The organism is Thalassobacillus sp. CUG 92003, assembly GCF_013618635.1.
Lineage (GTDB): Bacteria > Bacillota > Bacilli > Bacillales > Halobacillaceae > CUG-92003.
Genome location: NZ_JABLSJ010000009.1, coordinates 115,344 through 166,754, shown reverse-complemented (window position 1 = coordinate 166,754; position 51,411 = coordinate 115,344). Strand labels below are relative to the sequence as shown.

At 42.6% G+C, this 51,411-nt stretch carries 51 protein-coding genes, 5 tRNA genes and 1 riboswitch (1 of these 57 cut by a window edge); of the genes, 37 read left to right on the top strand and 19 right to left on the bottom strand.

Going from position 1 to position 51,411, the window contains the following annotated elements; all coding sequences use genetic code 11:
* Positions 1-53 precede the first annotated feature (53 nt).
* Positions 54-1,004: a 4-hydroxy-3-methylbut-2-enyl diphosphate reductase gene (locus HOP45_RS14640; protein WP_181350131.1), complete on the bottom strand. Its 951-nt coding sequence runs from the start codon at positions 1,002-1,004 to the stop codon at positions 54-56.
* Positions 1,005-1,179: 175 nt separating this feature from the next.
* Here HOP45_RS14640 and HOP45_RS14635 point away from each other — a divergent pair, with 175 nt between their 5' ends.
* Both HOP45_RS14635 and HOP45_RS14630 read left to right on the top strand, forming a co-directional pair.
* A complete protein-coding gene (locus HOP45_RS14635) occupies positions 1,180-2,496 on the top strand; it encodes a DEAD/DEAH box helicase (protein WP_181350130.1) in 1,317 nt (438 codons plus the stop codon).
* 21 nt (positions 2,497-2,517) lie between these two features.
* Positions 2,518-3,411 carry a deoxyribonuclease IV gene (locus HOP45_RS14630; RefSeq protein ID WP_181350129.1) on the top strand — a complete coding sequence of 298 codons (894 nt, stop codon included), beginning with the start codon at positions 2,518-2,520 and terminating at the stop codon, positions 3,409-3,411.
* A gap of 236 nt (positions 3,412-3,647) precedes the next feature.
* On the opposite strand, the gene HOP45_RS14625 is transcribed toward HOP45_RS14630, so the two are convergent.
* Positions 3,648-3,932 (bottom strand): DUF2624 domain-containing protein, encoded by a 285-nt coding sequence (locus HOP45_RS14625; RefSeq protein ID WP_181350128.1) that lies wholly within the window; start codon positions 3,930-3,932, stop codon positions 3,648-3,650.
* 179 nt (positions 3,933-4,111) lie between these two features.
* On the opposite strand from HOP45_RS14625, the gene HOP45_RS14620 reads away from it, so the two are divergent.
* Both HOP45_RS14620 and HOP45_RS14615 read left to right on the top strand, forming a co-directional pair.
* A complete protein-coding gene (locus tag HOP45_RS14620; RefSeq protein ID WP_181350127.1) occupies positions 4,112-4,810 on the top strand; it encodes a transglycosylase SLT domain-containing protein in 699 nt (232 codons plus the stop codon).
* Between the two features lie 81 nt (positions 4,811-4,891).
* Complete coding sequence (locus HOP45_RS14615) at positions 4,892-5,299, top strand: hypothetical protein (protein ID WP_181350126.1); 408 nt, start codon at positions 4,892-4,894, stop codon at positions 5,297-5,299.
* Between the two features lie 36 nt (positions 5,300-5,335).
* On the opposite strand, the gene ispG is transcribed toward HOP45_RS14615, so the two are convergent.
* Positions 5,336-6,448, bottom strand: a complete 1,113-nt coding sequence (ispG, locus tag HOP45_RS14610; RefSeq protein WP_304650481.1) for a flavodoxin-dependent (E)-4-hydroxy-3-methylbut-2-enyl-diphosphate synthase — start codon at positions 6,446-6,448, stop codon at positions 5,336-5,338.
* A 232-nt stretch (positions 6,449-6,680) separates the two neighbouring features.
* On the opposite strand from ispG, the gene HOP45_RS14605 reads away from it, so the two are divergent.
* The 15 genes from HOP45_RS14605 to phoU all read left to right on the top strand — a co-directional run bounded on the left by HOP45_RS14605 (position 6,681) and on the right by phoU (position 19,684).
* Positions 6,681-7,313, top strand: coding sequence for an NfeD family protein (locus HOP45_RS14605; protein WP_181350125.1), 633 nt, complete (start codon positions 6,681-6,683; stop codon positions 7,311-7,313).
* 360 nt (positions 7,314-7,673) lie between these two features.
* Positions 7,674-9,314 (top strand): Na/Pi cotransporter family protein, encoded by a 1,641-nt coding sequence (locus HOP45_RS14600; RefSeq protein WP_181350124.1) that lies wholly within the window; start codon positions 7,674-7,676, stop codon positions 9,312-9,314.
* 206 nt (positions 9,315-9,520) lie between these two features.
* Positions 9,521-9,597, top strand: a tRNA-Met gene (locus tag HOP45_RS14595).
* Between the two features lie 48 nt (positions 9,598-9,645).
* Positions 9,646-9,721, top strand: a tRNA-His gene (locus HOP45_RS14590).
* A 5-nt stretch (positions 9,722-9,726) separates the two neighbouring features.
* Positions 9,727-9,800 (top strand) — tRNA-Ile (locus HOP45_RS14585).
* A 10-nt stretch (positions 9,801-9,810) separates the two neighbouring features.
* Positions 9,811-9,903, top strand: a tRNA-Ser gene (locus HOP45_RS14580).
* 126 nt (positions 9,904-10,029) lie between these two features.
* Positions 10,030-10,105: transfer RNA gene (locus HOP45_RS14575), tRNA-Phe, on the top strand.
* A 258-nt stretch (positions 10,106-10,363) separates the two neighbouring features.
* The gene (locus HOP45_RS14570) at positions 10,364-10,975 is read left to right on the top strand and encodes a superoxide dismutase (protein WP_181350123.1); all 612 of its coding nucleotides are present in this window, start codon (positions 10,364-10,366) and stop codon (positions 10,973-10,975) included.
* 368 nt (positions 10,976-11,343) lie between these two features.
* On the top strand, positions 11,344-12,579 hold the full coding sequence (locus HOP45_RS14565; protein ID WP_181350122.1) for an MFS transporter: 1,236 nt from the start codon (positions 11,344-11,346) through the stop codon (positions 12,577-12,579).
* Positions 12,580-12,757: 178 nt separating this feature from the next.
* Complete coding sequence (locus HOP45_RS14560) at positions 12,758-14,902, top strand: peptidoglycan D,D-transpeptidase FtsI family protein (protein WP_181350121.1); 2,145 nt, start codon at positions 12,758-12,760, stop codon at positions 14,900-14,902.
* A gap of 339 nt (positions 14,903-15,241) precedes the next feature.
* The gene (locus HOP45_RS14555) at positions 15,242-16,231 is read left to right on the top strand and encodes a PstS family phosphate ABC transporter substrate-binding protein (protein WP_181350120.1); all 990 of its coding nucleotides are present in this window, start codon (positions 15,242-15,244) and stop codon (positions 16,229-16,231) included.
* Between the two features lie 107 nt (positions 16,232-16,338).
* Positions 16,339-17,238 carry a phosphate ABC transporter permease subunit PstC gene (pstC, locus tag HOP45_RS14550; RefSeq protein WP_370458039.1) on the top strand — a complete coding sequence of 300 codons (900 nt, stop codon included), beginning with the start codon at positions 16,339-16,341 and terminating at the stop codon, positions 17,236-17,238.
* A 1-nt stretch (position 17,239) separates the two neighbouring features.
* Entirely contained in the window at positions 17,240-18,118 is an 879-nt protein-coding gene (pstA, locus tag HOP45_RS14545) for a phosphate ABC transporter permease PstA (protein ID WP_181350118.1), read from the top strand.
* Positions 18,119-18,138: 20 nt separating this feature from the next.
* Entirely contained in the window at positions 18,139-19,002 is an 864-nt protein-coding gene (gene pstB, locus HOP45_RS14540) for a phosphate ABC transporter ATP-binding protein PstB (RefSeq protein WP_181350117.1), read from the top strand.
* A 22-nt stretch (positions 19,003-19,024) separates the two neighbouring features.
* The gene (gene phoU, locus HOP45_RS14535) at positions 19,025-19,684 is read left to right on the top strand and encodes a phosphate signaling complex protein PhoU (RefSeq protein ID WP_181350116.1); all 660 of its coding nucleotides are present in this window, start codon (positions 19,025-19,027) and stop codon (positions 19,682-19,684) included.
* A 157-nt stretch (positions 19,685-19,841) separates the two neighbouring features.
* Here the strand turns inward: phoU and HOP45_RS14530 are convergent, their stop codons facing one another.
* Together HOP45_RS14530 and HOP45_RS21035 are read right to left on the bottom strand one after the other, a co-directional pair.
* Positions 19,842-20,315, bottom strand: coding sequence for an endolytic transglycosylase MltG (locus HOP45_RS14530; protein ID WP_181350115.1), 474 nt, complete (start codon positions 20,313-20,315; stop codon positions 19,842-19,844).
* Positions 20,312-20,680, bottom strand: coding sequence for a hypothetical protein (locus HOP45_RS21035; protein WP_370458035.1), 369 nt, complete (start codon positions 20,678-20,680; stop codon positions 20,312-20,314). Before HOP45_RS21035 ends, HOP45_RS14530 begins: the two co-directional genes overlap by 4 nt.
* Positions 20,681-20,862: 182 nt before the next feature.
* Between HOP45_RS21035 and rpmG the strand changes: the two genes are divergently transcribed.
* The 4 genes from rpmG (at position 20,863) to HOP45_RS14505 (ending at position 23,711) form a co-directional block, all read left to right on the top strand.
* The gene (gene rpmG, locus HOP45_RS14520; protein WP_181350114.1) at positions 20,863-21,012 is read left to right on the top strand and encodes a 50S ribosomal protein L33; all 150 of its coding nucleotides are present in this window, start codon (positions 20,863-20,865) and stop codon (positions 21,010-21,012) included.
* A 54-nt stretch (positions 21,013-21,066) separates the two neighbouring features.
* On the top strand, positions 21,067-21,624 hold the full coding sequence (locus HOP45_RS14515; RefSeq protein ID WP_181350113.1) for a 5-formyltetrahydrofolate cyclo-ligase: 558 nt from the start codon (positions 21,067-21,069) through the stop codon (positions 21,622-21,624).
* 135 nt (positions 21,625-21,759) lie between these two features.
* A complete protein-coding gene (locus HOP45_RS14510; RefSeq protein ID WP_181350112.1) occupies positions 21,760-21,942 on the top strand; it encodes a hypothetical protein in 183 nt (60 codons plus the stop codon).
* Positions 21,943-22,442: 500 nt separating this feature from the next.
* Positions 22,443-23,711 carry a rhomboid family intramembrane serine protease gene (locus HOP45_RS14505; RefSeq protein WP_181350111.1) on the top strand — a complete coding sequence of 423 codons (1,269 nt, stop codon included), beginning with the start codon at positions 22,443-22,445 and terminating at the stop codon, positions 23,709-23,711.
* 110 nt (positions 23,712-23,821) lie between these two features.
* Here the strand turns inward: HOP45_RS14505 and HOP45_RS14500 are convergent, their stop codons facing one another.
* Positions 23,822-24,682, bottom strand: a complete 861-nt coding sequence (locus tag HOP45_RS14500; RefSeq protein WP_181350110.1) for a hypothetical protein — start codon at positions 24,680-24,682, stop codon at positions 23,822-23,824.
* A 131-nt stretch (positions 24,683-24,813) separates the two neighbouring features.
* Here HOP45_RS14500 and HOP45_RS14495 point away from each other — a divergent pair, with 131 nt between their 5' ends.
* The 6 genes from HOP45_RS14495 to HOP45_RS14470 all read left to right on the top strand — a co-directional run bounded on the left by HOP45_RS14495 (position 24,814) and on the right by HOP45_RS14470 (position 31,431).
* Entirely contained in the window at positions 24,814-26,268 is a 1,455-nt protein-coding gene (locus HOP45_RS14495) for a spore germination protein (RefSeq protein WP_181350109.1), read from the top strand.
* Between the two features lie 67 nt (positions 26,269-26,335).
* Positions 26,336-26,545, top strand: coding sequence for a YqgQ family protein (locus HOP45_RS14490; protein ID WP_181350108.1), 210 nt, complete (start codon positions 26,336-26,338; stop codon positions 26,543-26,545).
* A gap of 6 nt (positions 26,546-26,551) precedes the next feature.
* A complete protein-coding gene (locus tag HOP45_RS14485) occupies positions 26,552-27,517 on the top strand; it encodes an ROK family glucokinase (protein ID WP_181350107.1) in 966 nt (321 codons plus the stop codon).
* 274 nt (positions 27,518-27,791) lie between these two features.
* Complete coding sequence (locus HOP45_RS14480; protein ID WP_181350106.1) at positions 27,792-29,711, top strand: LTA synthase family protein; 1,920 nt, start codon at positions 27,792-27,794, stop codon at positions 29,709-29,711.
* A gap of 200 nt (positions 29,712-29,911) precedes the next feature.
* The gene (locus HOP45_RS14475; protein WP_255437673.1) at positions 29,912-30,604 is read left to right on the top strand and encodes an ABC transporter ATP-binding protein; all 693 of its coding nucleotides are present in this window, start codon (positions 29,912-29,914) and stop codon (positions 30,602-30,604) included.
* Between the two features lie 23 nt (positions 30,605-30,627).
* Positions 30,628-31,431 carry an ABC transporter permease gene (locus HOP45_RS14470; RefSeq protein ID WP_181350105.1) on the top strand — a complete coding sequence of 268 codons (804 nt, stop codon included), beginning with the start codon at positions 30,628-30,630 and terminating at the stop codon, positions 31,429-31,431.
* Between the two features lie 31 nt (positions 31,432-31,462).
* On the opposite strand, the gene HOP45_RS14465 is transcribed toward HOP45_RS14470, so the two are convergent.
* Complete coding sequence (locus HOP45_RS14465; protein ID WP_370458038.1) at positions 31,463-31,636, bottom strand: DUF2759 domain-containing protein; 174 nt, start codon at positions 31,634-31,636, stop codon at positions 31,463-31,465.
* A 160-nt stretch (positions 31,637-31,796) separates the two neighbouring features.
* Here HOP45_RS14465 and HOP45_RS14460 point away from each other — a divergent pair, with 160 nt between their 5' ends.
* The gene (locus HOP45_RS14460) at positions 31,797-32,420 is read left to right on the top strand and encodes an MBL fold metallo-hydrolase (protein ID WP_181350103.1); all 624 of its coding nucleotides are present in this window, start codon (positions 31,797-31,799) and stop codon (positions 32,418-32,420) included.
* Between the two features lie 18 nt (positions 32,421-32,438).
* The gene (locus HOP45_RS14455) at positions 32,439-33,533 is read left to right on the top strand and encodes an SAM-dependent methyltransferase (RefSeq protein ID WP_181350102.1); all 1,095 of its coding nucleotides are present in this window, start codon (positions 32,439-32,441) and stop codon (positions 33,531-33,533) included.
* Between the two features lie 35 nt (positions 33,534-33,568).
* On the opposite strand, the gene HOP45_RS14450 is transcribed toward HOP45_RS14455, so the two are convergent.
* The 8 genes from HOP45_RS14450 to comGA form a co-directional block, all read right to left on the bottom strand.
* Positions 33,569-33,808: a DUF2626 domain-containing protein gene (locus tag HOP45_RS14450; protein ID WP_181350101.1), complete on the bottom strand. Its 240-nt coding sequence runs from the start codon at positions 33,806-33,808 to the stop codon at positions 33,569-33,571.
* 207 nt (positions 33,809-34,015) lie between these two features.
* Positions 34,016-34,402: a hypothetical protein gene (locus HOP45_RS14445; protein ID WP_181350100.1), complete on the bottom strand. Its 387-nt coding sequence runs from the start codon at positions 34,400-34,402 to the stop codon at positions 34,016-34,018.
* Positions 34,371-34,787, bottom strand: a complete 417-nt coding sequence (comGF, locus tag HOP45_RS14440) for a competence type IV pilus minor pilin ComGF (RefSeq protein ID WP_181350099.1) — start codon at positions 34,785-34,787, stop codon at positions 34,371-34,373. Before comGF ends, HOP45_RS14445 begins: the two co-directional genes overlap by 32 nt.
* Positions 34,774-35,106, bottom strand: coding sequence for a type II secretion system protein (locus HOP45_RS14435; RefSeq protein WP_181350098.1), 333 nt, complete (start codon positions 35,104-35,106; stop codon positions 34,774-34,776). The genes comGF and HOP45_RS14435 overlap by 14 nt, the downstream gene beginning before the upstream one ends.
* Positions 35,096-35,575, bottom strand: coding sequence for a competence type IV pilus minor pilin ComGD (gene comGD / locus HOP45_RS14430; protein ID WP_181350097.1), 480 nt, complete (start codon positions 35,573-35,575; stop codon positions 35,096-35,098). The genes HOP45_RS14435 and comGD overlap by 11 nt, the downstream gene beginning before the upstream one ends.
* The gene (gene comGC, locus HOP45_RS14425; RefSeq protein ID WP_181350096.1) at positions 35,529-35,840 is read right to left on the bottom strand and encodes a competence type IV pilus major pilin ComGC; all 312 of its coding nucleotides are present in this window, start codon (positions 35,838-35,840) and stop codon (positions 35,529-35,531) included. The genes comGD and comGC overlap by 47 nt, the downstream gene beginning before the upstream one ends.
* Positions 35,841-35,854: 14 nt before the next feature.
* Positions 35,855-36,916: a type II secretion system F family protein gene (locus HOP45_RS14420; RefSeq protein ID WP_181350095.1), complete on the bottom strand. Its 1,062-nt coding sequence runs from the start codon at positions 36,914-36,916 to the stop codon at positions 35,855-35,857.
* Positions 36,879-37,883, bottom strand: coding sequence for a competence type IV pilus ATPase ComGA (comGA, locus tag HOP45_RS14415; protein WP_181350094.1), 1,005 nt, complete (start codon positions 37,881-37,883; stop codon positions 36,879-36,881). The genes HOP45_RS14420 and comGA overlap by 38 nt, the downstream gene beginning before the upstream one ends.
* Positions 37,884-37,983: 100 nt before the next feature.
* Here comGA and HOP45_RS14410 point away from each other — a divergent pair, with 100 nt between their 5' ends.
* Together HOP45_RS14410 and HOP45_RS14405 are read left to right on the top strand one after the other, a co-directional pair.
* On the top strand, positions 37,984-38,475 hold the full coding sequence (locus HOP45_RS14410; protein WP_181350093.1) for a shikimate kinase: 492 nt from the start codon (positions 37,984-37,986) through the stop codon (positions 38,473-38,475).
* Between the two features lie 46 nt (positions 38,476-38,521).
* Positions 38,522-38,689 carry a YqzE family protein gene (locus tag HOP45_RS14405; protein ID WP_181350092.1) on the top strand — a complete coding sequence of 56 codons (168 nt, stop codon included), beginning with the start codon at positions 38,522-38,524 and terminating at the stop codon, positions 38,687-38,689.
* A gap of 826 nt (positions 38,690-39,515) precedes the next feature.
* On the opposite strand, the gene HOP45_RS14400 is transcribed toward HOP45_RS14405, so the two are convergent.
* Positions 39,516-40,349: a YqhG family protein gene (locus HOP45_RS14400; RefSeq protein ID WP_181350091.1), complete on the bottom strand. Its 834-nt coding sequence runs from the start codon at positions 40,347-40,349 to the stop codon at positions 39,516-39,518.
* Complete coding sequence (locus tag HOP45_RS14395; RefSeq protein ID WP_181350090.1) at positions 40,327-41,979, bottom strand: DEAD/DEAH box helicase; 1,653 nt, start codon at positions 41,977-41,979, stop codon at positions 40,327-40,329. Before HOP45_RS14395 ends, HOP45_RS14400 begins: the two co-directional genes overlap by 23 nt.
* A gap of 174 nt (positions 41,980-42,153) precedes the next feature.
* Positions 42,154-42,244, top strand: a riboswitch (glycine riboswitch).
* Positions 42,245-42,419: 175 nt separating this feature from the next.
* On the opposite strand from HOP45_RS14395, the gene gcvT reads away from it, so the two are divergent.
* Genes gcvT through gcvPB form a run of 3 tightly spaced genes read left to right on the top strand, consistent with a single transcriptional unit; the run spans position 42,420 to position 46,350 of the window.
* Complete coding sequence (gcvT, locus tag HOP45_RS14390) at positions 42,420-43,523, top strand: glycine cleavage system aminomethyltransferase GcvT (protein WP_181350089.1); 1,104 nt, start codon at positions 42,420-42,422, stop codon at positions 43,521-43,523.
* 18 nt (positions 43,524-43,541) lie between these two features.
* Positions 43,542-44,891, top strand: coding sequence for an aminomethyl-transferring glycine dehydrogenase subunit GcvPA (gene gcvPA, locus HOP45_RS14385; protein ID WP_181350088.1), 1,350 nt, complete (start codon positions 43,542-43,544; stop codon positions 44,889-44,891).
* The gene (gcvPB, locus tag HOP45_RS14380; protein ID WP_181350087.1) at positions 44,884-46,350 is read left to right on the top strand and encodes an aminomethyl-transferring glycine dehydrogenase subunit GcvPB; all 1,467 of its coding nucleotides are present in this window, start codon (positions 44,884-44,886) and stop codon (positions 46,348-46,350) included. Before gcvPA ends, gcvPB begins: the two co-directional genes overlap by 8 nt.
* Before the next feature lie 320 nt (positions 46,351-46,670).
* Here the strand turns inward: gcvPB and HOP45_RS14375 are convergent, their stop codons facing one another.
* Positions 46,671-47,858, bottom strand: a complete 1,188-nt coding sequence (locus HOP45_RS14375) for an MFS transporter (protein WP_219914629.1) — start codon at positions 47,856-47,858, stop codon at positions 46,671-46,673.
* Between the two features lie 317 nt (positions 47,859-48,175).
* Positions 48,176-48,547, bottom strand: a complete 372-nt coding sequence (locus tag HOP45_RS14370; RefSeq protein WP_181350086.1) for a rhodanese-like domain-containing protein — start codon at positions 48,545-48,547, stop codon at positions 48,176-48,178.
* Positions 48,548-48,974: 427 nt separating this feature from the next.
* Here HOP45_RS14370 and HOP45_RS14365 point away from each other — a divergent pair, with 427 nt between their 5' ends.
* Positions 48,975-51,411, top strand: partial view of a vitamin B12-dependent ribonucleotide reductase gene (locus HOP45_RS14365; RefSeq protein ID WP_181350085.1) — the 5' portion only. The gene runs 131 nt beyond the window's last position; the window shows 2,437 of its 2,568 coding nt (coding positions 1-2,437); the start codon lies at positions 48,975-48,977; the stop codon falls past the right edge of the window.

Below are 51,411 nucleotides of genomic sequence, written 5' to 3'. Positions count from 1 at the left end.
GTACGTACGGTGGTGTGAGAGGGATGGAGGTTAGCCACCTCCCCCTATCTCTATTAGGTGCGTTTCTTTGTTCTGACTTTAGGCAAGATTTTCTTTTGATGGACTTTGGATTCCCGGATCCACGTGTCTTCATCTTCCGTGTCAAAATTCTCGATAAACCGGATCACTTCTTTAGTGATTGGAGTCGGCGTTGATGCTCCCGCTGTGACAGCCACAGTTTCGACACCTTCAAGCCAGCTCAAATCGATATCGGTCACGTCAGCTATCCGATAAGCGACTGTTCCGGCTACTTCTTTTGAGACTTGGGCAAGTCGATTGGAGTTATTACTTTTAGGATCGCCGACAACTAGGGTTAAGTCCGCCTCCTTCGCTTGTTCGGCTACAGCTTCCTGGCGTACTTGCGTTGCCATACAAATTTCTTGCTGCTTCTCAGTTTGAGGATATTTTTCAATAACAGTTTCCATTACGTCATAAACATCCCATTGACTCATCGTTGTTTGATTTGTAATCAGAAGTTTATCATGATCGATTTCAAGTTCTGCTACATCCTCTTCTGTTTGAACGAGGTGGACTTTACCTGGAGCAACGCCCATGGCGCCTTCAGGTTCAGGGTGTCCCTTTTTACCGACATATACGATTTCATAGCCTTCAGCAACTTTATCACGAATCAAGTTATGCGTATGAGTAACGTCTGGGCATGTAGCATCCAGAACGGTTAACCCTTTTTCTTCTGCACGTGTTTTCACTTCAGGCGATACGCCGTGGGCTGTGAAAATGACGGTTCCATCTTCTATGCCATCCAACAAGTCGAGTCTATTACTTCCGTCAACTGTAATAATCCCTTCGTTTTCAAACGCATTGGTTACATGAGAGTTGTGCACAATCATGCCTAAAATATATATAGGGCGGGGAAGATTAGGATCTTTAGCCGCATTTTGTGCAATCACCATTGCATCTACGACTCCATAGCAATAACCGCGTGGTGCGATCTTAATAACATCCATGCTGCAAGTCCTCCTCTTTCATTTCAATCATATTCGTTAATCAAATCCATCAATTACATTATAAAGGCTTTGCATAAAGATGACAAAGATTGTCTACGATATATATCCTTCGTGCAATTCCTCGTAGACTTTACTATAATAGTGAGGAAAGATCAATTGTTAAAGGAGTTACGATATGGGTCATCATAAATTTATGGAGTTTGCCATCGGACCGGTGGCATCAGATATCGTGGAGGGCTATGGATTTCATACCCCCACCACAATTCAATACAAAGTCGTTCCACCAGCCCTCAGAGGAGACAGCTTGATCGGCCAGTCCCATACAGGGTCTGGAAAGACATTGGCGTATCTTTTACCGATTTTGGATAAGATTGATGATGAAAAGTCTCAGGTTCAGTGTGTCATTACGGCTCCGACTAGAGAATTAGCCACGCAAATATACAATGAAGTGAAGAAATCGATTAGCTATGCTGGTAAAGAACAAGATTGGCGAGCTAAATTACTGATTGGCGGAACAGATAAACAAAGGACGATTGAGAAATTGGCGACCCCTCCGCATATTGTGGTTGGGACACCAGGCCGGATATTAGACTTAGTAAAAGAGGAAGCGCTTGATCTTCACCATGCCTTCAGTTTTGTTTTGGATGAAGCGGACCTCATGCTGGATCTTGGTTTCATTCAAGAAGTCGATCAAATTCTCTTACGAATGGATGAACAGGTTCAAAAGCTGGTATTCTCTGCCACGATACCCGAACGGTTACAACCGTTTTTGAAAAAGTATTTGAGCAATCCAGTCCACATACAGATAGACGAGGATAGACCTGCGCCGGAAACGATCGAGCACCGACTCATCCCGGTACGTCATCGCGATAGGGCGGATATCATATTGGGATTGTCCAAGCTTATCCAGCCGTATTTGGCCATCATATTCACTAACGGCAAAGAACATGCCGATGAGTTGGCACGTAAGCTTTTAGACCGGGGGCTTCATGTTGGCCTTATCCACGGCGGTTTATCGCCGCGTGAACGTAAAAGGATGTTAAAAGATCTACAGAACTTGCGTTATCAGTATATTGTAGCAACAGACCTTGCATCCCGTGGCATTGATATTCAGGGCGTCAGCCATATCATTAACGCTCAGATGCCGAAAGAATCCGAATTCTACACCCACCGGGTAGGGCGCACAGCTAGAGCGGGGATGGAAGGGACAGCCATCAACCTCTACTCAGAAGAAGACTTGCCTTTAGTTCAAAAGCTTGAGAAGCAAGGGTTATCTTTTACGCATTATGATATTCGTAATAATGAATGGAAAGAAATTAAAGCGCACAATGCACGGCAAAAACGTGAACGCCAAACAACTGATGATGAAAAACAAGCATGGGGCAAAGTTAAGAAACCCAAAAAGGTGAAACCAGGTTACAAAAAAAAGATGAAATATCAAGCTGATAAGAATATGAAGAAAATAAAACGGAATCAAAATAAAAAGCGGTAAGATTCAGGGGAAGGTGTAAAAATGCTGAAGTTAGGATCACACGTATCGATGAAAGGTAAAAAAATGTTGTTAGGATCAGGGGAAGAAGCAGTTTCGTACGGAGCCAACACGTTTATGATCTACACTGGTGCGCCTCAAAATACAAAAAGGCGCCCAATTGATGAATTGAATATTGAAGCTGGCACGGCTTACATGAACGAACATAATATTGAAGAAGTGGTCGTCCATGCGCCGTATATCATAAATATTGCAAATACGACTAAACCGGAAACATTTCAGTTAGGTGTAGATTTTTTACGCAATGAAATTGAGCGTACCGAGGCGATCGGCGCTAAACAAATCGTGCTTCACCCCGGTTCTCACGTGGGGGAAGGCGTTGAAAAAGGCATTCCTAAAATCATCGAAGGGCTGAATGAAGTCCTCCATAAAAATCAAGACGTACAAATTGCACTTGAGACAATGGCAGGTAAGGGTTCTGAATGTGGTCGGACATTCGACGAGCTTGCTCAAATCATTGACGGCGTCGAGCACAATGAAAAATTATCTGTATGCCTGGATACATGTCACATTCATGATGCGGGCTATAATGTAGTTGAAGATTTTGATGGTGTGCTTAATCAGTTTGACCATATCATCGGATTAGACCGGTTAAAAGTGATCCATGTGAACGATAGTAAAAATGAACAAGGTGCTCAAAAAGACCGTCACGAAAATATCGGTTTTGGGCATATTGGGTTTAATGCCCTGCATCACGTTGTTCATCATCCTCAATTGGATGAACTGCCGAAAATATTAGAAACACCGTATGTCGGGGAAGATAAGAAAAATAAACAACCTCCATATGGATTTGAAATCGACATGTTGAGGTCATCTCAATTTGATGAAAACGTGAAAGACAAAATCATGAAGCAATAGATAGAAGCTGTCACTCGATAAGGAGTGGCAGCTTTTATTTTATGTAAAGCGAGGAGGTATTGCATTGAATGTTTATATCGGTTACGAAGGATTTATTTGAAGGATGCGCCGGTTACCCGCAGGAAAGCGAGTGGATCAAAGCCACCCCTATCCCTTATACGGTAACGACCCATACACAATAATGATTGAACGAATCAACAACGACAAAGCATAGTTTATCACCAATCAGTGCAGTCTTATTTCAACCAATCTTCCACCCCATATGCTTTAGCGAACTTATGCAATAAACGGTTTACTTGTCTGGCTGTTTCAGGTGACGTGATGGAAGCCAATTTTTTTAACATGATGTGACGTTCTTTAGGGTCAAAAGGGTCTTCCTTACTCGATTTTAACGCTTGAACGATATGCTGTGCTTCTTTTTTTGAAATCGAAACATTGTAACGTTTACTGTATGTCAGCAATTCATCGACGGTTAGGGATCTTAATTTTTGGGTAATGATTTGTTGTGCTTTATTTTTCATTCCATATGCCTCCTTTAGATGAGTTGTTATTAGCATATGACAAGAATTGGGCTTTGTGTGTCGTGAAAGGTGTGTATGTTTGCAATGAAGCAGCCGATAAGTTAAGATGTGCATTTAAGTCAGATGAACTAGGAAATTTACCTTAATTTGGCAATGTAACAACTAAGGAGTGACAAGCAATGAAAAACATTATTTATGTGGGTGGAGTCGTTATTGTAGCCACATTAGCGATTGTGTTAACTGATAAATATAATGAAAGAGCGAACAAATCATTAGAAAACAAAAATCAAAAACTACAGGAACAGAACGAAAAATTTCATAACGAGAAGGAATATTTGCAATCTCGACCGACAGAATATAAAAAGGAAAACGGTTATAGAGTATGGCCGGAGATGGAGAAGAAAGCCAGTCGACTTGTGAAGGAAAGTGATGGGGAATTTAAAAAATCTTGGGCCTTGTATTTAGTTCGTGAAGCTGATCGATATAAGATCGATCCGTTTTTAGTTTATGAATTACTAAAGGTGGAGTCCGGAGCTACGTTTGAACCAGCTCTTGTTGGACCGGAAACAGAATATGGACATGCGTACGGCATGGCTCAATTTATGAAAAATACAGCGCCGTGGGTTGCTGATATGGCTGATCTGCCTTATAAGGAAGAATTGCTATACGACCCTTATTATTCCATGCAGCTCTCTCTCGTTTACTTGGATTTCCTTCATAATAAGTATGGGAACTGGGATGAAGCCCTAACAGCTTATCATAGAGGAATTGGCGGGCTGGAACAATTTAAAGAAGAGAAGGGCGAAGCTGCAGACTGGTACGCCAAAGAAATTCAAAATAATGCCCGGACGCATAACACAGTGGCAAGCTCTAACTGATTTCCATTAGATTCCTCGTTAAAATATTCAGTTCATCACATACTATAGATGATTCTCCAATCAGAAAGTGAGGATTATCACATGGATGACAATCGATTTAACGAAGAGAGTCAAACGCCACAGCATGTTAATGAGCCTACTCGTGCGTTAGATGAGGAGAGACTCCCTCACCATGACGAGCCCATAGAAGAACACGATTATGAAGAAGAATTTGCAGCTGAAGCCGCTATCGATCCTGATACTGTCCAAGCGGACGATCAAGAGACAGAAATGCAGGACGATGCCAGCCCTGCATTTGGATGGTTTGCTTTATCGGCTGCGTTGCTTTCATTCTTCATTGCGCCATTCTTACTTGGCGGCGCAGGTATTGTGCTTGGTGTTATTTCAAAAAGACGAAATGCAGATACACTTGGAAACATGGCGATTATCATCGGCGCCGTATCCATTTTGTTTTCTTTATTCTTCGCCCCTGTTTACAATTTAATGTAGAAAAAAAGGTGGATCTGCAATAGATCCACCTTTTTTCTATACCTGTTCGGTTTCCGCATCTGCTTCAGCTTGTTTCCGGTAATGGTCTTCAGCTAATTTATCGACTTCTTTTTTCAATTCATCAACCATAATGTCCTCTGGTACTTTGCGAATGATTTCGCCATGACGGAAAAGTAAGCCTTCTCCGCGTGCACCAGCAATACCGATGTCAGCTTCCCGAGCTTCACCTGGTCCATTAACAGCACACCCTAGTACAGCTACTTTGATAGGTGCTTTAATGGTTTGAATGTATTCTTCCACCTCATTAGCGATGGAGATAAGGTCGATTTCAATCCGACCGCAAGTTGGACAAGAGATTAAGGTCGCCGCATTAGCAGCAAGTCCGAATGTTTTAAGCAACTCGCGGCCAACTTTCACCTCTTCTACAGGGTCAGCACTTAGTGAAATACGGAGTGTGCTCCCAATTCCTTTGCTCAAAATAGCTCCCAGTCCAGCTGAACTTTTTACCGTACCAGCAAATTGGGTGCCAGCTTCAGTAATACCAAGGTGAAGCGGATACGAGATCGCTTCGGCAGCTTTTTCATATGCTTCTATTGCTAATTTTACATCAGACGCTTTCAAGGATACGATAATATCATGAAAGTCCAATTCTTCAAGAATTTGAATATGGTGTAACGCACTTTCCACCATGCCATCGGCAGTAGGATAGCCATATTTCTGAATGATGTGTTTTTCTAATGACCCTGCGTTAACGCCGATTCGAATGGGCACACCCTTTGCCTTCGCCGCGTTTACGACAGCTTCAACTTTTTCTCTGCGTCCGATATTACCAGGGTTGATGCGAATTTTGTCTGCCCCGCCTTCGATTGCTTTAAGCGCCATTTTATAATCAAAATGGATATCAACGACGAGGGGGATGTTGATCCGTTTTTTTATTTCAGGAATAGCGTCAGCGGCTTGCTCATTTGGGCATGCAACCCGGACAATCTGGCAGCCGGCTTCTTCTAAACGATGAATTTCCGCAACTGTAGCTTCAACGTCCTCAGTTTTAGTGGTGGTCATGGATTGGACAACCACTTGGTCTTGCCCGCCTATTGTTAAATTCCCTACTTGAACAGGGCGTGTATCTTTTCTGTGTGTCAATGTCATGTTAAATCGCTCCTTTAACTTATTCGCGATGATGGTATTTATTCTACCATCCTATATTATAATGGTATGGAAGGAAAATGAGAAGTAAGAGTGATTAAAAAAACGAAATGGCTTGTCAATGGACGGGAGAACAAGCACAATAAACTTACAACCCTCATTTTATATTCATTGAAACCTTTACCTGCCTTAGTGCGTAATTACAGGTACAGAAGATTAAAGGGGATGTGAGGAGATGACGATGCTCTCATATGACTGGATAACAATTTTTATTACTTTCCTCGGCACATTATTTTTAATTGGGGAAATCCTCGTGAATATGCGTGGAATATTCGGCATACTTGGCTTGGGTTTCATCACGATTTATTTCTACTCATTTTTATCACCGGGCATGTTCGCGCTGATGATGTTTGTTTATGTATTTGGATTAGTACTCATCATTATTGATGGAAAAATAATAAACGATGGGACGCTGGGCACAATCGGAGCAGCCAGTATGCTTATTGCTGTTGGGTTTAGTGCTCCGAATTGGATAGCAGGCTTGTATAGTGTCATTGGCGTTATTTTAGGCGCATTTGCTTCATTGCTTTTCTTGAAAGCATTTAAGCGAAGAGAAATGTGGACAAAAATAGCGTTGAAGGATCAGTTGACTTCTGATGCTGGTTATAACTCGATGAATGAAAATCACGCTTCCTTGCAAGGAAGAACAGGTGAAGCCATGACGGATATGCGCCCGGTCGGCACCATAAAAATTGAGGACGAAGAGTACAGTGCTGTTACGAATGGCCATTGGATTCAAAAAGGCTCTAAAATAAAAGTCGTAAGCGTTGATGGAACGCGTTTGCTCGTAAAAACGGTTGAGTCATAATTGTTAAAAACACTAGTATCTTACATAGCTAGTGTTTTTTTATGTTGAGGACCGGTTGTTTTGTAAAGACGTTGGGAAATGAAGAAATATGAAGTAACTGTTTTGGATGTTAAGTGTTATGGTGAATAGGGAAGGGAACTTAGGATAATAAATAAAACAATAGACGGATTATACACGATACATTTCACCCTACCATGTCCGCACCATAGCACCCTTATGTTATAAGAACATAAACGTAATGTAAATTTATTGTTAAGATTGTCGAATTGCCTTTACAAATATTTTAGGTATCGTTAATAATGTTAGAGGTGCCTTATATAGAGAGAAAAAATATATTGGATGAAGAAGGGTGGAGGACCAATGGATATCGATGTGCAACAGATGATATTCGAGTTTGTCGGTGGACTTGGTATATTCTTATTCGGCTTGAAATACATGGCCGATGGTCTGCAACGCACAGCGGGAGATCGTTTGAAGGATTTGCTTGATCGATTTACACGTAATCCTTTCATGGGTGTTTTAGCAGGGATGGTCGTAACGATCCTACTGCAAAGCAGCTCGACAACTACTGTATTAACCGTTGGACTAGTAAACGCCGGGTTTATGACATTCCGTCAGGCTATTGGCGTCATTATGGGCGCAAACATTGGAACGACGATGACTGCATTTATTATAGGTATTGACATTAAAGCCTATGGTCTGCCCATACTTGCTGTGGGTGCTTTTTTGATTTTCTTCTTTAAGAACAAGAAAGCAACAAATATTGGACAGACCTTATTTGGTTTCGGTGCGCTATTCTTTGGGTTAGAGACAATGAGCGGCGGCATGAAACCATTACGTTCTATGGAAGCCTTCCAAGAACTTACGGTGAGTATGAGTCACAACCCTATTCTTGGTGTTGTAATTGGTACGTTATTTACCTTTATTGTGCAGAGTTCAAGTGCCACCATTGGTATATTGCAGCAATTATTTGGAGAAGGCCTTATCGACATAGAAGCCGCCTTACCTGTGTTATTCGGTGATAATATTGGGACAACCATTACAGCTGTATTAGCAGCTATTGGGGCTAGCATCGGTGCTAAAAGGGCTGCATTTGTCCATGTCATCTTTAACGTGCTGGGTGCCGCCGTGTTCGTCATATTATTACAGCCATTTGAAAGCTATGTGAGATGGCTGCGAGATAGCCTGGGCTTGAACCCTGAAATGACGATAGCTTTTGCACATGGTTCGTTCAACATCGCAAATACGTTAGTACAGTTTCCGTTTATTGCCGTATTGGCCTGGATCGTTATTAAGTTGGTTCCCGGTGAAGATTCGTTTGTCGAATACAAGCCAAAACACTTGGACCCGATCTTCATTGAACAGTCGCCATCCCTCGCGCTGGACCAAGCGAAAGAAGAAGTCTTACGCATGGGGGAATATGCGTATAAAGGCTTAGAAGAAACGAGCTTTTATTTGAACAAAAAGAATAAAAAACATTCCGAAGTAGCGATGCAGATCGAGGAAGCCCTTAATAATCTTGATCGAAAAATAACGGATTATCTAGTGGAACTTTCAGCTACTTCATTGACAGATGATGAAAGTCATAAACATTCGGCCTTAATGGATTCTGTCCGTGATTTAGAACGCATGGGTGACCATTTTGAAAACATTATTGAGTTGATTGATTATAAAAACTCGAATAAAGTGGATTTAACTGAACAAGCCGTTGAAGACTTGAATGACATGTTCAACTTAACGCTGTTAACGGTGAAACAAGCCATGAAAGCTTTAGAAACCATGGACCGTGAAGAAGCTTTAGAAGTGGTGCAAAAAGAGAATCAGCTTGACCAGATGGAACGTAACTATCGTAAGAAACACATTATCCGTTTAAACGAAGGCGTATGCTCTGGACAAGCCGGCATCGTATTCGTCGACATGCTCAGCAACCTTGAACGTGTAGGGGATCATGCCGTCAATATTGCTGAAGAAGTTCTCGGCGAAAAACATGAAAGTCTTTAAACATTTAGTTAAGCAGCCATCCCCAGGCTGCTTGATTTTTTTTGTGAGAAAAGGGCCAGGAACCTGGAATTAAACATTTACAAAAACTCTTGAAGCCTATGAGGGTTCGTGCTATATTATTTCTGTTGTCATTTTTCGCATGTCTATCCCTTTATTGACAAGTTATCGATATCATGATAAATTATATGTCGTCGCTGAAAAGAGATGGCGGTGTAGCTCAGCTGGCGAGAGCGTACGGTTCATACCCGTGAGGTCGGGGGTTCGATCCCCTCCACCGCCACCATTTTATTTGCAACAATGTGTTACATATTCAAATGATTGTTTAAACATGGCGGCTGTGGCGAAGTGGTTAACGCACCGGATTGTGGCTCCGGCATGCATGGGTTCAAACCCCATCAGTCGCCCCATTATTGGACCCTTAGCTCAGCTGGTTAGAGCTATCGGCTCATAACCGATCGGTCGCAGGTTCGAGTCCTGCAGGGTCCACTTTTATTATGGAGGAGTACCCAAGTCTGGCTGAAGGGAGCGGTCTTGAAAACCGCCAGGGGCTTAACGGCCCGCGGGGGTTCGAATCCCTCCTCCTCCGCCATAATAAGTTACATAAGAAGGAATCCTCACGAATCCCCTTGCAACGAGACGAGCACCAGACATCTATGAATTCGCTTCGAAACCAGATGATGAGCGAGCACCTAATTTCGTTTCTTCCTATTATCACGGCTCGGTAGCTCAGTCGGTAGAGCAACGGACTGAAAATCCGTGTGTCGGCGGTTCGATTCCGTCCCGAGCCACCATTTTTAAGCCAAGCATCTCTTAGGGTGCTTTTTTTTGCTGTCCAAAAGTCGATTAACTGTAACCATTGTAACCTTATTTTTTTAAATCGATATGTTTGAATGCGAAATGAAGGGGTATTAATATTTACGGAGGTCACGTCAATTTTTGATTATGCAAAAAATTTGAAAGCCTCATTCTTGTTTGCTAATGTAACAGTAGAGAGTTTTAGATTAAGTTCTACTCTCTGGTGTACATAAAATTAAAAGGAGGAATTCATTATGGCTAAATTTGAACTACCAGAACTACCTTATGCTTATGACGCCTTAGAACCACACATCGATAAAGAAACGATGAACATTCACCACACGAAGCACCACAACACTTATGTAACAAAGCTGAACGCTGCTTTGGAAGGACATGACGACCATCAGAATAAATCTCTTGAGGAGCTTCTTTCCAACATAGAGGCAGTACCAGAAGATGCTCGGCTTGCAGTTCGTCGCAACGGTGGCGGACACGCTAACCACTCATTGTTCTGGACAGTCATGTCACCAAATGGTGGTGGAGAACCTGCAGGAGAATTAGCCAACGAGATTAAAAATACGTTTGGCGGCTTAGAAAAATTCAAAGAAAAGTTTGAAAGCACGGCTCTTGGCCGTTTTGGTTCCGGCTGGGCATGGCTCGTTGTAAATAACGGAAACTTGGAAATTATCGATACCCTTAACCAGGATTCCCCGCTAATGGAAGGGAAGACACCTATCCTTGGCCTTGACGTTTGGGAGCATGCTTACTATTTGAAATATCAAAATAAGCGTCCTGATTACGTTAAAGCGTTCTGGAACGTCGTGAACTGGGACGAGGTTCAAAAGCGTTACGATGACGCAAAATAATAATATTAAAATAGTGGAGACATTCATTCAGTATGGCTGATATGTAAAACCACTACTAAGAGAATGAACGACGAACAAACACGCTTGGATTTATCCAAGCGTGTTTGTTTTAGCTTGAGGGGAGCAACTGCGCCCTCCAGTTCGCATTCTGCAAGTAAAGCATTTAATGTTCTTCCTCTAACCTTGCTCCTTTAATTCACGGCTTCGGACCTTCAACCTTCCTGCACGCAAATTTGACAATGTATGATTCGACTCGGTGGCTATTTTGAACGTTTTGCACCAAAGCTGGAAAATACCCGATTCTTTTTTTGTATATCTCCCGCTTCAAGTGAAAACAATATAAACAGTAAGAAAAGGAGACGGGAGATATGGTGCGATTCTTCAGGCAGTGGTTCAACAACACAGAAATAAGCCGTGATTTGGTATTATTGCTTATTATTGGCGGTCTTTATGCTTTAGGGATATTTCTTTCAAGTACATTTGTTAATATATACTTATGGAAGCAGTCTAATGATTACTATGCCATAGCCTTTTACAACTTGAGCATTTATATTTTACAGCCTTTGACATTTATTCTGGCAGGGAGATGGGCTAAAAAAATTGATCGTGTCATGGTATTAAGAACAGGGGTGATCATGTTATCTCTGTTTTTTTTAGTCGTCCTGCTTGTCGGAGAGCGTGCAGCAACTTTTAATGTCTTATTAGGTTCGTTATTGGGAATTGGTTATGGTTTTTACTGGCTTGCTTATAATGTTTTGACTTTTGAGATCACCGAACCGGAAACACGAGATTTTTTCAACGGATTTTTAGGTATTTTACAGTCAGTAGGTGGAATGATTGGGCCAGTGATGGCTGGTTTTATCATATCCGAGATGAATAATTTTAAGGGGTATACTGTCATATTCAGTTTATCCTTTTTCCTGTTTATACTTGCAGTTATCATGAGTTTTCGCTTATCGAGACGGCGAGCTAATGGGAATTTTTCTTTTCGACGCATTATTGTTGAACGCAAACATAACAGCTATTGGAAAAAAATTCTTTATGCGAATATTTTTCAAGGATTGCGTGAGGGGACCTTTCTTTTCGTCATCTCTATCTGGGTTTATTTGATTACACAAAGTGAGTTGTCGTTAGGATTCTTTAACATGGTTTATTCCGGCTTTTCAGTGTTATTCTATCTTATTGTTACGCGCTGGATCAGTCCAGGTAAACGAAAAAGTGCTATTTTCACCGGGGGCTTATTTCTCTTTCTGTCTGTTTTCATTTTACTATTCACCGACGATTATTATTTATTGCTTCTGTACGCAGCCCTGATTGGGATGTTTTTTCCCGTTTTGTATGTGCCCTACTTATCATTAACGTACGATGTAATCGGCAAATCATGGCAGGCGGCAGAAATGAGAATCGAATATATTGTTGTACGGGAATTATTCTTGAATTTAGGACGTGTGTTGTCAATTATTATCTTTATTATTGGCATTAAGTGGCTTCCCTTTGAGCAAAGTATTCCGCTGCTGCTGATTTTAGTAGGGACGGGTCATTTTATCATTTACTTTTTTGTTAAGGACATCGATGTCAAGAAAATGGCGCTTCGAAATAGTTGAAAACCTTTTAGGATGTAGAGTTCTGCGATCAGCATAATACAACTCATACTTTTAACAGCATCACATTCCTTCATGTGGTGCTTTTGAGCTGGTAATATATAGTCAGGATTATATGTTTTCATTCAACTACAAAATGTTATAATTAATGAAGCTGTTTACAGAAGGGGGAAGACGAGGGATGGGGAATAAAAAGAATAATGAAAGAAAAAAGAAAACACACCTTCCCTTCCGATTGAATGTATTATTTTTTATCATTTTTTTGTTGTTTGCCAGTCTTATTCTGCAACTGGGTGTTGTGCAAATATTGAATGGAGAAGAGGCGCAAGAGGAAATTGATAAGACTGAAAATCAGACAACGGCATTGCCGGTTCCAAGAGGAAAAATGTATGATCGCTACGGTCGTTTGCTGGTGGATAACCAGTCGCTATATTCCATTACATATACCCCTCCTAAGGGGGTACAGGCAGAAGACCGATTAGATCTGGCGAAAAAATTAAGTCAGTATATCGATAAAGAATTCGAAGATGAGTTGCGTTTAAGGGACTTAAAAGAATATTTTTATTTAGAAAATCAAAAAGAGGTGCAAAACCGCATTGATCAGGAAGAAGCAGAAGATTTAGAGCCTGGTGAAGTGTATCAACTTGAATTAGACAGCATCAAAGAAAGTGAAGTGAATGACTACGATAATCAGACCAAAGAGGTCATTGCAATAAAGAAAGAGTTAGACAAAGCCTATGCTTTATCCCCACAAATTGTAAAAAATGAAAATGTAACCCAGAAAGAGTACGCTGTCGTGGGCGAACATTTAAACGAACTCCCTGGCATTGACGTTACTTCGGACTGGAAACGGGAGTATCCTATGGGGGACACACTAAGCAGTTTTCTTGGCGGGATAACAGACCGAAGTATTCCGAGAAGTAAAATGGAGTATTATTTGTCACTAGGCTACAGCCGCTCAGATCGTGTCGGCAATAGCGGCTTAGAAGAAGAGTATGAGGATGTACTGCGCGGTACGAAAGAAAAAGTCCAGTACACGACGGATAGTGATAATAATATTGTTGATACTGAAGTGATACGAGAAGGTGAACGTGGCGATGATTTAGTTTTGACGTTTGACTCAGAACTGCAAAAAAGAGTGAATGAGATTGTACGAACCGAGCTCACGAAGGAAGTGCAACGTTCGTATAAGAACCGACACATGGAGGATGCTCTGGTTGTCATGTCTGATCCACAAACTGGTGAAATCCTGGCAGCCTCGGGGATGCATTACAATCGGGACCCCGATGAGGATGAACAACGTGTATCCAATGTCTCCCATAAAGTGTTGTACGATCAATATCCGCCTGGGTCAGCCATCAAAGGCGCTTCAGTCTTGACTGGCTTGCATACAGGTGTTGTCAGCCCTGGTGAGTATATTTACGATCGGCCGTTGAATATCAAAGGCACAGAAACAAAAAGCTCCTACTCCCAGTTGGGAAGTGTTAATGCCTTGTCTGCTTTAGAACGCTCGTCCAACGTTTACATGTTTTTCATCGCAATGCGCATGATGGGCAATCCGACATTTCAAGAAAATGCTCCGCTCAGTTTAGAGCCCGGAACCTTTCAACGGATGCTTAAACACTTTCACCAATTTGGCCTAGGCGTTGAAACGGGTATCGATTACCCTTATGAAGCGCCAGGTGTTCAAGGGAGCAATCCTGGTCCTGGTAATCTGATGGACTTTATGATCGGTCAATATAGTTCTTATACACCGATGCAACTTAACCAATATGTAACGACCATTGCCAATGATGGATACCGTGTTCGTCCCCACTTCATGAAGGAAGTTCGTCAGCCAAGTAAAGGCGACAAAAAGCTGGGACCTGTCAATAGCAGCTTTAATACCGATGTCATGAATCGGGTCGTGATGAGTAATCAATACATTGACTTAGTTCAAAATGGGTTCAGACAAGCTTTCCAGGGGTCGCAAGGTACCGCTACGAGTACGTTCTACCCGACAAATGGTGAAAACGTGTCGTATAGTCCTGCCGGAAAGACCGGGACAGCAGAAGCTTCAAAATTATTGGATAACGGTGAACTGTTCACTGAATTGGAGAACTTGACATTGGTGGGGTATGCTCCTCACGATGACCCGGAAGTCGCCTTTTCAGTCATGGTCCCATACGTCGGCAAGGATTTGCCTATGGGAGGAGACAAGGCGATCAACTTGCGGATCGGACGCCAAATTCTTGATGCTTATTTTGAATTAAAAGAAGAACGAGAAGAATCAGGCGTGGACTCTGATGTGACTGGTTCGAATAACGCGAATAATGAAGATGGATAAGGAGCCGCTTCGAGCTAAAGTAGATAAAAATCGATGCCGTATAGTCATGTAGCTTAACAAATTAATATCGAAGGAAATCGAGTATGAAATCGCAAATATTTCATGCTCGATTTTTTTATGCTCATACGAAAATTTAATGGATAGACGTCGTTGAGCCTCGTTTAACATCGCCATTTGAATAAATGCTTCGATAGTATGTGACTGTCTTAGACACTTTTTTAGGTGATTTACAAAACCTTTACCTAGGGTTTATATGGAATTAAAACAACCTCGTTATGATATGAATTGTGAGTTGGTCAAGCCAACATCCAATTTTGTAGATACGAGGGGGAAGTAGAAATGACGAAGTTCAAAGGTTTTGCTCTTATGTGTATGTTGACGCTGGTGATCGGTGCATTGGCAGCGTGTGGTGGCTCTGATAATGGAGCAGGTGCAGAAGATGGCTCAAGTAATGGTTCAGAGGGTGACCAAGTATCAGGTCCAATAGCTATTGATGGGTCTTCTACCGTGTATCCGATTCAGGAAGCCTTAACATATGAATACAACAAGGAACATCCAGAAGTGAACGTGACGGTTAACAGCTCAGGTTCCGGGGGCGGTTTTAAAAAATCGACTAAAGGCGAAATCGATTTAAGTAATGCTTCCCGACCGATTAAAGATGAAGAAAAAGCTCAAGCCGAAGAAAATGATGTCCAGCTTCATGAAGTAGAACTTGCTTATGATGGACTTTCCATCGTAGTCAGCAACGAGAATGACTTCGTTGATGAGTTATCAGTCGAGCAGTTGAAACAGATTTTCGTCGATGGCAATGGTGCTACCAAGTGGTCTGACATCAACCCCGAGTGGCCAGATGAAACAATTAAGATCTTCAGCCCAGGACACGATTCAGGTACATTTGACTATTTTAATGAAGTTGTACTTGAAGATCAGCCAATGAAAGAAGGCGAGAATACGACGCTCTCTGAAGATGACAACGTATTAGTGAAAGGGATTGAAGGTAACCCTAATGCGATCGGTTACTTTGGCTATGCTTACTATGCTGAAAACGAAGACAGCTTAAAGGTGCTTGGTGTTAAAGACGGAGAAGATGCAGAAGCCATCAAACCATCGCCTGAAACCATTCAAGATAAATCATATACACCATTTTCCCGTCCGTTATTCACTTATGTCAACGTGGCGTCCTTGAAAGAAAAACCCCAGGTTGCAGACTACGTCGAATATATGATGAATAATGCTGGGAGTGCAGCCGAAGAGGTAGGTTATGTGGCTCTACCAGAAGAAGAATATCAATCTCAATGGGAAGAATTGCAAGGTATGATAGAAGAATAAGGGGGAGGGGGTGAGGCCGTTTAGGTCTCGCCTCCCCTTTTGGATGAAAGGAGTTTTCCGATATGGAAAAGGCGGTCAAGTCTAAAGATAATATCGGTGTCCAACACATGATTGCTCAAGCTAAACAAAGGAAGAGTTCCGGGCGCATGATAGAAAAACTCATTCCGAAGTTGTTGCTCTTATGCGCTATTGTCAGCGTGCTGACAACATTTGGGATCCTATTTACCCTATTACGCGAATCGATCACTTTTTTCAGTGAGGTCAGCATCATTGAATTTTACACGACAAGTGAATGGGGACCCTGGACGGGCGACTTTGGCGTTTTGCCTCTTATTGTAGGAACCTTATTGGTAACTTTGATTGCCATGGTTGTAGCTGTCCCGCTTGGATTAGCTTCAGCCATATTCTTGAGTGAGTACGCGAGTGATAAAGTAAGAAGGGTTATTAAGCCAGTTCTTGAAGTACTGGCAGGCATTCCGACCGTAGTGTATGGATATTTTGCCTTAACGTTTGTTACACCTATTCTGCAGTCGATCATTCCCGGACTTAATATTTTCAATGCACTAAGTGCAGGCATTGTTGTTGGCGTTATGATCGTGCCTATGATTGCTTCGTTGTCAGAAGATGCTATGAATGCCGTACCAAATAGTCTCAGGCAAGGAGCAATGGCTTTAGGCGCAACTAGGCTGGAAGTTGCCATGAAGGTTGTATTACCTGCTGCTTTATCTGGGATTATAGCGTCCATTGTGCTGGCTATCTCACGTGCGCTCGGGGAAACCATGATCGTAACTATCGCTGCTGGCGCAACACCGGCACTGACAGGAGATCCAACGCGATCCGTGCAAACACTGACAGCCTTTATCGTACAAGGTGCAACAGGTGACACCACCTTTGGCTCAACAATCTACTATGCCATTTACGCAGTTGGTGTAACATTGTTTGTGTTTACTCTCGGTATGAATTTACTGTCTCAATATATTTCTCGTAAGTTCAGGGAGGAATACTGATATGGCAACCATCAATCATGCAGATATCCAAAAAAATATAAGATCGAAAGTCATAAAAAATGCTGTATTAAAATGGTTATTCTTTTTAGCTACAATGGTTGGTCTTGTTTTCCTTGTGCTGTTATTTTATCGCATATTGACTCAAGGAATCGGTTTTTTCAGTTTGGACTATATTCTAAGTTTTCCAGCTCCATATCCCGAAGAAGCAGGCATTTTTGCCGGTTTGATGGGTTCAATCGGCCTCATGCTCATTGTGGCGCCGGTATCCGTCATTATCGGGGTATCCACGGCTTTATATATTGAAGAGTATGCCAAGAAAAATAAAATGACATCGTTTATACAAGCCAACATTCAAAATCTCGCCGGAGTTCCGTCGATTGTATTTGGGTTGTTAGGTCTTACCTTCTTCGTGTATATGTTCAACTTTGGCTACACCTTAATCGCCGGCGGATTGACAATGGCCTTGTTAATCTTACCTGTAATCGTTGTCGCTGCACAAGAATCGATCAGATCGATTCCGGTAGAGTTGAAAGAAGCTTCCTATGGCATGGGTGCAACAAAATGGCAAACGATTCGACGGGTTGTCATCCCAGCCGCCTTGCCAGGAATGTTGACGGGTACGATATTAGCTTTATCGCGTGCCATTGGTGAAACGGCACCTTTAATTATAGTTGGTGCTGCAACGGCGATTTATACAACACCTGATAGCATTTTCTCCCGTTATACCGCCATGCCAATACAAATATTCAATTGGACATCCCGGCCGCAAGAAGAGTGGCAGTATGTCGCGGGGGCAGGCATTATCGTACTGCTTATCGTCCTTTTGGCTATGAATGCCATCGCCGTGTTTATTCGGAATAAATTCCAGAAACGCTTATAAACCTAAGGAGGCAAGTGCATATGAATGTGTCACTTAAAGATAAAAAGAACACGAAGCAAAGCCATTCATCCCCTAAATTGGCGAATTTGAATCAGGAAAGGACGTCACCTTTGCGAGCATCTGAGACTCAGGACCATGTATTCGAAATAGATAAATTAAATTTGTGGTATGGCCAAGAGCAAGCGCTATATGATATAGATATGGAGATCCCGGAGAATCAGGTTACAGCGATCATAGGACCTTCAGGCTGCGGGAAGTCTACCTTTATCAAAACGCTGAATCGCATGGTAGAAATGGTGCCCATTGTTAGAACATCAGGGTCGATCAAATATAAAAGCCGTAATATTTTCGATCGGAAATATGAGGTTGAAGATCTTCGTACAAAAGTAGGGATGGTTTTTCAAAACCCTAATCCGTTTCCGAAATCAATTTATGAAAATGTGGCTTACGGACCCCGTATTCATGGGATCAAGAAGAAAGAACTACTTGATGAAATTGTAGAAAAAAGTTTAAAAGACGCAGCCATTTGGGATGAAGTGAAAGATCGCCTGAATGAAAATGCTTATGGTGTTTCGGGAGGCCAGCAGCAACGGATTTGCATCGCGAGAGCCTTGGCCATAGAACCCGATGTCATTTTAATGGATGAACCCACTTCAGCCCTAGATCCGATTTCAACCCTTAAAGTTGAAGAATTGGTTCAAGAGCTTAAGAAGAAATACAGTATAGTTATCGTGACGCATAATATGCAGCAAGCTGCCAGGATATCGGATAAAACAGGTTTTTTCTTAAATGGGGAATTGGTGGAGTTTGCGGATACGAATGACGTGTTTTCCAATCCACAGGATAAACGGACAGAAGATTATATTACAGGGAGATTTGGATAATACCCGAAGGGGAGAATAATGGATGGTTATACGTGCCCAGTTTGAAGAAGAGTTGACTACGTTAAAGAATGATGTCAAATCATTAGCCTACGAAGCTCAAAATGCTTTGGAGACAGCAATAGAGGTTTTGTACACGCATGATGTGACACGTGCAAAAGAAATTATCGAAGTAGATTCGAAAATCGATGAACGGGAAATAAAAATAAATGAAGATGCTATTTTGATGATTGCTAAACAACAACCCGTGGCTAAAGATTTGCGAAGGTTGATTATTGCCATCAAAATTTCATCTGATTTAGAACGGATGGCGGATCACGCTACCAATATTGCAAAGGCGACCATTCATCTAGGAGAAAACCATAATATCACCATCAATCCAGCTATTCGAAAGATGGCACATGAAGCAAAGGATATGGTGGATGTAGCGGTAAAAGCCTTTGAACATGAAGATATATCGTTAGCTAAGAAGCTCGCGCACATGGATGATGTTGTTGATGAAATGTATGGGAACGTAGTAAAAGAAATGCTCGAATTAACTGCGATCAATCCGGAGCAGATCCAGCACATTATGCAAATGGCTTATAGCGCTCGTTATATTGAACGGTTCGCTGATCATATCACGAATATCGGGGAAAGTATCTTCTATTTAGTCAAAGGCACATCTTATGACCTTAATAATTAGCTATCAGTTTCTCTAGGAAAGCGTTGTTAGGTTTGCGAGGAAGCTGAGACAAGCGGAGCAGCTTTTTAACGCCTTGCGTGGAACACAAAAATGCCGAATGATTTCAAATCGTTCGGCATTTTTGCATTTCATTCAATTTTGTTTCCAGCATCACGATTTAATTCGTGATTGTATCAGCCAACTGTTTAAAATTCATATTTTCCGATACATCAAATTGCCCCGTTTGTATGTAACGACTGTAATCATTTTCTTTCAAATAAGAGTCAAATTCATCCGGTTCTTCTATGATATTTGCTTCTGCCAACGTCTCGCTGATATCACGTGAATTCATACCTGATTCAATAGAGAGGGCGAAGGTGCGTGGGGAATCTGATTGTTGTTCTTCCTGCGGCGTGGTTTCTGATTCGTCAGGTTCAGCCGACGCATTAGTTTCACTCTCGCTTTGCAGCTGTTGATGCTCCTCCTCCGTTAAAACATGGTAACCTTCTTTCTTTAAAGAACTGACCATTTCTTCTGTAGTAATGTCTGCCTTGGACTCATTTGCTTCTTTATCCTCCAGCCAATAGGCGACAGCGCAAATAGCTGCAGCGGTAAGTAAACCCAGGGCAAAGACACGAACAGTGTGCTTCATGACTGCACTCCTTTGGATTGGTTCAATATGGAATGGATATTTTGTTCGCCAAGTTCTGTTTTACGGGCGATTTCCTTGATGCTATAGCCGCTGTCAGCTAACGATTGTACGGTTGTCACCATTGGAGGTTTGTTTCGAAAGGCGCCGTCGGTTTGGGAAGGGCGCTTTTCCTCTGTGATGTCGTCTTGAAGCAGTTCTTCTTCTAAAACTTTCATTTTCTTTTTCAATTGGTAATTATCCTGCATTACATTGATCGACAGTTGTTCCACTTGATCCTCAATTTCTTGAAAACGATCGTTCATCATAAAACTTAATGCCAAAAGAACGATCGCTATCGAGGCTACTGTAATCAGGGTTTCAATCATTGAATCACTCCTATTCTTCCACATTTATTTATATCATATATTATAATCATTTTCTATGCATGATTAAAAGAGGACAATCGTGATTCAATACTTGAAAGGCAGGAAAAGTTTTGATAAGATGATTAAGTCTGAAATTGTTTCTGAAACAAAGTTATGATTACAATGATTTGGAGGGATAAACGATGCGTGTAAACATTACACTTGCTTGCACTGACAGCGGTGATCGCAATTATATTACAACAAAAAACAAACGTACGAACCCTGAGCGTCTTGAACTAATGAAATATAGTCCACGTTTGGGTAAACACACTTTACACCGCGAAACGAAGTAAGACAGTAGGAGACTCCATCCTACTGTTTTTTTATCTATATGGAGGGGAAATCAGATGGATAAACCAGGGTTGAGGACGCACGCGAAAAAACTGTTGACGTCCTATTCGGCGGTAAGAAAACATGAAATAGAACAGGCGATTCACACAAGGTTATTTGAATCACAGTTATGGAAGGAAGCCGATACGATCGGCGTAACGATCGCCCAGGACCATGAATGGTCGACCACCCCCATAATTGAGCGCGCTTGGGAGGAAGGAAAACGGATAGTTGTGCCAAAATGTCTTCCTAGGGAGAAGCAATTGGATTTTTATCACTTGGAGCATAATGGCCAATTGGAGTGCGTATATGTCGGTCTTCTTGAACCGAATCCTGGCCAATCGGTTTATGTGGAAAAGCATGAAATTGATTTATTGCTCGTACCTGGCTTATTGTTTGATGCAGAAGGATTTCGAATTGGCCATGGCGGCGGGTTTTACGACCGTTATTTAACGCAGTACGAGGGAGTGAAACTTTCCTTAGCATCGCAACAACAAATAGTAGAGACGCTGCCTCATGAATCGTTCGATATTCCAGTTGATCATATTTTAACGGAAAGCGGTTTTATCTTATAAAGTTTGCACAACGTCGGTGATTGTTGATCTAAGGCGACTATTTAACAAGTCGAGTTGGTAACAAGACATGTCATGCCGTATAATTCACTATTATCTTCACAATCTAAAGGGAAATAGAGGATGGGGAGTGAAAAGATGAAAAGCATACTGGCTGTCATGCTATCCGTAGGTGCGTATGTTCTATATCGAAACCGTTATCACTGGTCGAATGCGTTGTTATCTCAACCGGTGCTAAGAAAACAAGCAATTCGAATAGCAATGAAGATCCCATTTGTTCGTAAACGTATGGTGGGCGGGTTATTTTCAGCTCGGTCCTAAACGAACGTAACGCTCCGAGCGAAATTCAGAGCGTTACTTTTTTATATTTAATTTTTGGCTGACTAAGTGTCTAGATTGAAGGGGGGGGCGTTACGGAACAGAGCGCCTGCAATCTATTCTTTCAATCAGGAACCTGATGGTGCCGAAACGTCTTATAGCTTAGCTAAATTGCATTCTTTTATGGAGGGGGCGATCATCTCATGTCGACGGGGTGGCTTTGAAACGGCGAGACTCCCGCGGGAAAAGGAGGCTCGCCGGTTCCCCGCAGGAAAGCGAGTTGTTTCAAAGCCACCCCTATCCCTTTTATGGTAACGCCCCCCATTACCTCAAATTCATGTCTTCTTCAATCCTGCTCGATAGTGAAAATCCTTCATTTTACTGGATTCAAACCCGGATTATCTTATCTCCATGTCACACTTGAATAGAATTCGGCGAACGCGTAAATTTTAGCGAGAATGCAGAATATCATGGTATTATGGGAAAAGGAAGGTGAAGCGGATATGTTTATTGAACAGGAATATATTGTTTGGAGCATGGCCTATGACTTAGCCGTAAACCATGATTTTGAGATTGTTTATCTTAATGAAACAAATAATGAAATATGGCTGGCTACAATGCAGCAACGAAAACAGCACATCCTTCGTTTCCAATTGAAACAAGTAGATTGGAAAAACCAGTTACAGCAGGATTTAGGTAAAACCGTTCAGCAAGTCAAACAGAATCGGCACTTTTTTAATGGACGAAACATCATGATTCATTCCGTTTATGTAGCTGAACATCCGCCTGTGGGGGAGTGGGAGCATCTGCTTCAACCTCAGCACGTAAAAGGTAATAAAAATATGCAAATTCAAGGCTACTATTTGTCTGATGATCAGAAAATGACGGGTAGAAAAGCCATATATGAGCAATTTGGACTGAGTACGGTTCCGATTGCTTTGCCTGAGAATATGATCGAGTTAGAAGATAAGGTTAGGGCGCTTAAACAAGGATTATCATCGTTTCAGCAACAAAAACGAAAAGAAAAAGAACGCGTTTTCAATCAAGGGAACGTTGCGCTTACATATATTCTGCTCGCTATTAATGTCGCCATATATTTAATGGTAGAGGCAAATGGGGGGAGCCTTTCGGTTTCTAACTTAATTGAATTCGGGGCGAAATATAATCCAGCGATCATAGATGGTGAATGGTGGAGAATCGTGTCTTCCATGTTTCTCCATATTGGCATGCTGCATTTATTCATGAATATGTTGGCTTTATTTTATTTGGGGAGTGCGGTCGAACGGATCTTCGGAACGTGGCGGTTCGGGCTCATCTATTTTTTAGCCGGCATTTTCGGAGGGATGGCAAGCTTCATGTTGAATCCTGCCGTTTCCGCAGGTGCATCGGGGGCAATATTTGGTCTTTTTGGTGCTCTGCTATTTTTCGGATTGCAATATAAACGCATTTTTTTTCAAACCATGGGGAAGAATCTCATCTTTATTATTGCATTGAACATTGTGTTTGGTTTAGCAGTTCCGCAAATTGATAATGGTGCTCATATCGGTGGAATGGTCGGTGGTTTTATTGCTTCCTTTATCGTATATTTGCCAACGAAACGGCATGTGATGTGGCAAAGTTTAGCTGTAATCATATACATCGGAGCCACGTTGGGTATGGGAATTTACGGGTATCACCATTCGGGCCAGGAAGAACAAACAACAGCTGAAGTACGTATGACGCATATTCAACATTGTGACAATGAAAAGAACACGATTAGATTGATCAGGTAGAACAATTCATTCACACAACAACAGTCCAAACTGCAAAACCAAGACGCTTGGCCTAAGCGTCTTGGTTTTTTTATCGGTTCTGTATGAGAGCACAGATAACTGCACGCTCGTTAATATTTCTGTATCAGTTTTTGTTTGTTACCTTCGTCATCTTCAAACAATACAATCAGATGGTCTCCTTTTTTATCGAAGAGAATTAAAGGGATATAGCTTTGGATCGGGTGACCGGAGGATTGGTTATCGGTTGTACCTAAGACGTACTGCTTATAAATTCCTTCCCATAACTGGGCAAGGACGCGCTTTGTTTCCTCTGCATTCAAACCAGGTATCGATTCGTCCTGGTAGCGAATCAGTTCTGTCAAAGGGACCGGATCATACTGCTCTTTTTTAATATTAAAATGAGTGAAGAGCTGATCCCATTGCTCGTCAAGCTGCTGTTGAATCGAGTGATCAAGCGTTTGCTGCCATTCTTTTTGCATATCTGTTTCTGGCTTTGAAAATGATTCCAACGGCGAATGAGGAGAATCAACTACATACAAATTTTGCTGGGTCATTTTTTGAATGCTGTTAATATTATCGTCAGGGTAGTGTATTTCTCCGTGGTGCAACGTTAATGTTTCATACTTCTTACTATCTTCGCCATGAATGGTTGAAACGTGACTGATGGAGTCTGTGTTTTCTTTCCATTTGTTCAAAATCCCTTTTAACTGGCCATTCACAAACAACAAGGAAACATCTTGCCGTAAATACATTGTTTCATCACTAGTGGAATGAATATTCCAGTCAATTTCATATTGGTCATCGTCTTCCTGAGCGGTCATCCTGAGTTGTGTTTCGGCTTCTTGGAAAGATTGACTTGTATCAATAGGGAAATATTTGATAACTGGAGTGTCATGAAGCTTGGCCCACAATAACACAGCCGCCAGAAGCCCAGCCCCTATCGTGATAAGAAAAAGCCATTTATCTCTCATTGCTCCGACTCCTTTGTACAAGGTCTACTGTTGTTATATGATTCAAAATATGGTTTATGCTATGAAACCTCATGCATGAGGAGTTCAATAATGGTCAAAACTAACTTCAGAAACAGACTGAAGGTGAACTTATGAAAGAAAAACAACTAATGTTCAATCATTATGAGAGTAATGTCTCTTATATCCGAGACCGACTGGGCGTAGATGAAAGCTTCGACCTTATCCATTTGGACCTCCAATATGCAGGGAAAGATATGTCATTATTTATGGTGGACGGGTTCGTAAAAGATGAAATCCTCCATCGAATCATGGCTTTTCTTGCTCAGTTATCGCCGGATGATTTGGAACCTGACCCCCTTAAGCGATTAATGAAGACGAATGTACCTTATGTTGAATTGGATACGAATGATGATCTGAATGCAGCGAGTGATCAAGTGCTTGCTGGCCCGGCCGCTTTAATCGTAGATGGCCTTGAAACCATCATCATGATCGACGCGCGTACGTACCCGGTACGCCCTCCACAGGAGCCGGATGTGGAGCGGGTGGTCCGGGGAGCCAGGGATGGTTTCGTGGAAACGATCGTATTCAATACAGCGTTAATTCGTCGCCGCATTCGAGATCGCTCTTTGCGTATGCATTATTTGCAAATTGGGCGCAGGTCCATGACGGACGTCTGTTTGTGCTACATCAAAGACATCGTAGATCCGTCCAGAGTGGACGACCTTGTTCAAGTATTAAATGAAATAGATACGGACGCCCTGCCCATGGCTGAAAAAACAATAGAAGAATACGTGAGTGAACGGTATTGGAATCCTTATCCATCCGTAAGGTATACGGAAAGGCCAGATACCGCTTCTGCCCATTTATATGAAGGGCATATCCTGATCATTGTTGACGGTTCGCCGAGCGTCATGGTGACCCCGGCAACATTTTGGCATCACCTTCAACATGCAGAGGAATATCGTCAGAAACCACTCGTCGGAGCTTACTTGCGTTTTGTTCGCTTTATTGCCGTATTTGCATCGATTTTTATTCTCCCGTTGTATTACTTGTTATCATTTGAACCTGCTCTGCTCCCGGAATCGCTTGCCTTCATCGGTCCGCAAGCGGAGGGGTCCATGCCACTGATCGCGCAGTTTATTATAGCGGAAATCGGCATTGATATGCTGAGAATGGCTGCGATTCACACGCCATCTTCTTTGGCGACAGCGCTTGGCCTTGTGGCCGCCATTTTAATTGGTCAAGTGGCCGTAGAAGTGGGTCTATTTTCCAACGAAGTGGTCTTATACTTATCGATCGCTGCGATCGGTACGTTTGCTACACCAAGTTATGAAATGGGACTCGCGGACAGATTGATCAGAATCGCTTTATTGATTATGACTGCTTTATTTGGCATTAAGGGTTATGTGATTGGTATCACCATTTGGATTTTATATTTAAGCAAAATGAAGTCATTCAACGTGCCTTTTCTATGGCCATTTATGCCGTTTTCTGCCCGGGCGTTACGTGATGTGGTCATTCGTTCTCCGATCCCCCTTAAAAATAGAAGACCCGCCTTTCTCCACCCTAAAGATCCTGATCGTTAAACATCAGGGTCTTTTTTCAATTCCTTTTCAAGATGTTAATTGATATAATGGGTAATGGTGATAACATATGGAAACAATTTATGATATTCGGCAATTATTAATGAAATTCGGAACGTTTATTTATGTAGGAGATCGTGTCGGGGATTTGGAATTGATGGAGGATGAAATAAAAGAGCTTCACCAATCACAATGTCTGACTACAGAAGATTATCGCATGGCCTTATTGCTGCTGCGAAGTGAAGCTGCCCGGCTGCGTGATAAAGAGAAAGGAGAATAGCCATCTATGAAAACACAGATGTATGTGGTGGGAGTAGATATTGGAGGGACCAGCATTAAAGCGGCTATTCTCTCGGAAGAAGGCGTTATTAACCACAAATGGGAAATACCAACAAACCAAGCAGAACAAGGAACCCATATCGCCCTTGAAGTTTACCGTACGATTGACGAAACTTTGGCGAATAGTGGGCTTAGTTGGTCCCAGATTAAAGGCGTAGGTGTCGGGGCACCGGCATTTGTTGATACGGATACGGGATATGTATACGAGTCCGTTAATATCGGCTGGAAGCATTATCACCTGGGCGAAGAATTGCGAGGTTTGGCCAAGGTTCCTGTGTTCATCGATAATGATGCCAATTTGGCCGCTCTTGGAGAGAATTGGCTTGGCGCTGGGAAGCAAACACGCAATTTATTAGCTATCACCCTCGGTACAGGAGTAGGCGGAGGAGCCATTGTGAACGGAGAATTATTAAGTGGAGCCAATGGAACAGCCGCTGAAGTTGGCCATATGACCATGGTGACTGAAGGTGGCGCTCCCTGTAATTGTGGGAAAAATGGCTGTTTAGAAACGGAGGCCTCAGCCAGGGCTATTTCTCGAAAGGCTAACGAAGCAGCCGACGCACACCCTGATAGTTTATTAAATGAGATGCGAGCACATAATGGAGATATAACAGCTAAAGACGTTTTCGATATAGCTGAGCAAGGGGATTTGCATTCTGAGCGAGTCATACAAGAGGTTACGGATACGTTAGGGTTGGCTATTGCCAATATGGCTGTTTTGACCAATCCTGCCATCATCGTGATCGGCGGAGGGGTATCAAAAGCAGGCGATCAACTATTATCGCCTTTGAGAAAAGCATTTGATACCTATGCCCTGCCAAGGACCAGTGAAGCCTGTGAATTTCGTATAGCTCAGCTAGGCAATGATGCAGGAGTCATCGGCGGTGCTTATTTAGTGAAAGAGCGCAGTTAAGCAAATGAAGATTGAACCAAATCCCTTAGTTCCATGAATGGATAAGGGATTTTTAAATGGGCGTAGGGGTTTTTATCCAGGCAACGTCTACTATTAATAGAAAGGATTTAGGGAGAAAAATAATTATTTGAAACCAAACGGGGGAGTTATTCGTCATATGTAATATCGCAGTTTAATAATTATTATAAGTGGAATTAGTAAATATAGTAGAGGAATATCGTAAAGAATATGTAAATGTGTGTGTAGCATGGATGGGGCAGGAGGAGGAATTTACATGCGAAAATTTTATAATATGCGTGTGCCGTTATTTGTACTCGCATCATTGCTATTTGGTTTGAAAACCTATTTTGTTTATAGATTTGTATTTAATTTATCGATAGAAAATCCTATGCAGGATTTCATACTGTTGATCAACCCGATAGCCAGCGCGTACCTCATCTTCGCTCTAAGTGTTTGGATGAAATCTAAGCACCAAATGGTCTATTTAAGATGGACGGCCCTGGTTGGGACATTAATTTTATATTTTAACTTGATTTTCTACCGTAATTTCACGGATTTCATTACCATCCCAGTACTGTTTCAGGGGAATAATGCCGCTGATTTAGGGGGCAGCCTGCTTACATTAGTTCACCTGGAGGATCTTCTTCTCTTTGTTGATGTCGTGGCGGTGTGGTACTTGAGTAAGAAAGTGCCTTCGTTGGCCACAGATTTTCAAAAAGCAGGAAAAATCGCTACCACAGCCGTTATTTTCTTATTGATGACCGTGAATGTCGTTTTGGCTGAAATGGAGCGGCCGATGCTGTTTGTGCGTGCCTTTGACCGTGAATATTTAGTGAAAAATATCGGGATATTCAATTATCACGTATATGATGCTACCATGCATACAAAATCAAAGGCCCAGCGCGTTTTGGCAGATGGCAGTGAGATAAGTGAAATTGAGAATTATATGAGAGAAAACACAGAAAGCGACGAGACTTCGGATATGTTTGGTGAAGCTGAAGGGAAAAACGTTATCTTTGTGAGCATTGAATCCTTCCAGAACTTTTTATTGGATTCGCAAGTAAATGGAAAAGAAATTACACCATTCCTCAATGATTTTAAAGAAGATGAAGATACCATGTGGTTTAAGAATTTCTATCACCAGACTGCTCAAGGGAAAACTTCCGACTCAGAGTTTCTTATTGAAAATTCGTTGTATCCTTTGGACCGGGGTGCTGTATATTTCACCCATGGCCAAAATGAATACAATGCTTTACCTGAGATATTAGGCGAAAACAATTATTATTCGTCAGTCTATCATGCGAATAACAAGAGCTTTTGGAACCGGGATGTTATGTATGACAATTTAGGTTACGATAAATTCTTTTCAGAACCAGCTTATGAACAGACTCCCGATAATTCATTCGGTTGGGGATTGGAAGATAAAGCGTTTTTTGAACAATCCATTAAATATCTCCAGTCTCAGGGGCAGCCGTTCTACAGTAAATTTATTACGTTGACGCACCACTTCCCGTTTGAATTACCGGAAGAAAAAGCTAATATCGATAAATACGATTCCGGATCGAATACGTTGAATAATTCAATTCAAACGGCCCGTTATACGGATGAATCGTTAAAGCAATTCATTCAACAGCTTAAGGATGCCGGCCTATACGAGGACTCAGTGCTCGTTTTGATGGGAGATCACTACGGAATAAGTGATTATCATAATAAAGCCATGAGTAAATTTCTCAATAAAGATGAAATTACCGGGTATGATCATGTTCAATTGCAACGTGTGCCCTTTATGATTCATATACCTGATTCGGGTGAGGGCCAAACATTTGAAAAACCAGTTGGACAAATTGATGTCAAACCGACCCTTCTTCATTTGCTCGGGATTGAAGATAAGAATGATCTTACTTTTGGCACTGATATGTTCACGAGTGATCGAAAAGATTTCGTTGCCTTTCGCGATGGCGGTTTCGTGAGTAATGACTATATATTCAATAAAGAAAAATGTTTTGACCGCGAAACGGGAGAAGAATTACAGAAGGAAAAAGCTGAGGCTTGCCAACCGATCAAAGAAAAAGTGGATCAGGAATTGAAATACTCTGACACCCTCATTTATGGGGATTTATTCCGATTCTATAACTTTGATCACGGGGAGGAGCAGCCCGTTAAAAAGCAAACTAACGAAACCTCAACTCAATAATGAAACACGTGTAAAGCTGTCGAGACGTCTCGGCAGCTTTTTCTTTTGTGTGCTTGGCTCCGTTCAAAAGGAAAGGTAGTGCGCCACTTGTAGGATTACAATCCGAACAGCTGGTTTCAAGTGCTTTTTATGGCGGAGGAATGTAGAAAACGAGTAAATTGGATAGGCTAAGAATAGAAATTCTGTTAGGGGGTGCCCATTTGGATGTATTTCGCTTTGAACGTGTAACGAAAGCACCGTTACGTAATCTTAACTTTTCCATTCAAGAAAAGGATAAAGTCATGATTTTTGGTCCTTCGGGTGCCGGAAAAAGTTCGCTCCTCTTTTTATTCAATCGGCTATCAGACCCTGATGAAGGCGTCATTTATCTACAGAACCAGCCGATTATCGATTGCCCGATTCCAACGTTACGTAAACGCGTGGGGCTTGTCTTACAAGCTCCTCATTTATTCCCAGGGACGGTCAAAGATAATATTAAATACGGTCCTTCTTTATTTGGCGAATGGCAGGAGGAGCAGGCTGAGCAATTATTAGACTACGTTCAACTACCTATGGCCTTGCTTAATCGCGACGTGGAGGATTTGTCAGGCGGTGAAAAGCAACGTGTCTCTTTAGCACGTACGTTAGCCAATTCGCCTGATGTACTCTTATTAGACGAACCTACGAGTTCACTGGATTATCGCACTGCAGAAGAAATTGAAGAGGTATTGGAATGCTTGAGCCAAGAACACCGGATTACATTGATTATGGTCACTCACAATCTGAAACAGGCCGAACGCTTGGGGGATAAAGGCTTCTTTATGATGAATGGTGAGATAGTGGAATCAGGGGATTTGCAAGATTTATTATATGAACCGACGACTGATGCATTAAACAGGTATTTGGACGAATAGGTGTGTAAAAGGAAGTGAATGGTGTGAGCCCCGACGTTTCGAATCAATCGCTCTTATTTTTGATTGTTTTTGTCTTTGTCCCCTTAACGTTATCGTATCTCTATCAACTAGGAATGAGCAAAAGTATCATGTGGTCCTCCCTGAGAGGGACGGTACAGCTGTTTGCGATCGGATATATATTGACGTGGTTATTTGATCTTCCGCCTGTCGTGGGTATACCGGTCATGGTCTCGGTGATGATTGTAATTGCAACGTTTCACGCACGAAATAAAGGAAGGGAACTGCCCCATGTTTTCACAGTCATCTTAATTGGCCTTATTGTAATAGAGGGGATTGTCCTCTCGCTATGGATCATATTTGATATGGTGGAATTTAAACCTTCAGAAGTCATTCCGATGAGTGGCATGGTGATCGGGAACAGCATGGTGGCCATGGGTCTCGCTTTAGAACGGATGAAAAGTGAATTTGCTGAAAATACCGGCAAACTGCAAGCAGCTTTATCCTTAGGGGCGAGACCGAAACAGGCTTCTCATTTAATTATTAGGAAAACGCTCAATGCGTCTTTAATTCCCAACATCGATAAGTTGAAAATCATCGGCCTTGTCCAATTACCGGGAATGATGACCGGCTTGATCCTGGGAGGGGTCGCACCAGTGATGGCGATAAAATATCAACTTGTCATTTCACTCAGTATTTTTTCTGCCGTTTCTTTAAGTGCAATGTTTGTTACTTTAGCGATGTATCGATATTTTTTTAATCAGCAGGAACAGTTGCTTGAGAATGAAGCGCAGCTAGAGGCACAGTCCAAAAACCGTCCATCAAAATAAAAAAATCTGCCTCTACGGGCAGATTTTTTTACTATCCAAACAAATTTGAATAGATGGTCATGATCGAAAACCATCCAAAAATCAAAGCAGATGCTCCTGCAAATAACACGGCGAAAAAGTTTTTGGATTTAAGTTCACGAAATACGGCAAAGACACAAAGGATCGTCACTAATAGGATAATGATGGCTGTAACCAAGGTCAGCACCCCCAAAAATTCTTCCTGCAACATTTTTATCTGCGCGCAGGATGTTATAATCGTTATGTAACTCTTTCATATTCTTCATACATTTTATAGTATAAAACAATCTTTGTCGAGTTATTCTAAATGTATTTTAATAAAACTTAGTAAAGGAGTCAACTAGACGATGAAATTCGAAAAAATGCCGTTAGGACCACTGGGAACAAACTGCTACATCGTGCATGATCACAACCAGGCTCTTATTGTCGACCCTGGAGGCGATTTTGAGAGTTTACTGCATTTCCTACAGGGTGAGAAGCTTGTTCCAATTGCCATTTTGCTAACGCACGCTCACTTCGATCATATTGGGGCAGTAGAGGATGTGCGGAACCATTACTCCATTCCTGTGTACATACACGAACAGGAAGCAAGTTGGTTGACTGATGCAAGGTTGAATGGCTCCGCATTATTTCAAATGGGGGAAATTACGACGCATCCGCCGGAAAAATATTTGGAGCCAGGCAAGCTGGAAATCGGTCCCTTTCAATTTGAAATTCGTTATACACCCGGCCATTCCCCTGGAAGTGTATCGTTCGTTTTCCCGGAGCAAAGCACTGTAATTGCTGGTGACACCCTCTTTCAATCGGGAATAGGAAGAACGGATCTGCCCGGAGGAAATATGGAGGAATTGCTTGCAAGCATTCAAACGCAAATTTTCAGCTTGACTGAGGAGACTGCAGTATTACCCGGACATGGGCCGAATACGAAGGTAGGGAGTGAGCGACAATCCAATCCTTTCTTCAGACGATAACGAACAGGAGCGGTGAGCATGAAATCCAGCTTGTATAACGATATTCGCTTGCGCGTCCCTATCTCTTACGAGGAGTTTATTTCACAGGCTTTATATCACCCCGAATACGGCTATTATCAGAGGGACGAGACGAAGTTAGGGAAACAAGGGGATTTCTATACGTCAGTCCATATCCACCCCGTATTTGCTGAAGTTTTCAGCGATTATTTTACGTCCATGGCTGCACGCTTAAACCTCCCTCTTTCCATTTGCGAGATTGGGGCAGGTGAGGGGAGTTTTGCTTCCCACTTGGTACATTCTCTTCAAACAAACATACCAGACGCCTCGTGGGATATTCATGTAATTGAACAAAGTCCTTTTCACCGTACGTTACTCGAATCATCTCTATCAGCTCATACACGTATATACGACTCCATACTTTCATTTCAGAAGCAGAATCCTGGCTTTCGTGGTTTTATTTTTTCTAATGAATGGTTGGATGCGCAACCTGTCAGGGTGGTTGAAAAGGTGGATGGCATACTATATGAAATCTACGTTTCAAGTGAAAATGAAAACCTGATTGAAACCAAACAACCTTGTTCCGAAGCGGCGACAAGCTGGCTGAAAGAGCATGATATTCATATGGAAAACAATCAGCGCAGAGAAATCCCGGTTTATATGGAAACCTGTGCCCGCCAGTTAAGGGATAGCGTGGAAGAAGGTATAATTGTGACAATCGATTATGGGTATAGCGAGGAGGAATGGAGCTCCCCAGCTCGTCGTGAAGGAAGTTTAAGGGGATATAAACACCATACGTTATATAAAGATGTTCTAAAGGATCCGGGAAGTATGGATATCACGCATCATATTCCCTGGGAGATCTGGCAAGCGATAGGGGCTGCCCAGGGGTTGAGAATAGAAGGGCTTTTAGATCAATCTTCATTTTTAATAGAGAATGGTATATTGGACAAACTGCAGGCTCATGCGGATACAGACCCCTTCTCGAAATCCCAGAAGCGAAATCGGGCCATTCGATCGCTGGCTTACAGTGGTCATTTAAGAGGAGCTTTTCAGGTTTGCATCCAATCGAGAGGCATGGAGGCACGGCACGGAATTCAAATGCTGAGGATTTAAAAAACCTGTTACCCTAAAAGGGTAACAGGTTCCACTTATTCGAAGCCCGGAACAAGAATAAATGATGAGTAATACGTAAACCCGATCATGAACACTGTCAAATAGGCTGCAAATATGTAGATGTACATGCGTTCTGATAATTTAAGATACGAGATAGCTAAGAAAAAAGCCGTTTGAACTAAGAATAGAAATGATGATTCCATCATATGGCCTACGTAAAACAAGACGGTAAAAATACCAGTCCAAAAGGCAAGTACACGAAACATGCGATCCATGCTTCTTCCCCCTCCTTCTAACGTCATTGAACCTATCACCAAATATTATAAACGACCGTTCAATGATTGTAAATGACACAACAAAGACTTTTCTTCCTTATCTTCCATAATATAACCGGTATGACGCATTCTATGCTGATTCATTATAGAGGCAGGATGCCCTCCCTGCTCTAACAGCTTGATTGTGCCTGCTAAAGCAGGAAGGCGTCACTGCTGTTCAGAAAAAGAGTAGGTTAAAACAATCTGATTGACCGTATCCTGATTCGTCGTCAATGTGTAACTGAATACATATACCCCATCATTTTTCATTTCAAATGTGATGTTCGAACGGCCGTAAGGAAGCGTGTATGATCGAGAACCTTGGGGCGGAAGAGGGGTCGTTCCATTGATTTCTTCCTTTAACAAAGTTTCACTTACTTGAAATAAAGTCAATAACTTGTAATGTTCATGATGCAGCATTGTGGCGGTGCGATTATTCGCATACTGTTGTAGGGAAAACATCACGGCAGAAAGAATTAAAGCGGAAAGGGAAATGGTTAGGGGAAGAGCTGCACCTTTTTCATTACCAAGATTTTGTGCGAAATTGTTTTTCATAGGACTCCCCCTTATTTATTTTAACGGTGACAGATAGTAAGCGAGGACTTTTCAGCGTGAAGGTTATGTGTTCAACTTCATTTAATAACAGCTCATGACCCCGCTCATTGACTCTTCGTCTTATTGCTCCATTATAGGATTCAAATCTCACATGATCCCCGTCCAATCGCGTGAAATCTAAAGCTTGCGGTGAGACCCGCGATGTTTCTGCTCGGGAAAGCTCATAGTCAATAAATTGAAAAAATTGCTGAACAGCCAATTCATGTTGGGAATCATTTACTTGGAGTAGTGATATGATCGCTGTGGCCATAGGCAAGATGATTAGCAGTACCATAAGGCTGATAAGCACTTCAAATAGAGTAAAACCGTTCTTAGATTGCACCATATAAGCATATCTCCTGGTTATCCTGGTGCCGTTCCTGCCAACTGGCGCAAGCTTTAATTAATCCGTTTTCGGATTCGATTTGAACGGTAATGAGGGAGTCAAAGATTGTTTCCGTTTTGGTGAGAGGCCATGAAGGATTTGGGTCTGCCATAGCTATAAGCAGGTGATCATGGAGACGGGAGAGGGCATGCCGTTTTACTTCGAGATCTCTTTCAGAGTGTTGAGTCTGGACGAGTACAGGAAGGAGTGAAAGGGTGATGATCAAAAAAACGGTGAGTGACAGCATAGCCTCAATCAACGAAAATCCATTAGGTTTCATGAATGACACACCTTCCTTTGCCAAAAGGAAAAACAATCTGATATGTGGACTTAGGTGTCGTGATGGTAAAGGTGCCCGGATTTCGGATCTGTCCGGCAAAATTAAATTCGATCGGGCTTTTTAGTGTTAATAAGTCCACCGCCCAGTCCTCAGGTATGGATCGTCTATATACGGTTTTCATAGTAGAGGGATCATAGAGAAGGTACACGCTCTGTTTCGGTCTAAGATGTAATAAATAAGGTCTATTTTCTGTAGTTGTCAGCCTTTGGGCTAATAGGACATCTTGCTGAAATTGTTTCAAGAACTGCTCTGTCTCAAGCTTAGTCAGCAGCGACTGGTGGAAAGGTATGGACAGGGATAGCATGACAGACCAGATGAGCATGACCACCATGGTCTCGCTTAACGTATAGCCAGCTTCCTGTTTAAGATGGAGAAGCTGGTGCGCTAACTTCACCGGTGGAACTGTCATAGGTAAGTTCACCACCGTTAGGACATGTCGTCTGTTTGAGATAATTTGCGTCTTTTAATTCAGAGAGATCTGTCGGCAGTGTATCTTCTGCCAAATAGTAGGCATGAACTTGAGCTTCAGCTAGTTCAACGAGCGCTTCGCAACCTTTCGAATTGATCATTTGGTTATTGGCTGTCAAGTTAGGAAGCGTAATAATCAATAACACGGAAATGATCATGAGCACAATTAACATTTCGATCAAGGTGAATCCTTTTTCATTTTTCATACGTTTCCTCTTTTCTATATTTGCTCCATCCATTGATAGATAGGCAGCATAATCGATGCGTAGATCATGACGATGATACCCGCAATGAAAATAAAAAACAGGGGCTGAATAAGCTGGACCCATTTTTCCATTTTTTCTTTCGTCATAGCTATTGTCATATCGGCACTTGTTCTTAAGTCTCGTGTGATGGTTGTAATATCCGATGTCTTGTGAAAGATCGTGGTGATTTCGGGACGCAGGAAATAACATGCTTGAACAGACTGTGACAGTGTTTGTCCTGTTCGTAATCCTGATTGAATGCGGCTGGCATAAAGGGAAAGGGTCCGGTAGTGGGATTGTTGTTTCATCATTTCTAAAGCTTCATTTAAGGTGAAACCAGTGGCAAGTAAGGAGCTGAAGTGAGTAGTGAAATAAAACGTGGTGATGTGACTGTAATAACCGCGGTAAAGCGGAACGCGTTGATACCAATTCAGCCTTTGTTGAAGCGAGAGTCTTTTTTGTAACAGCAGCCACCCGATTAGGGCTATCACAATCAATACGCCCACGTAAACTAGAGCAGTGATGAAGCCGTCCAATGCATAGATGAAATATAAGGCGAATGATGAGGTGTCTCCAGACGAAAGCATCGAAAAAAATGAAGGGAAGACCGCTTGTTTAAGAATATAGAATGTTGCAAAGAGAAAAAACAACAGCAGAATAGGGTACCGTAAAGCCCGCTTGAACCTTATGGTGTAATCTTCCTGAATGGTGAGCATTTCACTGCATTGACTGAAAAGTTGCTGGAGGTCCCTTTGAAAACGGCCAAAATATAAAAAAGAAATGACTTTTGCCGAAAAGCCTGCCTTATAAAACGCAGTATCAACACTTGAGCCCTGCTTCAGGTAGGTCATAAGGTTTGACGCGTGTTGTTTAAATTGATCGTCCCAGGTGATAACCTCTAATACATCAAGGAAGGGATAGCCTTTGGACAGTAAGTAACTTGCCCGTTTAAAAAAAAGGATTTGGTGATTGATGGAAATGGAGGAGACTGTGGTTCTGTTAAAGCGTTTCGTTATCATCGATAAAACCGTATGCATAGGCGCGCCTCCTTAATTTTGCAAATGATTGGAAGGAAGGCTGCTCCTCGGGAGGTATATTCCGGAGGGCTTTGGAGAGGATCTCCTTCTCCATTATTTCAACAATTGCGGCACGGGAAGGTAAATGAGGACCACATGTTAACGTGACTAATTGTTGGGAAGCGATGGAGATCAACGTTTGTTCAAGTGTGGATTGGGCTATTCCCATGTCTTTTAGGCGTAGAACGGTACCGAAAGCGTTTTTAGCATGGATAGTTGAAATGACTAAGTGGCCCGTTTGTGCAGCTTGAAAAGCGAAACGTGCTGTTTGGTAATCCCGAATTTCGCCCACCATAATGACATCGGGGTCGTGTCGTAAAGCAGCTTTCAATCCGGCGTCATAGGTGATGCCGGCACGTTCATTGACTTGAACTTGGATGATATTGTTCAAATCTTTTTCGATGGGATCTTCTAAGGTAATCGCTTGATAGGAATGGTGACTAAGCACGGACTGTACTAAAGCGTATAGTGTTGTCGTTTTGCCGCTCCCAGTTGGACCAGTAAGTAAAATCACACCATTTCTTTGTAACAGCCATTGTTTGATTTTAGCGTGCTGAGAAGGGAACAGAAAGAGTTGTTCGAGTGGGAGGTGCTGGCTTTGGGGGAGAACACGGATAGCAAGACTTTCATTTCCGGTGACAGGAAGCGTGGAAAGCCTTAATGAAAACGTGTCGGCTCCGTTCCGAAAAGGGAGTGTACCGTTTTGCGGTCTCTTAATTTCACCGATATCCATGCCGGAAACAAATTTTAAGTAAGACAGCATTTTTTGATATGTTTGCACCGTGAGACTGGAATGGTATATTCTTTTTCCATGTACACGAAAATGGACCGGGACGTTCTCCTGATAGGGGGAAAAATGGATATCGGTAGCGGTGGACTGGAGAGCGGAGACCAATATGCGCTGGGTTTGTGAAGCGATTTGACTCACATTACATTCACCTCTATTCATTTGGGATACGTATATGATTCGACGTCCATTTTCAAATTCCTTCAAAAAAAATAAAAATTTGCAAAGGCAGGCATTAATTATGAAAACAATTTACCTCATCGGGTTTATGGGGGCAGGCAAGTCTACGATCGCTTCCTTGCTCGGTAAGCAAATGGGCCTTCCCGTCATCGAATTGGATGATTATATAGAAAAAGCAGAAGGGATGAGCATCCCAGACATATTTGCAGCTCGAGGGGAAACAGGATTCCGAGATGCAGAAACTGAACATTTGGCGTCCTTACCAGCGGAAGGTTATATCGTGTCGACTGGGGGCGGCGTCGTTACGCGACAAGCGAATCGAGACATAATGGACAAAGGCGTGGTCGTTTTTTTGAATGTCTCATTTGAAACGGTAACTCAACGTCTTCAAGATGACCAGCAACGTCCGCTTTGGCGCGCTGATTCATCGGATAAATATAAAATTTTTTTAGAACGACAGCCTCTCTATCAGCAAATGGCGCATATTACGATTGCAGTCGATGATCAAACCCCTTCAGAAATTGTCGAGCTTGTAGCGGCACGATTAGGATAGGACTCAACTGGCCATACTAGAGGTAAAACCTCTGGAGATGGTAGCGATGTCCGGGAATGACTACGTTAAATTTTTGACCGAAGAGATGGTCAAATATATGCACATGAGTAAAGAGCAAAAACAAGCTAGGAAAGCGGAAAAACCGTCACGAAAGAAAACGTATCACTGGTTTGGCGTCTTACCGCTTGCTTTAAGAATGTTATGGAAAAAATAAACCGATCGACTGCTGGTGTGACCAGCGTTGAACGGTTTATTTTTTATTTTATTGGCTGTTAAAGTTTGTTGTTGATATTTGAAGTGGATATTTATCTTGAAAAGGAGTCTTTCGCTAAAGGCGGATTTCTGAAAGACTCGATTTCGAGATGTTTGGGGGAGTGTAGGGCCGTTGGGGAAGGATTCGCTTTCCTGCGGGGAACTGGCAAGCCTCGTCAGGCTTCGCCTTCCGGGGTCTTGCCTTGCTCCTTCTAAATTATAGGGGTTTGCCCTCTAGATCAAAGGGGTGCCTTATTTGACCTATCCAGCTCCGGCGTCTAGCGGCTAGTGAGACTTCCCTCGCTTCTGTACGATAAGTCAACATCGAATCACGTCGTTCTTCGTGTTTCCTTTATCTCCTCCAGCTCAGTCCAGTCCATACGCCGCTGGTCAAGACGCCTCCGCTTTCAGAGGGGAGTCTCACCCTTCCCCAACGGTCCTTGCCATATAGGCTTTTCGAAATCACTGGTTGCGAATCTGCCTAGAGGGAACCGATAGCACACATAATCACGCGTATGAAAGCTTTTTCAGTCAAAGCTTCCTGTTACGGAAGGTCGTTTCGAGCCCCTTATGATTGTATGGTGGATGGGAAAACGGTGAGACTCCTGTGGGAATAACATGAGCGGTGAGATCCCGCAAGGCGTAGCCTGAGGAAGCTCACCCCATGCCCACGGAAAGCGATCCGTTTTCCCAGCCAGCATCCGCATACACAAAAGGCTCGAAACTGAGTCTTCCATTGGAAGTTATTTTTGTTAGTAATATCAACTCTAAACTTTAAAAGAGCCATTTCATTTAAGAGAGGCTTGTGATGCCGTAATATCGGAGTTGCGGTTTCCGGAAAGATTTGCAGTCGTTGATTGTGATAAATAAAACAATCCCCCATTGATGACGTCAAACGCAATGTTGGGCTTAAAGCGCGTTTCGATCGTAGCTAATTCTGCCTGCTTATCTTCTTCGCTCATATTTTGCTGCTCAAAAAAACGATTCACCAGCTGCTTTTCTTTATTTAAGTGCTGTAAGGAATCTTCAGCCCAGGTGTGATCGAGATCATTTACCCACAATTCCAGAGCGTCCAGCATTCGGTAGTAACCGCTCTGCGGCTTAATTAAAGGGGACAAGGGAAAACAATAATCAGAAATCGCGGGATTGAATGCCAAGTGGTTCAAGCTGTCCATCACGTTTGTAACAATGGTACCGTGAACCAGATTCAAACCGATTGACTGAATGGTATCCTTACGCTGACGACCAGTAAAACTGATCTTAAAGTTAACGACTAACCAGGGCACAAGGGAAGCTTGTTCAGAAATGGCCGTAACGTCTTCATAAAGACGTGTGAATTTTCCTTTGTTGATAGCATGCTGGTAGAGTTGGTGCAGTCGCGGTGTGCCAGCATGAAGGTGTTCACCTTCTCCGTCGGGATGTGAGGAGAAGGTGAGCTGCATGGGCTGGCCCTGACCGTTCATTTGCTTTATATAGTGCCAATAAAAAGGACGATTCATAATTGCTTCGTCCATTTCATCATTCAGTTGGATGGTTAGGTACTGGGCCGTTTCTTCTGCAATTTCACAACCATATTCCAGGAAGAACGTTTTCGCAAATTCATAATGAGGATTGCTGCTCATAGTTGTCCTCCTCCCGTTGAGATTGAGTGTAAGAAATATAGGATGACAGGTTATCCAGTTTAATTTTGGCTTCGCCGTCACTGGCTGATTCATTGACGATACGGGTTATTTCCTGATCGAACGTTCCACCCGGCAGTTTTTCAAGAATATCATCCAGGTTACCGATCGCCCCTTCAAATAAGCGGATCTTTTCATACAAGAGATGCAAAATGTGTTCCTCTATCGTTCCTTCAATGGCAAAGTTGAATATGTTCACATCCCGGTCCTGTCCGAAACGGTGAATACGTCCAATTCGCTGTTCTAAACGCATGGGGTTCCAGGGTAGATCATAATTGATCATATTCCGGCAAAACTGCAGATTAATTCCTTCCCCGGCAGCTTCAGTAGCTACCATGACCTGGGCCTTCTGTTCAAAAAGTTGTTTCATCCAGTCACGTTTTCCCTTTTTAAATTTGCCGCTGAACGGGACAGAGGATATACCATGTTGCTGCAGGAACCATTGCAAATAAAACTGGGTCGCACGATACTCGGTAAAGACAATGAATTTTTCTTGGCTCGCTTGAATGATTTCAACCATTTTCTCGGCTTTAGCATGCTGAGGCAGTTGTTCGATCGCTTCAGAAATCGGTTGTAAATGCTGATAGTCATCAGACTTTGCTAACATGGCCTGGATGGACATGTAACACGCTTCTCTCGACGAACACATTTCTTTCGCTAGTGTTAAATACGTGAACGCAGGAAAGGCCGTTTTGATTTCGTGCAATTTCTGATAGACTTCGGTTTCTGCTTCACTGAAGGACACGGTGATGTTTTTCACTAACCGCTTCGTATCATTTAAACCCGTGTCCTTTCTACGGTTACGCACCATCACATTGTTGATCAATGAGTGGATATGATTTTGACCGAAACCTTTCTGGTCCTGTTCTCGGTATGTCTTTTTAAAACTTGATAAATCCCCTAAATAACCTGGTTTTAACACGGAAACCAAATTAAATAAGTCTGTGATTTTATTTTGGATCGGTGTGGCCGTTAGTAATAAACAATATTTTTTCTGCAAAGCCCTCACAAACTGATAATTTTTTGTTTTGTGATTTTTAAGTTTGTGTGCTTCATCAATAATGATAAGGTCATAGTGGATCGAAAGGATCTCGGATTGATTCGGTTCTCGTTTGGCCATGTCCATTGACGTTACGACAATATCCCATTCTTTCCATAGCGGTTTCTTACGGGGGGCGATAGCCTGGATATGAAACTTACTATGGAGCTCGCTTACCCATTGATTTACAAGCGAAGCGGGTGTCAAAATTAAAACCTTCGCTGCCATATTCCGTATCAAGTATTCTTTTAGAACCAGTCCTGCTTCGATCGTTTTCCCTAGGCCCACTTCATCAGCTAAGATAGCCCGGCCATCCATCTTATGAATCACTGATTCAGCTGCTTCGGCTTGGTGGGGAAGTAGATTTAATGCAGGGAGGTGCTTTAAAGCAGCTAGCCCTTTAAACTCCGGGATAATGGTATGCGAAGCACCCTTATAAGCTAGCTGAAATTGACTCCAGTTACACAATGAGTCGGCTGCCTGCAAATGTTTCTCCAATTCTTCTCCATAGTGCTCATCAAACTGTATTTTCATTGGTTGATCGACCTCACATAGCCAAAACCGCAGATGATGTGTGCGGATTTTGGATAGATTTAAATTATTTTTTTCTCTCTTCAGCCCATATGGTATAATAGAGCTGAAATAAACGAGACTTTTTCAGATTTGTTCTAATAGTATTGCCAAAAAAACGAATGAATACTATAGCGAATGACTACAGGGGGAGAGACTACATAAGGTAGCGCCGAAGGAGCAAGCATATTCATGTGAATCTCTCAGGCAAACAGACCCTTGTATGACGCTGCTCTGGAGAGTGTTTACACACGTAAACCACCCAAGAAGCAAACCATGTTTTAAACGCTTTGAAGGCGTTTTCACGACAAACATGCTGTGAATCTTTCTGGTGAATGGACAGAGACTTCCCGACAAATCGGTGAAGTCTCTTTTTTATTATGTATCGTTGAAGGAGTGGTGATATGAACGAGTTGAAACGTACACCTTTGTATCCGGAGTATGAAAAGCACGGGGCTAAAACAGTTGATTTTGGCGGCTGGGATTTACCTGTGCAGTTTTCGAGTATCAAGCAAGAACATGCTGCGACCCGGACACGAGCTGGTTTGTTTGATGTTTCTCATATGGGTGAAATTCTAGTTGAAGGCTCAGGTAGCTTAGCATTTCTTCAAAAGATGCTGACGAATGATGTGTCCAAGTTGGAGCCGAAAAAAGCCCAGTATACCATCATGTGTTATGAGGACGGGGGAACCGTTGATGATTTGATTGTTTATCAATTATCAGAGTCGACGTATCTGCTTGTCGTGAATGCAGCCAGTACGGAGAAGGATTTTCAGTGGTTGGAAGAGCATAAGTTCGGAGCTGTTACACTTTCTGACGTGTCGGATGACTACGTACAGCTTGCTTTGCAGGGACCGAAAGCTGAAGAGGTATTGCAAACTTTGACTGAAACAGACTTGTCTCACATTAAATTTTTCCGTTTTGAAGATGACGTATCTTTTGAGGGCGTGACCGACAAAGCGCTCGTGTCCCGGACGGGTTATACGGGAGAAGACGGTTTTGAAATCTACCTGCCTGCAGCATCGGGCCAAACCTTATGGCAGGCCATTATGCAGGCTGGCGAAGCACAGGGAGTAATGCCAATTGGATTAGGAGCGAGAGATACATTAAGGTTTGAAGCGAATCTAGCTTTGTACGGCCAAGAGCTTTCCCCTGATATCACACCAATCGAAGCCGGACTTTCTTTTGCCGTAAAAATCAAGAAATCGAGTGATTTTATCGGAAAAGATGTGTTAACAAAACAGAAAAAAGAAGGTACGGATCGCAAATTGGTCGGCATTGAAATGCTTGAAAAAGGTATCCCGAGGACCGGCTATCACGTGTTTGCTGGCGAGGAAGAGATCGGGTTTGTTACCACGGGCACTCAGTCTCCGACATACGGAAAAAATATCGGGTTGGCCCTCTTGAACAAGCCTTATACGGAAATTGGCACTGAGGTAACGGTTCAGGTTCGAAAACGGCGCTTGCAAGCTCAGGTCGTAGCGACACCATTTTATAAACGGGATTAATCAAAGGGGGATACTTACATGGAATTCCGATATTTACCGATGACGGAAGCGGACAAGCTGGAGATGCTTGAAACGATCGGCGTGCGCTCTACCGATGAGTTGTTTGCCGACATACCTGAAAAAGTCAGATTCAACGGCGATTTGAACATTCAAAATCCAAAAAATGAGTTCGATCTTATGAAAGAACTGTCCGCCCTCTCTGAGCAAAATGTTAATTTAAAGTCACATACTTCATTTTTAGGGGCAGGCGTTTACGATCACTATATTCCTTCTGTCGTTGATCATGTAATATCACGTTCAGAGTTTTATACTGCTTACACGCCTTATCAACCCGAGATATCTCAAGGGGAGTTGCAAGCTATATTTGAATTTCAAACGATGATATCTGAGCTCACTGGCATGGCCGTGGCCAATTCTTCCATGTATGATGGTGGAACTGCATTAGCGGAAGCTGTCAATTTAAGTGCAGGTACAACGAAAAAGAAAAAAGTGCTCGTTTCGAAAGCTATCCATCCTGAATCGCTCGAGGTCATTCACACGTATGCCAAAGGTCCAGGGGTGGAGATAGTGGAAATCGACCATCATAATGGCGTCACCGATATGGATCAGCTTACAGCAGAGCTGGATGAAGACACAGCGAGTGTGGTGATTCAATATCCGAATTTCTTCGGTCAAATCGAGGCATTAGATAAAGTTCGGGACGTGGTAGACAGCCAGGATAAGACGATGATGATCGTCTCGAGCAATCCTTTAGCCCTTGGGTATTTGACACCTCCGGGGGAATTCGGAGCGGACATCGTGGTTGGCGATGCCCAGGTTTTCGGAATCCCGGCCCAATTAGGCGGACCTCATTGTGGTTATTTCGCCACAACCAAAAAATTGATGCGTAAAGTGCCAGGACGGTTAGTAGGGCAAACCAAAGATGAAGCAGGTTATCGAGGGTTTGTGCTAACACTTCAAGCAAGGGAACAGCATATTCGACGTGATAAAGCCACCTCTAATATTTGTTCCAATCAAGCATTGAATGCACTTGCTTCATCTGTCGCGATGTCGTCGCTTGGTAAAGAGGGGCTGCGTAAAATGGCCTGGATGAACGTGCAAAAAACGGCCTATATGAAAAAGCAGCTCCATAATGCTGGTATAGACGTGGTGTATGACGGCGCCTATTTTAACGAACTTGTTGTCAGGTTGGATAAGGATATCTCAACGATTAACCACTCATTGCTTCAAAAAGGATACATCGGCGGTTTAGATATTGGCCGCTACCATAATGAACTCAAGGGTTGCATGTTAGTAGCTGTAACTGAAGTGAGGACGAAAGCCGAGATTGATGACTTCGTGAAAGAATTGGGGGATATTCATGGCTGAACAAGACTTTCCATTAATTTTTGAACATAGCCAGAGCGGACGTACAGGCTACAGTTTGCCGGAGATGGACATACCGACGACTGACGTGGATACTATATTAGACGAACGTTATATCCGACAAAATGAACCGGATCTGCCTGAAGTTAGTGAACTTCAGATTATGCGGCATTATACAGCTCTTTCGAAACGGAATCATGGGGTGGATTCAGGATTTTACCCTCTCGGTTCCTGCACGATGAAATACAATCCGAAAATGAATGAAGACGTAGCCCGTCTGCCAGGTTTCAGTCATATCCACCCTTATCAGGCGCCTGAAACGATTCAAGGGGCTCTAGGGTTGATGTATGACCTCCAGACGATTTTAGAGGAAATAACGGGAATGGATACGGTAACGTTACAGCCTGCTGCAGGCGCTCATGGTGAATGGACGGGACTTATGATGATCCGCGCTTTTCACGAAGCTAACGGCGATTACAATCGAACGAAAGTCATCGTGCCTGATTCAGCACACGGAACCAACCCGGCTTCAGCAACGGTAGCTGGTTTCCAGGCGGTGACAGTGAAGTCTAATGAACGCGGTCTCGTGGATTTAGAGGATCTAAAACGTGTAGTAGATAAAGATACGGCGGCACTGATGCTGACCAATCCTAATACGCTGGGCTTGTTTGAGGAACATATCCTGGAGATGGCAGCGATCATTCATGAAGCTGGCGGTAAGCTATATTACGACGGAGCTAATCTTAATGCGATATTAGGTTATGCCCGGCCAGGGGACATGGGCTTTGATGTCGTTCACTTGAACTTGCATAAAACCTTCACCGGCCCTCATGGTGGAGGAGGTCCCGGCTCGGGTCCGGTGGGTGTCGTCAAGGAGCTTTCTCCTTATTTGCCGAAGCCTTTGTTGAAAAAAGAAAACGAAACCTTCTATTTTGAGGAGACGCGCCCGCAGTCGATTGGACGAGTGAAACCTTACTATGGAAATTTCGGTATCAATGTCAGGGCCTATACGTATATACGGACGATGGGAGCAGAAGGGTTGAAGCGGGTGAGCGAATATGCAGTTATTAACGCGAACTACATGATGCGCCGTCTGCAGGATGAGTACGCTCTTCCGTTTACCCAACATTGCAAGCATGAATTCGTGCTGTCAGGCAAATATCAGAAAAAAATGGGGGTTCGCACACTCGACATCGCAAAACGACTGCTCGACTTCGGCTATCATCCGCCGACAATCTACTTCCCGATGAATGTCGAAGAAGCGATGATGGTGGAACCGACCGAAACGGAAGCAAAAGAAACGTTAGATGCGTTCGTGGATGCTATGATTCAAATCTCGAACGAAGCCAAGGAAGAGCCTGAAACGGTTCAGGAGGCTCCTCACACTACGGTGGTCAGTCGAATGGATGAAACGACTGCAGCCAGAAAACCCGTATTGCGTTATATGAAAAATGAAGAGTAAACAGGGGACAAAACTGAATAACACACAAAACGCCCGAGCCATTCCCGCTGAGATGTTCGGGCGTTTTGTGTGTTGAGGGAGTTTTTTATGTATAAACACGCCGCTTCCCACGAGCACGGCCTCATCTTCAGCGGAATATCTCACTGTCCTGTATATGACAATTATTCTTTGAGCGCGTCTCCTTTTCCTAATTATAGGAATTTGCGGGACAGCTGAGACACCACAGAGCGAAGCTTGCGGAGGATCAGCGCCCTCCCCATGGAAAGCGAATCGTTTCCCGCAGCCCCTAAATTTTATAAATAGGTGATAGAAGGATAATGTTAAGAGGTGCTTTTGAGGTATGATTCTTCTTCGAAGTACACGGATTTACTTGGCTTAAGAACTAACTTTATTTGCAAAAGGCTTAGTACGAGCAACAATGTTGAGGCAGCAATGATGCTATACCTAACGGGAATAATATCACCTGTAAAACCGATCAATAAAATAAAGATAATTTGAAGAAGACTTTGAAAGCTGCCGTATATGCTAGAAATCCTTCCCATCATTTCAACGGGCACGTTATTTTGATAAAAAGTCATAAATCCAGTACCAGAAAACGAGTTGAAAAATCCTAATACCATAAATCCAAATGCCACTGTCCAAAATGAAAAGGAGAAAGCATAGATCAGATAGCCAAGCGATACCATTAAATACCCACCGGATATTAAGGCTCTAATAGACACCTTTTTAGCCACAAGGGAAACAGTAGCTGCTCCTAAAATAGAGCCTACTCCGGTAAGACTTATGAGTAAGCCGTAGTCGGTCTCGGATAAATGTAATACCTTTTGGGTAAAGACCACCTCTTGAGCATCCATGCCAAGTGCAACAATCATAAAAAATTGAGCTAAAACGTACACCTTTACAATGAATAAGTTGCTCTGACTGAATTTAAATACTTCTTGCCAATCACTTCTCAATATGTTCAAACTAAACGTTTGAACGGTTGGTTCTGCCTGAGTATTCACGTTTGGTAATACATACACCATTAAAGCTGACACAAGAAAAGAAAACGCATTAATCCATATGGATATATGAACAGAGGTAATGAGTAATAGTGCTCCAGATATAGCAGGCCCGATTAAAAAGGCACTTGAAGTAATCAAACTTCGAAAAGAATTAAATTGTTTGCGTCCTTTCTTAGGAACAACATATGTAATATAGGTAATCGCTGCGGGTTCAAAGAAGGCCTTTGAAATGGAGAGAAAAAATAGGCATACATATATGAGCCAAATTGTGCTGAAGAAAGGAATGATTGCTACCAAAATTGCACGGATAATATCCGTTCCAATCATGATTCTTCGGAGATTTAATCGGTCTATAATACTTCCGGACCAAAATTTCGTTATGATCGAAGCTATAGGTCCTATAATCCATAAACCAGCTACTGCAGCTGCCGAGCCTGTTAGTTTTAATACTAAAACATTTATGGCAACGAGATAAATAAAGTCTCCTAAAGTTGATATGCCCAATCCAAATAGTAAGAAAAAAGAATTCTTCTTATGAGCAAAGCTTGACTGACTAATATTAACACCCCACTTAAGACATTCCTTCTACACATATGGGCAATCACCTGCAGAGATCCATAGTTGTCACAAAACAGTCATAACTAAGATTTAAACACGCGTGAGTAAATGGATTGTGGAATTCACGAGAAGGCTCGGGCGATTATCCGCAATAAAACGAGTGTATTAACCTGCCCGTGCGCACAAAAAAAGCTTGTAGAGAAATTTTGTGTTCTCTACAAGCTGCAACGGCCCCCAAGACACTTGTGTTTGGGTTTAGGCGCTTACTTTTTTTTGATTTTACCTGTCCATTTCTTGAAGCCGCCTTTTAACTGATAAATATCCTGGTAGCCTTTCTTATTGAGAAGCATGGCTGCTCTCCCTGAACGGGCCCCGTTTTGGCAGTAAAGATAAATAGGCTGGTCTTTACGGATTTCCATCAAACGGTTACGCATCTGGGAAAGAGGAATATTCCTCGCCCCTAAAATGTGGCCGCCCTGAAACTCTTTAGGTTCACGAATATCGATCAACTGCGCCTTTCGATACCCTTGACGAAATTCATCTTCCGTAAGAGTCGTAAGGATTCTTCGCGACTTAATGTATTTATACACGACAAACACAACCAGCGCTAAGGATAAAATCAATAAAATTTCCATCATTACGTACCCCCAATTTTCTTTTCCCTTCCCCATTATAAAAAGTATCCCTCGACATTTCAAAGTATTTATTCAAACCCACCTTCATGAGACCTTACATTCTAGCAGATTTACGTGTGAATAATCGGGCATAACGGGCAAACATGGAAGTGAATCAGGCAAGCTTAAAAAAACACCACATAGGTGAAAAAGTGCCGGCCAAACTATTGAATTCGTAAATTTTCTCGTTTTTTTGCATGTTTTTCAAATTGACATTTAAACAATTATTTGTTCAATTATTCTATATATTGTGTGATAAAATAAATTTAAGCACTATATATTGATTTAAATTTCATTTATGTGGTATCTTAACTAGTAGAAGGTAATTCGTGTGACACGATGGACCTCACAAAAAAGTGCTAAGTTTATAAGAGAGAGGAGATTCAAAATGACAGCTACAACCGAGTCTCGGACAAACTTTAATATAGAACGACTTAACGAAGATATTCGTCAATTTCCTCAAGTGCATCCAATTACAGAGGATATGAAGATCACTCATAAAGGGGTATCAAGGCTTGTCATGTTGGACCGTTATGCCTTTAAAGATACACAGAAACTTACGCTTTCCGAGGGCGATTTTGTCGTTCTCACGGTTAAAGAGGACCCCAAATTTCCTGCCCGAGGATTAGGTGTCATCACGTCTATCAATTGGGAGACCAAAAAGGCGCACATTCAAGTCAACCAGGAGTTCGTCCATGTTCTTGATCATCCTCAGGAACAGGAGACCGGAATCGTTGAAAGGTATTTGGAAACAGTTGATAAGCCGCTTGAGATCTATTATGAGCAAATCGCACTTCGCAACGCTACGGGACTTGCTGAAGTGGAAGCTACGCCTGAACAAAAACAGGCCAGCTTTGAAGCATTCTATGAGGAGCTCTCCAATCTTCAATTCGTTCCAGCCGGGCGTGTACTTTACGGGGCAGGCTCCGATACAGATGTAACGTATTTCAATTGTTATGTCATGCCTTTCATTCAGGATTCACGTGAAGGCATTTCAGACCACCGCAAGCAAGTCATGGAGATCATGTCGCGCGGTGGAGGCGTCGGTACGAATGGGTCCACTTTACGCCCCCGTAATACATTGGCCAGAGGGGTGAACGGTAAATCATCAGGATCGGTGTCCTGGCTTGATGACATTGCTAAGTTGACACATCTAGTGGAACAAGGAGGATCAAGGCGCGGCGCTCAGATGATTATGCTGGCTGATTGGCATCCCGATATTATCGAATTCATCATATCGAAGATGCAAAACCCCCGTATCCTTCGGTTTTTAATTGAAAACACGGAAGATGAACAAATTAAGCAGCTTGCTAAACAGAAGTTGAAGTTTACCCCGTTGACTGAGATAGAAAAGGATTTACTTCAGAGCGTCCTGAACTATAAAACGATGCCCGGTCAAGGCGGATTTACCGACCAGTCTCTTCAAGAAGCAGAGCAAAAGCTTCGTGAAGGCGGGACCTATGATGTGAATAACCCTGACTTTTTAACAGGCGCCAATATTTCAGTGTGTATCACAAAAGAGTTTATGGATGCGGTTGAAAATGATGAAGCGTATGAGCTTCGCTTTCCAGACGTTGAAAATTACTCGCCTGAAGAAATGAAAGCTTATAACGATCAATGGCAAGAATCAGGAGATGTGCGTGAATGGGCGGACAAAGGTTACAGCGTTCGGACATATCGCACGATCAAAGCCCAGGAACTATGGAATTTGATTAATATTTGCGCCACTTACTCTGCAGAACCGGGCATTTTCTTCCTCGATAATGCCAATGACAAAACGAACGCGTCTGCGTATGGTCAAAAAGTGGTGGCGACCAACCCGTGTGGTGAACAGCCATTGGCACCTTATAGCGTATGTAATCTTGCAGCGGTCAATTTGGCTTCTGTGGCTGATAAAGAAAGGAAACAAGTTAACTTTGACAAATTGAAGCAGACGGTGCAAACCGGTGTGCGTATGCAGGATAATGTCATTGATGCTACACCTTATTTCTTAGAAGACAATAAGACCCAGGCATTGGGGGAACGACGAGTTGGCCTGGGGGTCATGGGGCTGCATGATTTACTCATCTATTGTGAGACTGAGTACGGTTCCTCAGAAGGAAACGAGCTCGTTGACCAGATTTTTGAAACCATTGCCACGACAGCTTATCGTGCTTCCATTGATTTGGCTCAGGAGAAAGGAAGTTTTCCATTCCTCATCGGCCAAACCGAGGAAGAAACGCAGCAGTTGCGGCAAAATTTCATTAATACAGGCTATATGAAGCAAATGCCAGAGGATATTAAAGAAGGTGTGTTAAAGCACGGGATACGTAACTCACACCTATTGACAGTGGCTCCTACTGGTAGTACTGGCACGATGGTTGGGGTTTCGACAGGTCTGGAACCTTATTTCTCATTCTCGTATTATCGCAGCGGGCGACTAGGGAAGTTTATCGAGGTGAAGGCTGATATCGTCCAGGAATATCTGGATCACAACCCTGAACAAAATGAAGACGAACTGCCTCATTGGTTCGTAACTGCAATGAGTCTATCGCCTGAAGCACACGCCGATACGCAATGTGTCATTCAAAAATGGGTGGACAGTTCTATCTCCAAAACGGTCAATGCTCCGAAGGGTTATAGCGTGGAGCAGGTAGAAAATGTGTATCAGCGCCTTTACCGCGGTGGAGCCAAAGGCGGTACGGTGTACGTCGATGGCAGCCGTGACAGTCAAGTTCTTACGCTTAAAGCAGAGGAGAATGATTACAACGGCGAACAAACAGAAATCGAATTTGAAGAAGATCGGAAACCTCGCGTGGTGTTGATGGACACGGTGCAGGAATTAG

Excerpts from the sequence above, each read along its gene's own strand:
- gcvPB (WP_181350087.1), top strand. The coding sequence starts at position 44,884 with ATGGCTGAACAAGACTTTCCATTAATTTTTGAACATAGCCAGAGCGGA.
- HOP45_RS14620 (WP_181350127.1), top strand. The coding sequence starts at position 4,112 with ATGAAAAACATTATTTATGTGGGTGGAGTCGTTATTGTAGCCACATTA.
- HOP45_RS14615 (WP_181350126.1), top strand. The coding sequence starts at position 4,892 with ATGGATGACAATCGATTTAACGAAGAGAGTCAAACGCCACAGCATGTT.
- HOP45_RS14600 (WP_181350124.1), top strand. The coding sequence starts at position 7,674 with ATGGATATCGATGTGCAACAGATGATATTCGAGTTTGTCGGTGGACTT.
- phoU (WP_181350116.1), top strand. The coding sequence starts at position 19,025 with ATGGTTATACGTGCCCAGTTTGAAGAAGAGTTGACTACGTTAAAGAAT.
- HOP45_RS14460 (WP_181350103.1), top strand. The coding sequence starts at position 31,797 with ATGAAATTCGAAAAAATGCCGTTAGGACCACTGGGAACAAACTGCTAC.
- HOP45_RS14435 (WP_181350098.1), bottom strand. The coding sequence starts at position 35,106 with ATGAAACCTAATGGATTTTCGTTGATTGAGGCTATGCTGTCACTCACC.
- ispG (WP_304650481.1), bottom strand. The coding sequence starts at position 6,448 with ATGACATTGACACACAGAAAAGATACACGCCCTGTTCAAGTAGGGAAT.
- HOP45_RS14420 (WP_181350095.1), bottom strand. The coding sequence starts at position 36,916 with ATGCATACGGTTTTATCGATGATAACGAAACGCTTTAACAGAACCACA.
- HOP45_RS14445 (WP_181350100.1), bottom strand. The coding sequence starts at position 34,402 with ATGAAAAACAATTTCGCACAAAATCTTGGTAATGAAAAAGGTGCAGCT.
- gcvPA (WP_181350088.1), top strand. The coding sequence starts at position 43,542 with ATGGAATTCCGATATTTACCGATGACGGAAGCGGACAAGCTGGAGATG.
- HOP45_RS14515 (WP_181350113.1), top strand. The coding sequence starts at position 21,067 with ATGGATAAACCAGGGTTGAGGACGCACGCGAAAAAACTGTTGACGTCC.
- HOP45_RS14480 (WP_181350106.1), top strand. The coding sequence starts at position 27,792 with ATGCGAAAATTTTATAATATGCGTGTGCCGTTATTTGTACTCGCATCA.
- gcvT (WP_181350089.1), top strand. The coding sequence starts at position 42,420 with ATGAACGAGTTGAAACGTACACCTTTGTATCCGGAGTATGAAAAGCAC.
- comGC (WP_181350096.1), bottom strand. The coding sequence starts at position 35,840 with ATGAAAAATGAAAAAGGATTCACCTTGATCGAAATGTTAATTGTGCTC.
- HOP45_RS14450 (WP_181350101.1), bottom strand. The coding sequence starts at position 33,808 with ATGGATCGCATGTTTCGTGTACTTGCCTTTTGGACTGGTATTTTTACC.
- HOP45_RS14370 (WP_181350086.1), bottom strand. The coding sequence starts at position 48,547 with ATGGAAATTTTATTGATTTTATCCTTAGCGCTGGTTGTGTTTGTCGTG.
- HOP45_RS14410 (WP_181350093.1), top strand. The coding sequence starts at position 37,984 with ATGAAAACAATTTACCTCATCGGGTTTATGGGGGCAGGCAAGTCTACG.
- HOP45_RS21035 (WP_370458035.1), bottom strand. The coding sequence starts at position 20,680 with ATGATTGAAACCCTGATTACAGTAGCCTCGATAGCGATCGTTCTTTTG.
- HOP45_RS14555 (WP_181350120.1), top strand. The coding sequence starts at position 15,242 with ATGACGAAGTTCAAAGGTTTTGCTCTTATGTGTATGTTGACGCTGGTG.
- HOP45_RS14560 (WP_181350121.1), top strand. The coding sequence starts at position 12,758 with ATGGGGAATAAAAAGAATAATGAAAGAAAAAAGAAAACACACCTTCCC.
- pstA (WP_181350118.1), top strand. The coding sequence starts at position 17,240 with ATGGCAACCATCAATCATGCAGATATCCAAAAAAATATAAGATCGAAA.
- HOP45_RS14640 (WP_181350131.1), bottom strand. The coding sequence starts at position 1,004 with ATGGATGTTATTAAGATCGCACCACGCGGTTATTGCTATGGAGTCGTA.
- HOP45_RS14510 (WP_181350112.1), top strand. The coding sequence starts at position 21,760 with ATGAAAAGCATACTGGCTGTCATGCTATCCGTAGGTGCGTATGTTCTA.
- HOP45_RS14495 (WP_181350109.1), top strand. The coding sequence starts at position 24,814 with ATGAAAGAAAAACAACTAATGTTCAATCATTATGAGAGTAATGTCTCT.
- HOP45_RS14625 (WP_181350128.1), bottom strand. The coding sequence starts at position 3,932 with ATGAAAAATAAAGCACAACAAATCATTACCCAAAAATTAAGATCCCTA.
- HOP45_RS14400 (WP_181350091.1), bottom strand. The coding sequence starts at position 40,349 with ATGAGCAGCAATCCTCATTATGAATTTGCGAAAACGTTCTTCCTGGAA.
- HOP45_RS14405 (WP_181350092.1), top strand. The coding sequence starts at position 38,522 with ATGTCCGGGAATGACTACGTTAAATTTTTGACCGAAGAGATGGTCAAA.
- comGF (WP_181350099.1), bottom strand. The coding sequence starts at position 34,787 with ATGGTGCAATCTAAGAACGGTTTTACTCTATTTGAAGTGCTTATCAGC.
- HOP45_RS14490 (WP_181350108.1), top strand. The coding sequence starts at position 26,336 with ATGGAAACAATTTATGATATTCGGCAATTATTAATGAAATTCGGAACG.
- pstC (WP_370458039.1), top strand. The coding sequence starts at position 16,339 with ATGATTGCTCAAGCTAAACAAAGGAAGAGTTCCGGGCGCATGATAGAA.
- HOP45_RS14605 (WP_181350125.1), top strand. The coding sequence starts at position 6,681 with ATGACGATGCTCTCATATGACTGGATAACAATTTTTATTACTTTCCTC.
- comGD (WP_181350097.1), bottom strand. The coding sequence starts at position 35,575 with ATGACAGTTCCACCGGTGAAGTTAGCGCACCAGCTTCTCCATCTTAAA.
- HOP45_RS14635 (WP_181350130.1), top strand. The coding sequence starts at position 1,180 with ATGGGTCATCATAAATTTATGGAGTTTGCCATCGGACCGGTGGCATCA.
- HOP45_RS14565 (WP_181350122.1), top strand. The coding sequence starts at position 11,344 with ATGGTGCGATTCTTCAGGCAGTGGTTCAACAACACAGAAATAAGCCGT.
- HOP45_RS14455 (WP_181350102.1), top strand. The coding sequence starts at position 32,439 with ATGAAATCCAGCTTGTATAACGATATTCGCTTGCGCGTCCCTATCTCT.
- HOP45_RS14395 (WP_181350090.1), bottom strand. The coding sequence starts at position 41,979 with ATGAAAATACAGTTTGATGAGCACTATGGAGAAGAATTGGAGAAACAT.
- pstB (WP_181350117.1), top strand. The coding sequence starts at position 18,139 with ATGAATGTGTCACTTAAAGATAAAAAGAACACGAAGCAAAGCCATTCA.
- HOP45_RS14630 (WP_181350129.1), top strand. The coding sequence starts at position 2,518 with ATGCTGAAGTTAGGATCACACGTATCGATGAAAGGTAAAAAAATGTTG.
- HOP45_RS14505 (WP_181350111.1), top strand. The coding sequence starts at position 22,443 with ATGTTTATTGAACAGGAATATATTGTTTGGAGCATGGCCTATGACTTA.
- HOP45_RS14485 (WP_181350107.1), top strand. The coding sequence starts at position 26,552 with ATGAAAACACAGATGTATGTGGTGGGAGTAGATATTGGAGGGACCAGC.
- HOP45_RS14570 (WP_181350123.1), top strand. The coding sequence starts at position 10,364 with ATGGCTAAATTTGAACTACCAGAACTACCTTATGCTTATGACGCCTTA.
- HOP45_RS14530 (WP_181350115.1), bottom strand. The coding sequence starts at position 20,315 with ATGAAGCACACTGTTCGTGTCTTTGCCCTGGGTTTACTTACCGCTGCA.
- rpmG (WP_181350114.1), top strand. The coding sequence starts at position 20,863 with ATGCGTGTAAACATTACACTTGCTTGCACTGACAGCGGTGATCGCAAT.
- HOP45_RS14500 (WP_181350110.1), bottom strand. The coding sequence starts at position 24,682 with ATGAGAGATAAATGGCTTTTTCTTATCACGATAGGGGCTGGGCTTCTG.